Here is a 57,671-nt window from a genome sequence, read left to right as displayed (position 1 = left end):
AGGCCACAGATGCCAATGCGCACTGTGCGTCTCTGCTGGTTGGGGCTTTTATCGGATGCGTATTGAATGGTTTCTTCGACGGTTGCGCTCACAACTTCTCCCCGCGCAAACGGCTTACCTCTCCCAGGAACGAAACCCCGTCAAAGCGGGCCCGCTGCCGGGATTACAGCCAGGTAACAGCGCAATAAATGATTTTAAAAACAGTAAAAGGACGACAACCTTACTGACTGGAGAGGCAAAATGTCAATTAAATTGCGCATCCAGCCAAGCTGGCCGCCTGGCGCGTGAAGCCACCTCTGCGCCGGGGTCCAGACCCGGCTTTGCCGGGCACCAGGCAGGAGCCGGGCGGACAATACCGCCCAGGGCAATACTCAGATACCGAGTGCTTTTACCAGGGTATCGGGGGGCACATAACCGGGCACCACGGTGCCATCTTCCATCACAATGGTCGGGGTGCCCTGCACACCAATCACCTCACTACCAAGCTTGTATTGCTCGGCAACAGGATTCTTCTCGCACACCTCCAGGGCTACAAAATCTCTCGAGGGACCCTTGAGCGCGCTGAGCGTCTCATTGGGGGCGTCGGCGCACCAGGCGGTGACAAGCTTGCGGTACCCCGTAGTATTCAGGCCTGTACGGGGAAAGGCCAGGTAGCGCACTTCTATGCCGCGCTTGTTGAGCTCCGGCACGTCATTATGCAGTTTACGGCAGTAACCACAGTCCACATCGGTGAACACATAAATATGCGCTTTCTTTTTACCCTTTTTCGGAGAAAAGACAATCATGTCATCCAGATCCAGCGCCTTCATCACTTGCGCGCGCTGTCGCGAACGACGCTGCTCGGCGACGTTGACAAAATTGTCGGATTCCACTTTATACAGGTCGCCAAAAATAAAATAACTGGCATCCCCGGTCACATACAGGGTGTTGCCGCCACCGGCTTCCACCTCGTAGATCCCCTTTATCGGACTCTCGCTCACCTCGCCGTAACTCGCTCTGGGGTTGGCCGCCTTGAGCTTGGCCTTGATGGCAGCGGCTGTTTCCGCGTCGACTTCAGCCTGCACAACACCGCCAAACAGCGCCAGCACTGCGCCGACCAGCATCAGCGGCTTGTTGAGATACTTCATTCCGGATAACTCCTCTATCTATTCACGGCTTCGACCCTGTCGCCGCCCCACAGTTACCGCGAGTATGGCATCAATCGGCGGCGCTTGTCGCCACTGGCACAGAAGGCCCCGCCCTACACTGTCGCCCCCTATGCGCGGGGGTGATGCTGCTGATGCAGGGACTTGAGCCTCGCCCTCGCCACCTGGGTATAGATTTGCGTGGTGGAAAGATCTGTATGCCCCAGCAGCAATTGCACGACCCGCAAATCGGCGCCGTGATTCAGCAGGTGGGTGGCAAAGGCATGGCGCAACGTATGGGGGGACAGGGGCTTTTCGATTCCCGCCACCAGCGCCCAGTGCTTGATCCGGTACCAGAACGCCTGCCGCGTCAGCGGCTGCCCGGCGCGGCCGGGGAAACAGACATCACTCTGCCCGGGCGGCAATAGCAGCGGGCGCACGTCGCGAAGATAGCGCTGAAGCCAGGACTGCGCCGCCTCGCCCATGGGCACCAGCCGCTCCTTGCGCCCCTTGCCGGTCACGCGGACGACACCCTGACGCAGGTTGACCTGGGAAACCCGCAGGCTCACCAGCTCTGTCACCCGCAGGCCGCAGGCGTACAGCAGCTCCAGCATGGTGCGATCGCGCATACCCAGCTCGGACTCCAGGTCCGGCGCTTCCAGCAATGCCTCCACATCCGCTTCAGACAGGGATTTCGGCAGTGGCTTTGGCAGCTTGGGGTTTTCCACCAGAGCCACCGGATCTTCCCGAATCAAACCCTGGCGCAGGCAGTACTGAAAAAAGCCCCGCAGCGCGGCCAAAGCTCGAGCACTGGAGCGAGCGGAAATCCCCTTACGGTGGCGCTCGGCGAGAAAGCGCTGCACGTGCTCGCGCCCGACCTCCAGCAGTGCGGTGCCGCCCGCTGCGGCAAACTCAGCAAATGCGCGCAAATCACGGCCATAGGCGGCGCGCGTATGCTCGCTGGCACCGCGCTCGGCCCAGAGCATATCCAGCCAGCGGGCGACCATTTCTTCCTGCTGCTGTAGTTCCTGCATAAGCCTATTTAACCACACTCGCTGCGACAGCACGCGCAGCGGCACCCTCTGCCACTCCCCAACCACAACAGCCCTGACGCGCCGCACTTTTGCCGAGGCAAAAAAAAGCCGGAGCTGTATAGCTCCGGCTTTGTCGCATCGCGAGGGAGAAACTTAGTTGAGCTTCTCTTTGATACGCGCCGCTTTACCAGTCAGGTTGCGCAGGTAGTACAGCTTGGCCTGACGCACGTCACCGCGACGCTTGACAGTGATGCTGTCAACCAGCGGGCTGTGAGTCTGGAAGGTACGCTCAACGCCGACACCGTGGGAGATCTTGCGCACAGTGAAGGAAGAGTTCAGGCCGCGGTTACGCTTGCCGATCACCACACCTTCGAACGCCTGCAGACGCTCGCGCTCGCCTTCCTTTACCTTCACCTGAACGATAACGGTATCGCCCGGGGCAAAAGCGGTGACTTCGCTTTTCAGCTGTTCCTGTTCCAGCTGCTGAATGATCTTGTTGGTCATTTGGAATACTCCCAAATAGAGTTTGTGTAGCTTCACAGCTAGTTCACCGAACTACTCACGCCTCCCGGCGAATCCGGCATCAAGTTGCTTCGGAGTTGCGCTCCCGCCGGATTTCCTCCAGCAATTGCGCCTGCTCCTCGCTGAGCGTTAACCCTTCCAACAGGTCGGGCCGCCGCTCCTGCGTTCGCGCCAGCGACTGCTTGAGACGCCAGCGACGGATTCTCTCGTGATTGCCAGACAGCAACACTTCCGGCACCACCCTGCCCCGATACTCTTCCGGGCGCGTGTAGTGCGGGCAGTCCAGCAACCCCTGGGCAAAGGAGTCCTCAACGGCCGACTGATCGTGCCCCAGGGCACCGGGAATCAATCGCGTGAGGGCATCCACCATCACCATGGCGGCAAGCTCGCCACCACTCAAAACATAGTCGCCGATGGACCACTCTTCATCGATGAGCATCCCGATAAGACGCTCGTCGACACCTTCGTAGCGGCCCGCCAGCAAAACCAGATTGCCGGCATCCGACAACTCCAGCACTCCGCCCTGATCCAACTGCCGCCCCTGCGGGGACAGGTAGATGGAACGAGCCGTCGCACCGTCCGCTCCCGCCCAGGCTCGCGCCTCGGTCAGAGCCTGATACAGTGGCTCGGCCAGCATCACCATGCCTGGGCCGCCACCATAGGGGCGGTCATCCACGGTGCGGTGCCGGTCGCTGGTGAAATCCCTGGGGTTCCAGCAGCGCACTTCCAGCAGGCCATCCCTCACCGCTCGACCAGTGATGCCATGCTCGGTAAGGGCGGCAAACATCTCCGGAAAGATGGTCACCAGAGCGATTCGCTTGGCCACCATCAACTCAGAATTCCGGATCCCAGTCGACGGTGAGAACACCGGCTTCCAGGTTGATATCGGTGATGTATTCCCCGGGAATGTACGGGATCAGGCGCTCTCGCCGATCCGCACCACCGCGCACCACCAGGACATCGTTGGCACCGGTTTCCATCAACCGCACCACTTTGCCAAAGTCGACCTCGGCACCACCGAAGCGGCTGATCACACGCAGGCCTTCCAGCTGATGCCAGTAGTACTCGCCCTCATGCAGGGAGGGCATTTCCTCCCTGGATACGGCAACATCACGCTGACAGAAACGGGCCGCCACATCGCGGTCATCCACATCCTTGATGTGAACGATAAGGCCCTTGCCATGGCGTTTACCGCCATCGATAGCCAGGGGCTCCCAGCCTTTCTCCCCTTGCAGCCACCATTTCTGGAACTGCAGGATATTGTCCATAGGCTCGGTAAAGGAGTGCACCTTCACCCAGCCGCGGACCCCATACACAGCGGTCAGGCGCCCGACAGTGACCAGTTCTCCGGATTCGGAAGTGGAATCAGCCACGGACGCTCTCGCTTGCTGGGTCAATAACTTAAGCGGCTTCTTTCAGCAGCTTGCTGACGCGGTCGGAAACCTGCGCGCCCTGGCTCACCCAGTAGTCGACACGCTCACGATCGATGCGCAGACGCTCTTCCTGACCGCGGGCAACCGGGTTGAAGAAGCCAACACGCTCAATAAAACGACCGTCGCGGGATTTGCGGCTGTCGGTGACTGTCAGGTGATAGAACGGGCGCTTCTTTGCACCGCCACGAGCCAAACGAATGGTTACCATGTAGCTTTCCTGTAGTTTCAATACTGGGTGGTCGCAAACGGCGACCCCCTACAACAACTCTGCCGGTAGCTCACCCGGCTGAAAGGCGGCGTATTCTAATGTACCGCCAGAATTTTGTATAGCCGGTAATTGACCGGCTTTTCAACAGCTTACTTTTTGCGGAATCCCGGCGGCAGGCCGCCAGGCATTCCACCCATGCCGCCCATGTCACCGCCACCCATACCCGGCATGCCGCCGAGGCCGCGCATCAGCTTGTTCATGCCGCCGCCCTTGAGCTTTTTCATCATCTTGCCCATCTGCTTGTGCTGCTTGAGCAGGCGATTCAGGTCCTGGATCTGGGTGCCGGAACCGGCGGTGATGCGGCGCTTGCGGGAACCGCTGAGAATGTCCGGGTTACGGCGCTCGGCGGGGGTCATGGACCCTATGATGGCGTCCATCCGCTTGAATTCCTTGCCCATATCCGCCTGCTGGGCCATCTGGGCCATATTGCCCATGCCCGGCATCTTCTCCAGCAGGGAACCGAAGCCACCCATATTCTGCATCTGCTGCAGCTGGTCGCGCAGATCCTCGAGATCGAAGCCCTTGCCCTTCTGCACCTTTTTGACCAGCTTCTCGGCCTTGGCCTTGTCGATCTTCTGCTCCGCCTCCTCGATCAGCGACAGCAGGTCGCCCATGCCGAGGATGCGCGAGGCGATCCGGTCCGGGTGGAAGGTCTCCAGGGCATCGGTCTTCTCACCGACACCGATAAACTTGATCGGCTTGCCGGTCACGTGCCGCACCGACAGCGCGGCGCCGCCGCGGGCGTCACCGTCGGCCTTGGTGAGAATCACACCGGTCAGCGGCAGCGCCTCGTCAAAGGCCTTGGCGGTATTGACCGCGTCCTGGCCGATCATGGCATCGATCACGAACAGGGTTTCCGCGGGGTCCAGCGCACTGTGCAGCTCGCGAATCTCCCCCATCAGCTGTTCGTCAACGTGCAGGCGACCGGCGGTGTCGACAATCAGCACATCGGCAAACTGCCGACGGGCGGCATCCACGGCGCCCCTGGCGATATCCAGCGGCTTCTGCTCCGGCGTCGATGGATGAAACAGCGCACCCACCTCGCCAGCCAGTGTCTCCAGCTGTTTAATGGCGGCGGGACGGTAAACGTCAGCACTGACCACCATCACTTTTTTCTTCTCGCGGGCCTGCAGATATTTGGCCAGCTTTGCCACGCTGGTGGTCTTACCCGCCCCCTGCAGGCCAGCCATCAGGATGATCGCCGGCGGCTGCACAGCCAGGTTCAGAGGCGTCGCCGCCTCCCCCATCACTTTCACCAGTTCGTCCTGGACGATCTTGACGAACTGCTGGCCGGGGTTCAGCGCTTTGCTGACCTTCTGCCCCACTGCGGCGGTGCGCACCTGCTGCACAAACGCCTTAACCACTGGCAGCGCGACATCCGCCTCCAGCAGCGCCTTGCGCACTTCTCGCAGGGTATCGCGGATATTGTCATCCGTGAGGCGGGCCTTGCCGGTGACTTTCTTGAGCGCCGACGAAAGGCGGTCACTGAGATTGTCGAACATAGATGCGTCTCGAATTTTCTGCTGACGGCAGTGCGGGATACGCCATACCGGTCTCTGAGGCGCGGCAGTATAGCTCAGGAGCGGGCACAGCAGAAACTCCCACGGGGGCGGGCTTTCCTGCCATCGCGGGCTGTGACACACTGCCGCCCTATCGCAAACGAGACACGGACTTATCGATGGCGGCTCTGGCCCACTGGACGGCAATCCTTCTTTACCTCGCGACCACGGTTGTGGCCGCACTGGCGCTCTCCAACCGTCGGCGGCCAAACAACACCCTGCTGCTGGGCCTGCTCGCCGGTGCAGTGCTCACCCACGGCGTGTCCCTGCTCGACACCCTGATCTCACCCGCGGGTTACCGCTTCGACCTCACCGCCATGCTGTCCCTGGTGGCCTGGACGGTGAACCTGCTGATCCTGCTGCTGGCCATCCAGCGCCCGCTTTACCTTCTGATCCTGATCCTGGCGCCCCTCGCGGCACTGGCCGAGCTGGCCTCTCAGCACTATTCAGGGGCGGTGATCCCCCGCGCACGGCTCTCGGCGGGCGTGGCCCTGCACGCCCTGCTTTCTATCGCGGCCTACTCGCTGCTGACACTGGCCACCCTGCAGGCCATCTATCTCTTTTACCAGAATCAGCAGCTGCACAATCACCGTCCAGGCGTTATCAGCCGCTTTCTGCCGCCGCTGCAAACCATGGAGTCGCTGCTGTTTGGCCTCATCGGCTTCGGACAACTGCTGCTCACCGCCTCACTGATCACCGGCTTTCTATTCGTCGACAACCTGTTTGCGCAGCACCTGGTGCACAAAACCGCCCTCTCGCTGCTGGCGTGGCTGCTGTACAGCATCCTCCTGTGGGGGCACTGGAGATGGGGCTGGCGCGGCAACACCGCCGTGCGCTGGACCCTGACCGCGTTTGCCGCACTGATGCTGGCTTACTTCGGCAGCAAGCTGGTGCTGGAAGTGATCCTGCAGCGCGGCTAGAGATGGGCAAGGGCCCGGACTTGCGGCTGCGGGAATTCTGTTTCAATATCCCCGCTCGACAATAAACAGAGTTCCACCTTGAACGATATACCTCCCGGGCTGGTGTTCGGCCTGCTGGCCCTGCTCATCGCCATTTCCGCTTTTTTCTCCAGCTCCGAAACCAGCATGATGACGCTGAACCGCTACCGCCTGCGCCACCAGGCCAAGAGCGGACACCGCGGTGCCAAACGGGCGATGGAGCTGCTGTCGCGCCCGGACAAGCTGATCGGTGTCATCCTGATCGGCAACAACCTGGTCAACGTCCTCGCCTCCATGATCGCCGGGGCCATTGCCACCCGCCTCTACGGCGATGCCGGACTGGCCTACGCCGGGGTCATCCTGACACTGGTGATTCTGATCTTTGCCGAGGTCACACCGAAGACCATCGCCGCCCTGCACCCGGAAAAAATCGCGTTTCCAGCTTCGGTCATCCTGAAACCACTGCTGTGGCTTCTGGCTCCGGTTGTCTGGCTGGTGGGCAGCATCTCCAACGGCCTGGCGCGTCTCGTAGGCGTCGAGGCCACCGCCGGCGCGGAGGTCGAGCATCTGGCCCCGGAAGAGCTACGCACAGTGGTATTCGAATCCGGCGCCCTGCTCCCCAGCAAGCACAAGGGAATGCTGCTGAATGTGCTCGACCTGGACCAGGCCACCGTGGAAGACATCATGATCCCGCGCAACGAAGTGGTCGGAGTCGATCTGGAAAGCGGCGGCGACAGGATTCTGCAGCAGCTGGCCGAGAGCAGCTACACGCGCCTGCCGGTATTTCAGGGGGATATCAACCGGGTGGTGGGGATTCTGCACCTGCGCCGCGCGGCACAGATCCTCAGGGACGGACCCGAAAAGTTCAGTCCGGAGAAACTGAAATCCTATACCGACGAACCCTATTTTGTTCCGGAGGCCACTCCACTGCCGACACTGCTGATGAACTTCCAGAAGCAGAAACGGCGCATGGGACTGGTGGTGGACGAGTATGGCGAGGTCATGGGCATCGTGACCCTGGAAGACCTGCTTGAGGAGATCGTGGGCGACTTCACCGCCAGCCCGGTGCCCAGCGATGACGAGGAAATCACCGCACTTGGTGACGACTGGTACCTGATCGAGGGCGGCACATCGATCCGCGATATCAATCGCACCCTGCACTGGGAGCTGCCCACCGATGGCCCCAAGACCTTCAATGGCTTGGCCATGGAGCACCTGGAGAGCATCCCCGACGGCAATATCAGCTTTTACATTCTGGACTACCTGGTTGAGATCGTTGAAGTCTCGGACAAGATGATCACCCAGGCACGCGCGCGAAAGGTCGTTAAGAAGAGCAAAAAAGCCGGTAAATAGCCCGCCGACTCAGAGGATGGCCGCCGGCATCAGCAACCTGCGGCAGCCGGAAACACAGACAGCAGCCAGCAGAAACTACCCGCTAGACCAGATCCATCGACAGCTGCTTGACCGGAGCAAAGCTCTGGCGATGGATTGGAGTCGGCCCCAGCCGCTCGAGAGCCTGCAGATGCGCCTTGGTGGGATAACCCTTGTGCCCCGCCAGGCCGTAGCCCGGGTAAACGCGGTCCAGCTCCACCATTTCCCGGTCGCGGGTCACCTTGGCCAGAATCGAAGCGGCACCGATAGCGGCAACCCTGCCATCCCCTTTCACCACGGTATCACAGGCATAGGACCAGTCCGGCTTACGATTGCCGTCCACCAGCACAAATTCCGGCTGCAGCTCAAGCTGCTCAACCGCGCGGCGCATAGCCAGCAGGCTGGCGTGGAGGATATTGAGCTGATCAATCTCCGCCACACTGGCGCGGGCGACGGCAAAAGAGAGCGCCTTTTCGCGGATCTCATCATAGAGCCGCTCACGCTTTTTCTCACTCAGCTTCTTCGAGTCCGCCAAACCCTCAATGGGCCGGGCAGGGTCGAGTATCACCGCGGCCGCCACCACATCACCCGCCAGGGGTCCGCGGCCAACCTCGTCGACACCCGCGAGCAGACACCCCTGATACGGACAGACGTAAGGCGGGGGTTCGGTTTTACTCATGACTTGGCCTGAATGAGCGCACAGACAGCTTCCGCCGCCCGAGCCGAGGCATTGCGGCGCAGTTGCTGATGAATCTCGTTAAATTGACGCTGCAATCGGTCACACAGCAGCGGGTCCTCGAAAAACTTCAGCACCTCAGCGCCGAGAGCGGCTGGCGTGGCATCGTTTTGCAAAATTTCCGGCACCAGCTCGCGATGCGCCAACAGGTTCGGCAGCGCAACCCAGGGGGTCTGCAGAAGGCGGGAAAAAATGGCGAAGGACACGGGCCCCATCTTGTAAGACACCACCATCGGCTTTTTCAGCAGTAGCGTCTCCAGCGTTGCGGTTCCAGAGGCGATCAGCACCGCGTCGCTGGCGGCCAGCGCCTCATGGGAACGCCCATCCAGCAATGTCAGCGGCAACTCCGGGAAAGCCGCCAGCAGGGCGTCCAGTTCCGCACGCCTGGCCTCATTGGCCGCAGGCAGCACAAACTTGAGATCCGGCTGGCGCTGGTGACACCAGCGCGCCGCCTGCAGAAACAGCGGGCCGAGGTAACGCACCTCGCCACCGCGACTGCCCGGCAGCAGGGCCACGATACGATCATCGGCAGCAAAACCCAGCGCCGACCTGGCGGTATTCACATCCGGAGACAGGGGCAGGTCATCCGCCAGCGGGTGCCCGACAAAAGTCACCGGCACGCCGTGCTCCCGGTAAAAGTCCACCTCAAAAGGCAGCAGCGTCAGCATATGATCCACCGCCCGGGCAATTTTTTTGATCCGCCCACGCCGCCAGGCCCAGACAGAGGGACTCACATAATGCACAGTGGGGATGCCGGCGGCCTTCAGAGACTCCTCAAGCCCCAGATTGAAGTCGGGAGAATCGATGCCGATGAAAACATCGGGCGGGTTTTCCAAAAATTGCTCACGCAGGTGTTTGCGAATCCGCAACAGCTCCGGCAGCCGCTTGAGCGGCTCAACCAGCCCCATCACCGACAGGCGCTCCATGGGATACAGTGATTGCGCCCCCAATCCCTGCATGCGAGGCCCGGCTATACCCTCAACCTTCACCTCGTCAAAGCGCTGCTGCAGCGCGGCGATCAAACCCGCACCGAGGATATCGCCGGAGGCCTCTCCGGCCACGATACCGATACGCAGGCTGCTCTTGTTTGCACTCATAGGGGAAGTTGTCATCTGGACAGGGAGAGTAGCGATCTCAACGAGATCAACGGACGATGCCGCGATTCGAGGACTTGAGCGAATCGATCCAGGGCTGCACCACAGGCGACTGTTCACGCAGATCAACCAGCGCTTCCAGAGCTTCCTGCAGCGTCAGCCCACGGCGGTAGACAATCTTATAGGCCTTGTTGATCAGCGCGATATCCTCGCGTGAGAAGCCGCGACGACGCAAGCCCTCGGCGTTGATGGTCTTCGCCTCAGCCGGGTTGCCCGCCACCATCACGTAGGCGGGAACGTCCTTGCCGATCGCCGCGCCCATGCCGGTAAATGCGTGCTCACCGATAGTGCAATGCTGGTGAACGAGACTGAAACCACTGAGAATCGCCCAATCGCGAATGACCACATGACCGGCCAAGGCCACATTGTTGACCAGAATCGTATTGTTGCCGATGACGCTGTCGTGACCCACATGGGCATAGGCCATGATCAGGTTGTCATTGCCGATCGTGGTCTCGCCGCGATCCTGCACCGTACCGCGATGGATAGTGACACCCTCGCGGATAACATTGTTGTCGCCCACCACCAGGGTCGTATCTTCGCCCTGATATTTCTTGTCGGGGGTATCCTGTCCGACCGAGGAAAACTGGTAGATGCGGTTGTTGCGGCCGAGCTTGGTGGGGCCGCTCAGCACAACGTGAGAGGCGATTTCACAGCCATCCCCGATCTCGACCTTGGGACCGATGATGCTGTAGGGACCAATGCGCACCCCGGAGCCGATGACTGCCGATTCGTCGACTATTGCCGTGGGGTGAATTTCTGTCTGCATACTGCGTCCCGTTACTAGCAACTCACAAAGGCGATTACTTTAAACCCGGTTAGAAAATAATGAAACCAAATCGGTCAGGTGTCGCAGGCTCCGCTTCACCCAACCAGACACGGGAATGATAGGGAAATCAGAGCTGCTTTACCGCACAAAGCACATTGGCGGTGGTGGCCAGCTCCCCGTCGACACTCGCCTTACAGGCGAACTTCCAGATGCCGCGCCGCTCCGAAACCACCTCCGACTCCAGCGTCAAGCGGTCCCCGGGTACTACCTGACGCTTGAAACGCACATCGTCGATACCGGCAAACAGATAAAGGTAGCCATCTTCCGGCTTCTGCCCCAAGGTCTTGAAGCCGAGAATACCGGAGACCTGCGCCAGCGCCTCGATAATCATCACACCGGGGAAAATGGGCACCTCGGGGAAATGGCCGTTGAACACTTCCTCGTTGACGGAAATATTCTTGTAGCCCTTGATGTATTTACCCTCCTCCAGCTCGACCACTCGGTCGACAAGCAGAAAAGGGTAACGGTGTGGCAGGTACTGACGAATCTCGCGAACGTCCATCATTTGTAATGTCCCCAGAAACATTTTCGGGGCGGAAGAGACTGCCGCCTGATTCAATGACTTCTTCAGGAGACAGGACTCTCGCCCCGAAAAGCTAGCTCGCATGGATAATAAGTCGGCCCCGGGCCGGGATCAGTCGCTCTCGCCAGATCCGACGGCTGTGCCGGCCAACTGCTTCTCAAGATCGCGCAGGCGCCGAGCCATCTCATCCAGTTGCGCAAAACGCACCGCGCTGCGGCGCCAGCTGCGACTGTCTGAGAAGGGAGTACCACTGGAGTAAGAGCCGGCCTTGTCGATGGACTTGGTTACCAGCGTCATGGCGGTGACATGGGTCTTGTCCGCCACGCTTACGTGGCCAACCACCCCGACACCCCCGGCAATGGTGCAGTGCTTGCCGATCGTGGCGCTGCCCGCCACCGCCGAGCAGGCAGCAATGGCTGAGTAGTCACCAATTTGCACATTGTGCGCGATTTGCACCTGATTGTCGATCTTCACACCCCGCCCAATGACCGTATTGCCAAGTGCGCCACGGTCAATACAGGTACAGGCCCCCACTTCGACCTGATCGCCAATTTCCACCCCGCCGAGCTGATGAATCTTGGTCCACTGACCTCCGCCAGGGGCAAAACCAAAACCATCGGCGCCAATCACCGCGTGGCTGTGGACGATACAGTCACTGCCGATGGCGCAGCCATGATAGATGGTCACGTTGGCATACAGACGGGTGCGGGCGCCCACTGTACTGCCCTCCCCCACCACGGTATTGGGCCCCACAACCGCACCAGCGCCAACCTGTGCGTGGGCCTCTACTACCGCCCCGGCAGCAATCGAGGCCTGCGGGTGCACAACGGCATCCGGATGCACCGTCGCCGAGGCATGGACACCCGGGGAGGCGATCGGCGTGCGATCATACAGGGCTGTCGCCAGCGCAAAGGCGTGATAGGGATTCGCCACCACCAGTGCCGAAACCGGGCAGGCATCCGCCTCCGCATCGGTGACGAGCACCGCGCCGGCAGCGGTATTGGCGAGGAATCGGCGATAATTAGCGCTGGCAAGAAAGCTGACCTCGGTGGGGCCAGCATCCTGTAGGGTATTCAGACCGGTTGGCACCAGCTCGGCGTCAGCACCAGGGGCCAGCCGCAGGTCTGCGCCCAGCCGATCGGCCAGCTGGGCGAGAGTCAGATTGTGATTCATGAAAAGAGGTATCGAAGCTTACTTGTCGGCGTTCATGCGCTCGACAATCTGCGCGGTGAGATCAATATTGGGGGCGACAAAATAGGCGGAGGTGGCGTCGAGAACCAGCTCCAGCTTCTGCTCCTTGATCACCGCCTCCAGCGCGGTCTTGGCCTTGGGCGCCATGGTCTTCTGGATGTCCTGGCCCACCTGAGCTTCCATCGCCCGCAGCTTCTTCAGCGCGGTTTCAAAATCCGAGCGCTTGAAGTTCATTTTGCGCTGGTGTTCGGCTTTCTGCTCTTCAGACCAGGTCAGGCCATTCTTCTGCGCGTCTTCGGCCATTTTCTGCACTTCGGCACGGATGGACTCAGCGCTGCTCTGCAGCTTCGAGTACTCGGAGCTGGTCTTGAGCGCGTTGACCTTAGACTTGGCGGCTTCGGTACTCATAATGGCCGCCTGCAGATTGAATACCGCCACCTTGGTCTGGGCCAGTGCGGACGCTGAGGCCAGGATGCCGGCAAGCAGTACTGCGGTAATCTTGAAGGTTTTCAGCACGTCGAATTCTCCGTTTTGCTTTAGTTATCGTTGGTTTTGCACATTTACTTACAGTGCGCTTGCAGCACAACCGCGTTTTAGAAGCTGTTACCCAGAGTAAACTGGAACACTTCCACTTCATCCTCATCGTTTTTCTGCAGCGCCTTGGCCACGGAAAACTGCAGTGGCCCGAAGCCCGTGATCCATGTCAGACCGAGACCGGCAGAAACGTTCACGTGGCTGAGGTCGACATCGTAACAGTTGAGCTGTGTCTCGCCACAGCTGCTGTCGAAGACGTTACCGGCATCGATAAAAAACGTCGACTGCATGGAGCGCTGATCCTTGACAAAGGGAAGCGGGAAAATCACTTCCGCGCTCCCCTCGATCAGGATATTGCCCCCAAAAGGCTGCGGCTCACTCTGATTGCTACTCACCTCGAGCGCACCGGTCTCAGCATTGAGAACGTAACAACGTTCTGTAACAACGCCATTTTCGGTGGCACAACTCACCAAACGGTAGGGCGTTGGTGGCGTGGAGCGCGGACCCAGGGTATTGCGCTCGAAGCCGCGCACGGAGCCGAAGCCGCCGGCATAGAAGTTTTCAAAGAATGGCAGTTCCGGCGTATCGCCATAGCCGTTGGCATAGCCCAGCCGGGTGCGCAGCCGCAGGGTGAGGTCCTTGGTCAGCGGGCGGAAATACTGCGCGGTGTAGATCAACTTGCCGTATTCCAGATCGCCGCCGGGCAGCGCCACCTCCAGAGAGGCGCGCTGCGAGGCGCCGCGGGTGGCGAGGATGCCGCGGTTCAGGGTGGAGCGGGCGTAAGAGGCGGTTACCGTAAAGGTGTCGAACATATCCCCGTACAGGTCTACGAAGCCGTTCAGGTCGCTGTTCAGCAGTTCCGGATCGACCGCCGACCCCAGACTTAGAGCTTCTTTCGCTTCTGCAGCCTCACTCAATTCCTCCAGCACAGACGCCTCATCGGTCGACAGAATAAAATCCTCAACCCCCTCGATAGGCCGCGGTGTCTCACTGATTTCCTTCACCGAGTTGATGCTGTTACCGAGTTCCAGGTGCGAGAAACCCAGATTGAGGCCCACCCGGGAAATCTCCGAAATGGGATAGCCAAAGCTGAGCGCGGCACCGTAGGTGGTGGTGTTATAGCTGGCGAGATTGATCTCGGAGTAATCCCGCTCCTGATAGAACACATTGAATCCGCGGCTGACCCCATCCGGGGTGAAGTACGGGTCGGTGTAGGAGAAGTTGGCCACCGTCTGGTAACGGGAGGTGTTAATCGCCACCCCGACCGTTTTGCCGGTACCGAGCCAGTTGTTTTCCTGCACGTTGGCGCCCAGAACCAGGCCACTGCCCTGGGCATAGCCAAGGGTACCGCCAATCGAGCCAGAGGGCTGCTCTTCGACGGTGTACTCCACATCAATCTGGTCAGAGGTTCCGGGCACCTCGGCGGTTTCCACCTGCACTTCCTTGAAGTAACCGAGACGCTCCAGGCGCACCTTGGACTGCTCGATACGGGCGGAGGATGCCGAGGCCGCCTCCATCTGGCGCATTTCCCGGCGCAATACTTCGTCGGAAGTGCGGGTATTGCCGCGGAAGTTGATGCGACGCACATAGGCGCGCTTGCCCGGGTCGATAAAGAAGGTGACCTTCACCGTCTTGTCTTCTTCGTTGGGCTCGGGCATGCCATTCACCTCGGCAAAGGTATAACCCTCATTGCCAAGGCGCTTGGTGATGTAATCGGAAGTGGTGGTCATCAGCACCTGGGAGAAGGTCTGCCCCTCCCGTACCAATAGTAGCCGCTTGATTTCCTCCTCCGACACCACCGGGTCGCCGGCCAGGTCCACCTCGCTCACGGTGTACACATCGCCTTCATTGATATTGACAGTGATAAAGACATTGCTCTTGTCGGGGCTCAGGGATACCTGCGTGGAGTCAATGCGAAACTCCAGGTAGCCCCGATCCAGGTAGTAGGACTCCAGCCGCTCCAGGTCGCCGGTCAGTTTCTCGCGGGAGTACTTGTCATCGCTGCGCAGCCACGAGAGCCAGCCGGTGGTCTGCAGCTCGAAGAGTTCGGCCAGTTCCTCGTCGGAGAATGCGCGGTTGCCGACGATATTGATGTGTTTGATGGCGGCGACGGACCCCTCGTCAACCACCACTTTCAGTTCCACCTGATTGCGCGGAAGCTCCTTCACCTCAGTGGTCACGCTGGCGCCGTAACGGCCCTGGGCGACATACTGCCGCTCCAGCTCCTGAGCGAGACCCTCGAGCGTGGCGCGCTTGAAAATCTGCCCCTCGGCGAGGCCGTTTTCCTCCATGCCCTTCAGCAGGTCTTCCGTCTTGATCGCCTTGTTGCCGGTAATCTCGATATTGGAGATCGCCGGACGTTCGCGCACGGTGATTACCAGCACACCGTTTTCACGGCCGACCTGAATATCCTGAAAGTACCCGGTGCGGAACAGGGCTCGCGTTGTGTCCTGAATTTCCAGGCTCTCGACCTGGTCACCAACACGCACCGGCAGGGCTGCGAACACGGTGCCGGCAGAAACCCGCTGCAGGCCCTCCACGCGGATGTCGTTGACCACAAACGATTGGGCCACGGCAGTGACGGGAAGGGCCAGGCCCAGCGAGGCCGCCTTGAGGAAATCTTTCATTGACTAAATCCGAGTTTCTTATTCGAAATTCCAGTTGGTGACCGGTTCTCTCCGCCACCAAGCGCCGCTGTCGACGCTAAATCGCTTCAAAATAGCTATAGACGCAAAATATCGTTGTAAAGCGCCAGCCCCATAATGCCCAGCACCATCATCATGCCCACCTGCAGTCCGATCACTTGTACCCGCTCCGATACGGGTGAGCCCTTGATCGCCTCAATAGCGTAGTAGAGGAGGTGCCCACCATCGAGCACGGGGATGGGCAGCAGGTTCAGAACCCCAAGGCTGATACTGAGCAGCGCCAGCAGTGACAGAAACGATTGCCAGCCGGCCTCCGCCGAGGTGCCGGCCACTTTAGCAATGGTGATTGGGCCGCTCAAGTTCTTGGTGGAGAGGTCGCCAAAGACCAACTTTTTCAGGCTAGCGAGGGTGAACAGGGTTTTATCCCAGGTCTCCTGCAGCCCTTTCAGCGCTGCGCCGGCGAAACCATATTGATAGGTACGCACCCGCTCCTCGGGCCAGGTTTCCACCACCGGCAGCACACCGATGCGACCGATTTCTTCACCGCTGTCGAGAGTCACGGCTTCGGGCGTAACATCCAGCATCAGTCTTTCGCCGCCGCGTTCCACCTCAACCCGCATAGCCTGGCCGGCCCTGGCGCGGACGTATTCGGTCCAGGCATCCCAACCTTCAAATGCGCGACCATCGGTGGCCACAACTGTATCACCAGCCTGCAGGCCGGCCCGTTCGGCGGGACTGTCGCCGGTTACCTGAGACAAGGTAAGGGTCACGGAGGGGGTCCACAGGGTCAGGCCAATTTCCGCCAGGGGGTCAGGAATCTCGCGCCCCGCCAGCCAGCGCTCGATATCCGCGGACGAATGGTACTCCAGCTCGGAACCGGGATAGCGCACCGTAAAGTCAATGGTGCCGGTATCCCCAAGGCGATTGGCGAGCCGCCAGTTGAGAGCCTGCCAGGTGGGTGTGGCTTCACCATCGATGGCGACGATCTCCTGGCCCGACTCCAGGCCGGCACGGGCGGCGATACTGCCCGGCTGCACATCTTCCACGATGGGCACAGGGCCGGCCGCGCCGCCCATAAAGACCGCCCAGAAAAGCACAATGGCCAGCAGGAAGTTGGCCGCAGGGCCTGCGGCCACAATCGCCATGCGGGCCCAGACGCTCTTGCGATTGAACGCCCGGTCCAGGTCCTCGGCGGGCACAGGGCCCTCGCGCTCATCCAGCATCTTTACATAGCCGCCAAGGGGAATGGCGGAGATGGTGAATTCGGTGCCGTGGCGATCATATCGGGAGAGCAGACGGTGGCCGAAGCCGATGGAGAACCGCAGCACTTTTACGCCACACAGACGCGCCACCAGGAAGTGTCCGGCCTCGTGAAACGCGACCAGTACAACCAGTGCTACCAGGGCCCAGATTACTGTCTGAATAAAGTCCATAGTCTGACTGCTAACTCACTCTTGGATATCGGCGACCAGCGCCCCCGGGCCACATAGCACAGCGACCTCGCGGAACCCTTCAGGCCGCCCCGAGAAACTCCCGTGCCAGCGCGCGGGCTTCCCGATCGGCACTTTCGACTGCATCAAGATCCGTCAGTTCAATGAAAGCGGCACTTTTCAGGACGCGCTCGATCAACCCGGGAATACTGGTGAAAGACAGGCGCCCATCGAGGAACGCCTCAACCGCCACTTCATTGGCGGCATTTAATACCGCGGGGGCACTGCCGCCGACATCGATGGCCTCCCGCGCGAGGCGCAGGCAGGGAAAGCGCTGCCAATCCGGGGCCTCGAAATCCAGCCGCCCTTGGGCGATCAGGTCCAGCGCGGCGACACCACTGTCGATGCGGCGCGGAAACGCCAGCGCGTGGGCGATCGGGGTACGCATATCCGGGTTGCCCATTTGCGCCAACAGGGAGCCATCCCGGTACTGCACCATGGAGTGCACGATACTCTGCGGGTGCACCACCACTTCAATCTGATCAGGCCGGGCATTGAACATATAGCAGGCCTCGATAAATTCGAGCCCCTTGTTCATCATGGTGGCGGAATCCACGGAAATTTTGCGCCCCATGGACCAGTTTGGATGGGCGCAGGCCTCTTCCGGCGTAACCCGGTGCAGAGCTTCCGGATCGTGGCATCTAAAAGGACCGCCCGAGCCGGTGAGAAGAATCTTTTCGACACCGGCCGCCTCAAGGCTCTCACAGGGGGATGGCAGGCACTGGAAAATCGCATTGTGCTCGCTGTCGATCGGCAGCAGTTCCGCCCCGCTCTCCGCCAGCGCCTGCATAAACAGCGGACCCGCCATTACCAGCGACTCCTTGTTGGCCAGCAGCACTTTTTTGCCCGCCTTGACTGCCGCCAGCGTGGGGCGAAGACCGGCAGCCCCCACAATGGCCGCCATCACGGCATCCACATCAGGGTCTGCGGCCACTTTGCAGAGACCATCAACCCCCGCCAGCACCTGCGTGCGCAAACCATCGGCAGCGAGGTTTTCCCGCAGCTCTGACGCTCGGGCCTCGGGCACAACGGCAAATCTGGGCTCGAAGCGACGGCACTGCTGCGCAAGCTCTGCGATCCGGTCTCGCGCCGTCAGTGCAAACACGGTGTAATGCTGGGGATGGCGCGCCAGCACATCCAGGGTGCTGACGCCAATGGAACCGGTGGAACCGAGGACGGTAACGGATTGTTGCGGCAAAGCTGGCATAGGCTCCTTCTGTACCTCTCGGGCCTCTGTCATGCGGACCCTCAGTGCGGGTTGCGGGTCGTGTTACAGGTATTTAGGCAGTTCGCTGGCGAGAGCCGCCATGGTGAACACCGGCAGCGCCGCTGACAGGCTATCCAGCCGGTCGAGGATACCCCCGTGCCCCGGCAGTATGCGGCTGCTGTCCTTAATGCCCCGGTGGCGTTTCAACATGCTCTCAACCAGGTCGCCGATGACGGAAGCCACGGCGGTCACGAGTATGCCGAAGGAAAATAGCAGGCTGTTTTTGAGCGGCAGCGAAAGCGCCACAGAGACTGCAACCGCCAGAATCAGACAGGCTGCGAGACCGCCAAAAAAGCCCTCCCAGGATTTGCCCGGGCTGACCTCGCGGGCCAGCTTGCGCTTGCCGTAACGGCGGCCCACAAAGTAGGCACCCACATCTGCGCACACCACTACAGCAACGACGAACAGCACCAGCCAGGCGCCGTGATCCTGCCCGCGCAGAATCACCATCGACAGCCACGCGGGCACTAGGACCACCAGGCCAATCAAACCGCGTATCCAGCGGTTGCCCCACAGCATGGCGCTGGCCGGGTAGCTCTGCACCCACAGGAATGCCAGCGCCCACCAGCCGCAGGCTACCGCCAGGACTTCCTGAGCCCGGGATGTGTCCGGGCTGCCGAAATCCATCGCAAACACATAGTTCGCCACCGCCATAAGACTCGCGATAAGCGCTGCCAGGAACACGAAACGAAGCGCCCGGTTCAGATTGGAGAGGTTGGCCCACTCCCAGCCTCCGAGGAGGATGACCGCCACGGTCGCCACCGTAAACCAGTCAATAGGAAGGAAAAACAACGCCCCAAGGAACAGAGCCACCAATACCAGCGCGGTAATTATTCTTTGTTTTAGCACCGTCAAAACCTTTTTCTTCTCATTCTCCCGGCCTCAGGCTTGTGCTGCCAGGCCGCCTTCACTGCGACCGCCGAAGCGGCGATCCCGACACTGGTAGGCCTCGATGGCCGCATCCAGCTCCGCTGTCCCGAAGTCCGGCCACAGTGTATCCGTGAAATAGAACTCACTGTAGGCCGCCTGCCATAAAATAAAATTGCTGATCCGCTGCTCGCCACTGGTGCGAATGAGCAGGTCCACCGGCGGCAGCTCCGCCAACGACACGTAATCTCCGAAAGACTCTTCGGTAATGGAATCCGGTGTGCGACTGCCGGCGGCCACCTCTGCGGCCATTTGGCGGGCGGCCTGAGCGATATCCCATTGACCGCCGTAATCCGCGGCAATCACCAGCGTACCGTGCTCGCCGTCGGCCGTGACCGCCTCGGCATCGTCAATGGCTCTGCACAGGCGCGGCGAGAAGCGGTCGCGACGGCCGATCACCCGCAGACGCACGCCCTCATCGCGCATGCGTCGCGCCTCGCGGCCCAGATAAGAGTGAAACAGGCTCATCAGCAGCTCCACCTCCTTGGGCGGACGCTGCCAGTTTTCACTGGAAAAAGCGAATAGCGTCAGCACATCGACACCCCGCTCTCGACAGGCAGAGAGCAGGTCTCGAATGCGCTCGACGCCGGCCTTGTGGCCAGCTGAGGGGGAGAGGCCGCGACTGGCAGCCCAACGGCCATTGCCATCCATAATGATGGCTATATGGCGCGGCTGCTTCTGCATCTCTTCCCCGGCACCCCTGAAAGACATCAAATTTCCATCAGGTCTTTTTCTTTTACCGCCAGCGCCTGGTCGACATCGGCAACAAACTTATCGGTAATTTTCTGAATCTCGTCAGCCGCGCGACGCTCTTCGTCTTCGGAGATTTCCTTATCCTTCACCAGCGCCTTGACCTCGGCCAGAGCGTCGCGGCGGATATTGCGGATAGAAACGCGCGCGGTTTCAGCCTCACCCCGGGCTTCGCGAATAAAATTCTTGCGGGTCTCCTCGGTGAGCATAGGCATGGGGATACGGATCACTGAACCGGCGGTGCTCGGGTTCAGGCCCAAGTCAGACTTCATGATGGCCTTCTCAATTTCTGGAACCAGGTTCTTTTCCCACGGCGTCACGGACAGAGTACGCGCATCTTCGACGTTAACATTGGCAACCTGTGACAGCGGGGTTTCCGATCCGTAGTAGGAAACACGGATACCATCAAGGATGCTCGGGTGCGCGCGGCCAGTGCGGATTTTGTTGAAGTTACTGCCCAGCGCGTCCAGCGCCTTGCCCATGCGGACCTTTGCGTCTTTTTTAATATCTTCAATCACGTTTCACTTCCTCTTCAATTAGCGTGCCCTCTTCGCCACCCACCACGATATTGAGCAGCGCGCCGGCCTTGTTCATGCGAAAAACCCGCACCGGCAGATTGTTGTCGCGGCACAGGCAGATTGCAGTTAAATCCATTACCCCGAGCTTTTTATCCAGCACCTCATCGAAGGTCAGGCGATCATAGCGTGTCGCCGTGGGCTCGATCACCGGGTCTGCGGAGTAGACACCATCCACCTTGGTGGCCTTCAACACCAGCTCGGCCTCGATCTCGATGCCGCGCAGGCAGGCGGCGGAATCTGTGGTAAAGAAGGGATTGCCGGTACCCGCGGCAAAAATCAGCACCTCGCCACGCTCCAGATAGCGGATTGCGGCACGGCGGTCGTAATGATCGACAATGCCGCTCATCTGGATGGCGGACATCACACGGGAGGAGATATTGGAGCGCTCCAGAGCATCGCGCAGGGCCAGGGCGTTCATGACGGTCGCCAGCATACCCATGTGGTCACCGGTCACGCGATCGAGGCCTGCGGCATGCAGGGCCGCGCCGCGGAACAGATTGCCACCGCCAACCACCAGACCCACCTGTACACCGATACCCACCAGCTGGCCGATTTCCAGGGCCATTTTGTCCAGCACCTTGGGGCTGATCCCAAAGCCCTGATCCCCCATCAGCTCTTCCCCGCTCAGCTTCAGCAGGATTCGTTTGTACTTGCGGTCTTTTACTCCGGGCATCATCGGTTCCTCTGTGGCGCACTGCCGCCGAACATTACAACAATTTCGGTCATTTACACAGAGGGGTGCCCCGACAGAGCTCTAAAAGAACCCGCCAGTGGCACCCCGTCCGGTCAGCCGCCACTCGGCGGCTGAGTACCATCTGCGACCATCGGCAGCAGTGGCTTTATGCAGTCGATCAGGAGGAGGACTTAACTTGCGCGGCCACCTCGGCAGCGAAATCAACCTCTTCCTTCTCAATACCCTCACCCACTTCAAAGCGAATGAAGGAAACCACGTCCGCACCGCCGTCTTTCACCAGCTTACCAACGGTAACGTCCGGGTTCTTGACAAACGGCTGCTCGACAAGGCTGTTTTCCTTGAGGAACTTCTTGATACGGCCACCCATCATCTTCTCGACGATCTCGGCAGGCTTGCCTTCCATATCCGGCTGAGCTTTGATGATTTCCTTTTCTTTCTCCAGCACTTCAGCTGGCATGTCTTCCGGCTTGTTGACCTGCGGGTTTACCGCGGCGATGTGCATGGCCACGTCGCGGGCAATTTCAGCCTCGCCGCCACTCAGGGCAACCAGGGAAGCGATACGGCTGTTGGAGTGAACGTAGGAGCCAACCACAGGCGCTTCAACTACCTGGATGCGGCGCACGCCGATGTTCTCACCGATTTTCTGGACCAGCGCCTCACGGGCGGTTTCCAGCTCACCTTCCATCAGCGCGGCAACATCTTCCTGGCGCTCGGCGAAGGCCTTCTCCACAACCTTCTCTACGAAGGCCTTGAAGTTGTCATCGCGGGCAACGAAGTCAGTCTCGGAGTTCACCTCGACCAGCACACCGTAGCTGGCATCATCGGCGACTTTTGCCGCAACAACGCCGTCAGCAGCGGTACGACCGGCTTTTTTGGCAGCCTTCAGACCGGAAGCCTTGCGCAGATCTTCAATCGCTTTTTCGATATCGCCATCCGCCTCGGTCAGTGCTTTTTTGCACTCCATCATCGGCAGGCCAGTGCGCTCGCGCAGTTCTTTTACCATAGACGCGGTAATCGCCATGATTCAATCCTCGGGGTTCTGTCACTGAAAATTAGAAAAAAGGGGCCGATGCTCGGGCCCCTTTTCGAGTTCGCGGTGTAAAGATCCACTGTTACACCGCTGCGCCCTGCGATCCCTGATTAGGAGTCCGCAGCGGCTTCGTCGTCTTGCGCTTCGACGTATTCATCCTTGGCAGCAGCACCGCCCGCTTCAGCGGTACCGGCGAGCACAGCGTCAGCCACAGCGGTGGTGTACAGCTTGATGGCGCGGATGGCGTCGTCGTTGCCAGGAATCACGTAGTCGATGCCGTCGGGGTCACTGTTGGTGTCCACAACGCCGATGACCGGGATACCCAGCTTGTTGGCTTCCTGGATAGCGATGCGCTCGTGCTCGACGTCGATCACGAACAGCGCGTCCGGCAGGCCGCCCATATCCTTGATACCACCGATGGAACGCTCCAGCTTATCCATGGTGCGGGTGCGCATCAGAGCTTCTTTTTTGGTCAGCTTATCGAAGGTACCGTCCTGAGACTGAGTCTCCAGGTCGCGGAAACGCTTGATGGAAGCGCGGATGGTCTTGTAGTTGGTGAGCATACCGCCCAGCCAGCGGTTGCTGACGTAAGGCTGGCCAGAGCGCTCAGCCTGCTCCTTAATGGACTTGGAAGCGGCGCGCTTGGTGCCAACGAAGAGAATCTTCTTCTTCTGGGCAGCCAGACCCTTGATGACCTGCAGGGCTTCATTGAAAGCCGGCACAGTGTACTCAAGGTTGACAATGTGAATCTTGTTGCGGGCACCGAAAATGTACTGATCCATTTTCGGGTTCCAGTAGCGGGTCTGGTGGCCAAAGTGGACACCAGCCTGCAGCATATCGCGCATGCTGACTTGCGGCATAAGTAAACCTCAGATTTCGCGGAAGCCGGCCGTATCGTTTTGGCCGCTGCTTCCCGGGTTATATCCTCCACACACCCCATGCACCAATCCCGCTTCGCAGTTAAGGCGAAGTGGGACACCCAGGCGCATGTGCCGGTGTATGTGTGACGTTTTGGCATTCGCTGCGGACCAGAGCAGCCCGAAGCGGCGCGCTTTATACCACATGCAGCCCGCCACGAAAAGTTCTGCAGACGCAGAGAGCCGCCATTTAATGCCCGCGGACGCCGAATCCGTTACAATACCGCGCCCCGCGGGCCCCGCCCGCCGCCGTGCAACCAATCAGAGACCCCTATGAGCTCGAGCATCAAGACGCCGGAACAGATCGCCAAAATGCGCACCGCGGGCCGCCTGGCCGCGGAAGTACTGGAAATGATTGGCGAATACGTGGTCCCCGGCGTCAGCACCGAAGAACTGGACCGCCGCTGTCACGACCACATAGTCAACGTCCAGAAGGCCATTCCCGCCTGCCTGGGCTACCGCGGTTTCCCCAAGTCCATCTGCACCTCGGTCAACGAGGTCGTCTGCCACGGCATTCCTTCCGAGAGCAAGGTGCTGAAAAAAGGCGACATCATCAATATCGACGTCACCGTCATTAAAGATGGCTGGTACGGCGACACCAGCAAGATGTACTTCGTCGGTGAAGCCGCCCCCCATGCGGAGAGGCTGGTGCGCATCACCCAGGAATGTCTTTACAAGGCCATTGAGATCGTCCGCCCCGGCACCACCCTCGGGGATATTGGCCATGTGATCCAGCAGCACGCGGAGAAAAATTACTACTCGGTGGTGCGGGACTTCTGCGGGCACGGCATTGGCGATGTCTTCCATGAAGACCCACAGATCCTGCATTACGGCAAGCCGGGCAGCGGCGAAGTGCTCAAGGAGGGGATGACCTTCACCATCGAGCCGATGATCAACGCCGGCAAAGCCGGCACCCGCGTACTGGGCGACGGCTGGACCGCGATCACCAAGGATCGCCGCCTGTCGGCGCAGTGGGAGCACACCATGGCGGTGACCAAAGACGGGGTCGAGGTACTGACCGCGCGCAGTGAAGAGGCGTTTTAACTTCGGGCTTGCGCGCACTGTGCGCAGGAGCCTGAGCACGGTCCTCACCCTCCTCCGGCGCCCGCCAGCGGGTGACGGGGAGGCGGCCGCCTCGCCTCGACAGGCGCAATCGGGGCATTTGTCGCAGCCCTCTGGCGGTCTCGCTCGCCCCGAATCCCGCGAGTCCCGCGCCGAGCCAACAACATTCAGCAGCAACGGGTTTCCCATGCAGCCGGCCAGCATCCCCTACTTCGAACGCCCGCTCTTTTTCTTCGATCAGGCGCGCTTCCGGCGAGCCCTGGAAGAGGGCGCCAAGCCGCCACTGGAAATTTTCAAGGATGCGGTCGGTGCCGCCGACCACCAGATGGCCGAACGCTTCCGCGAGGGCGAGGATGTGCGCACCCTGGTGCACGAGCGGGCGCTGTTCGTCGACTGCCTGCTGCATTACGCCTGGCACCAGTACGACTGGCCCGAGGGCATTGCCCTGCTGGCGGTGGGCGGCTACGGGCGCGGCGAACTGCACCCCCACTCCGATATCGACCTGCTGATTCTGACCGACGGCGGCTCCGCCGCGCATATCGTCGAGAACATTGAGCGCCTGGTGGCCTTCCTGTGGGACCTGGGCCTGGATATCGGCCACTCGGTGCGTTCCATCGACCACTGCCTGGAGCTTGCGGCGGAGGACATCACCGTTGCCACCAACCTGATGGAATGTCGCACCGTAGTCGGGGACGCGCGTCTCTGCGGCCTCCTGACAGAGCGCATGGCCCCGGATCACCTGTGGCCGGCCGAAGCGTTCTTTGCCGCGAAGTCGGCCGAACAGCGCGAGCGCCACAGCCGCCAGCGGGGCACCGAGTACAACCTCGAACCCAATATCAAAAATGCCCCCGGCGGCCTGCGCGATATCCAGACCATCGCCTGGGTGGCCAAGCGCTACTTCCGCGTGCGCACCCTCAAGCAGCTGCAGGGCAAAGGTTTCTTCACCGAGGAAGAGTTCGCCATCCTGCAGTCCGGCGAGGATTTTCTCTGGCGGGTGCGCTACGGTCTGCACCTCCTGGCCGGGCGCGCCGAAGAGAGACTGCTGTTCGATTACCAGCGGCAGCTGGCCAAGCAGTTCGGCTATGTCGACAGCGGTACGCAACTGGCGGTCGAGCAGTTCATGCACAGCTACTACCGTATCGTGATGGCCCTGCGGGAACTCAATGACGTGCTGCTGCAGTTCCTCGACGAGGCCATCCTGCAGCGCGGCGAGCGCCAGTCGGTAACGCCGATCAACGAGCGTTTCCAACTGCGCGATAACACCATCGAGGTCACCCAGACCAACGTCTTTATCGAGCAGCCCTCGGCGCTGCTGGAAATCTTCGTGCTCATGGCGGAAAACCCCGAAATCGAAGGCGTTCGCGCCTCCACCATCCGCCTGATCCGGGAACAGCGCCACCTGATCGACGACCACTTCCGCAGCGACCCCGTCAACGCCGAGCTGTTTATGCAGCTGCTGCGCTCACCGCGAGGGCTTTCCGCCCAGCTCACGCGCATGACCCGCTACGGCATTCTCGGCCGCTACCTGCCCGAATTCGGCCGCGTCACCGGGCAGATGCAACACGACCTGTTCCATATTTACACCGTGGATGCCCACACCCTGCAGGTAGTGCGCAACATGCGCAGCTTCCGCGGCCCGGAAGCCTGGCAGAAATTCCCCATCGCCGCCGAGATTCTGGCGCGACTGCGCAAACCCGAGCTGCTGTATATCGCCGGGCTTTACCACGACATCGCCAAAGGCCGCGGCGGCGACCACTCGAAGCTGGGAGTAGTCGACGCGGACGCCTTTTGCCGGCGCCACCATTTATCCTCGCGGGACCGGCGGCTGGTGTGCTGGCTGGTGGAGAAGCACCTGCTGATGAGCTTCGTCTCCCAGAAACAGGACATCTCCGACCCGGAAGTGGTGCACGATTTCGCTCGCGAAGTGGGCGACCGCGAGCACCTGGATTACCTCTACGCGCTGACCGTTGCCGACATCAACGCCACCAACCCCGAGCTCTGGAACAGCTGGCGCGCCAGCCTGATGCGCCAGCTCTACCAGAGCACCCACCGCGCCCTGCGCCGCGGGCTGGAAAACCCCATCGACCGCGAGGAAATCATCGCCGAAACCCGCAGCCAGGCCAGCGCCCGCCTGCTGGAAATGGGCCTTGAGGATGAGGCGATCAACAGTATTTGGGCACAGATGGGAGAGGACTACTTCGTACGCGAAAGTGCCGACAACATCACCTGGCATACCGCCGCCATCCACCAGCTGCACCGCGCCAACCTGAAAGGCGACGCAAGCGACACCCTGGTGCTCACGCGCAATTCGGGCCAGGGGGAGCACGATGGCGCAACCGAGGTCTTTGTCTACACCCCCGACCGCGCCAACGTCTTCGCCGCGGTGGTGACGGGGCTCGATATGCTCAACCTGAATATCCACGACGCGCGCCTGTACAGCTCCGCATCCGGCTATACGCTCGACACCTTCTATGTGCTCGACGAGGCTGGGCAGCCGCTGCTCGACGAGCCCGGCAAGCTCGAGCTGATCCGCGACACCCTGCAAGAAGAGCTGTCGCTGGTGGAGGACTACTCCAAGGTCATCCAGCGACGCACTCCGCGCCGCCTGAAAATGTTCGAACTGGCCAGCCGCGCCACCCTCACCACGGAAGCCGGCGACCAGTACAGCACCCTGGAAATTATCAGCGCGGACAGACCCGGGCTGCTGGCCCGTATCGCGCGGATTTTTATCGCCCACGACCTGCGGCTGCACAACGCACGCATCTCCACACTGGGCGAGCGGGTGGAAGATGTCTTCCACATTACCGATGCCGACGGTGAGCCACTGCAGAACGAGGCGGAAAACCGCGAACTGGAAGCGGCTATCTGCCGCGAGCTGGATGCCCACCAGGTCAAAGGCCTGGCGCGCTGAGCGCGTTTACCAGCTCTTCAACAAGTGTTTATAAGTTTCTAAAAAAGCCTTTACTAAAGCCTCTAAGGACCGGACGCGCAATGAACAACAAGCTGGACCTGCTGCAGCCCTACCCTTTCACCAAGCTGGCAGCCCTGAAGAAAGATGTGGTGCCGGCAGACAAGCCCCACATCGCCCTGTCCATTGGCGAACCCAAACATGCGCCCCCGGCATTCGCCGCGGAAACACTGACGGCCAACCTCGACAAGCTCGCCGTCTACCCCGCCACCAAAGGCATAGAGCCGCTGCGCGAAGCCATCGCCGACTGGCTGTGCGGGCGCTTCCAGCTGGGCAAGGTATGCGCGGACAGCCAGGTACTGCCGGTCAATGGCACCCGCGAAGCCCTGTTTGCGTTTGCCCAGGCGGCGGTGTCGCCGGGCAGCAAAGTGATCATGCCCAACCCCTTTTACCAGATCTATGAGGGCGCGGCCCTGCTCGCAGGGGCCGAGCCGCATCTGGTCAGCTGCCGCGCCGACAATGGCTTCAAGCCCGACTTCGACAGCGTACCGGCGCATGTCTGGCGGCAATGCGACCTGCTGTACCTGTGCACTCCCGGCAATCCCACCGGCGCTCTGCTCGACAGCGCCGAACTCAAAAAACTTATCGCCCTGGCGGACCAGCACGATTTCATCATTGCCTCGGACGAGTGCTATTCCGAACTCTATTTCGATGAAAACCGACCACCAGTTGGCCTGCTACAGGCCTGCGAGGAACTCGGCCGCAGCGACTTCCGCCGCTGCGTGGTCTTTCACAGCCTGTCGAAGCGCTCCAATTTGCCCGGCCTGCGCTCCGGTTTTGTCGCCGGCGATGGGGAAATACTGCAGAAGTTCCTGCTCTATCGCACCTACCACGGCTGCGCCATGCCGCTGCCGAGCCAGTACGCCTCCATCGCCGCCTGGCGGGACGAGGAGCACGTGCGGCATAATCGCGCGCTCTATCGACAAAAGTTCGCCTCGGTGCTGGAGATTCTCGACGGCTGCCTGGACGTAGCACAGCCGGATGCCAGCTTTTATCTCTGGCCAAGGGTCGGCGACGGCGAGGCGTTTGCACGGGAACTCTACCGCCAGCAGAACATCACCGTCCTTCCCGGCAGCTTCCTCGCCCGCGAGGTAAATGGAGAAAACCCCGGCGCGGAGTATGTGCGCATGGCCCTGGTGGCAACGAGCGAAGAGTGTGCAGAGGCGGCACAGCGCATCCGCGAATTCTGCCGCTGACACCAGCGCCCCCCACTGAACATTAACGGCAAACGGCATAGGAACGGCAGCAAAGTGGAGACCGCAGTAAAAAATCTCCTCAAGCAAGAGCGGGTCGCGTATATCCTGCAGCGCCTGGAGGAGCTCTACCCCGAGACCCCGGTGCCCCTGGACCACAAAGACCCCTACACCCTGCTGGTGGCGGTACTCCTCTCCGCACAATGCACCGATGAGCGGGTCAACCAGGTGACACCGTCGCTGTGGGCGCTCGCGGACAACCCCGCCGATATGGCCCGGGTAGCGGTGGAGGATATCCAGCGGGTCATCCGCCCCTGTGGACTCTCGCCGCAGAAGGCCAAAGCCATCAGCAAGCTGTCGCAGATTCTGGTTAATGAATATCACGGTGAAGTCCCGGAAAATATGGCCGCGCTGGAAACACTCCCGGGCGTGGGCCACAAGACCGCCAGTGTGGTGATGTCCCAGGCCTTCGGCCACCCGGCCTTCCCGGTGGATACCCATATCCACCGGCTGGCGCAGCGTTGGGGTCTCACCAGCGGCAAGAATGTGGCGCAGACCGAGAAAGACCTGAAACGGCTATTTCCGCGGGACAAATGGAACAAGCTGCACCTGCAGATAATTTTCTACGGCCGCGAATACTGTTCAGCGCGGGGCTGCGACGGCACCGTGTGCGAGATCTGCACCACCTGCTATCCCGCCCGTAAACACCCGAAAAAGACCAAGAAAGCATGATTACTCTCTACGGCATCAAGAACTGCGACACCGTCAAAAAAGCCCGCAAATGGCTTGAGAACAACGGGGTCGAATACCGCTTTCACGACTTCCGCGAAGACGGCATGGAGTCGGTTCCACTGCAAAAATGGCTGGACCAATTCGGCTGGGAAAGTGTGCTCAACCGCCGCTCCACCAGCTGGCGGGCACTCACCGATGATCAGAAAGAGCAGATGGACAATGCTCTGGCGCTCGCCTTGGGCAAAGAAACACCGACTTTGATCAAGCGTCCGGTCACCGAGAGCGCCGGAGAAACGCGCTTCGGCTTTAAAGAAAAAGAATTTCTAGAACTGTTAGCAAAGGGAAAAAACTAATGAACGAGATGTACAGCCTGGGATTTGGCATCGGCACATGCAACAGCAAGGGCGAGTGGCTGGAAGTCTACTACCCCAAGCCCCTGCTGAACCCGCCAGCGGCGGTGGTCGCCGCCGTGACAGAACTGCTGAAAACCGACAACAGCAACACCTCGATCGCCCTCGATTCCGCCCTGCTGGCGCCGTTGGCCGAGCGCCTGGAGTCCGCGGGCGCTGCCGAACAGGCGGAAGTCCTGCGCCAGTTTGCCCACTCGCAGCGGCCGCTGGTCGCCACCCTGCTGTTCACCGACGAAGCGCCCCAGTCAGTACCCGACGCTTACCTGAAACTGCACCTGCTTTCCCACCGCCTGGTCAAACCCCACCAGACCAAACTCGACGGTATTTTCGGCAAGCTGGTGAATGTGGCCTGGACCAATCAGGGCGCGATCGACCTGGAGGAGCTGCCAGCGCGGCAGCTGGAAGCGCGCCTCAAGGGGGAAGTACTGGACGTGGCCTGCGTGGACAAGTTCCCCAAAATGACCAACTACGTTGTACCGACTGGTGTGCGCATCGCCCATACCGCCCGCGTGCGCCTCGGCGCCTATCTCGGCGAAGGCACCACCATCATGCACGAGGGCTTCGTCAACTTTAATGCCGGCACCGAAGGCCCGGGCATGATCGAAGGCCGCATCTCCGCCGGTGTATTCGTCGGTGCCGGATCTGACCTCGGCGGCAGCAGCTCCACCATGGGCACACTGTCCGGCGGCGGCAATATCGTGATTTCCGTCGGCAACAACTGCCTGCTCGGCGCCAATGCCGGTATCGGCATCCCCCTCGGCGACCGCTGCACAGTGGAGGCGGGCCTCTACATTACCGCCGGCAGCAAGGTGGCGCTGCTGGACGACAGCGGCAAGCTGGTGGAACACGTCAAGGCTCGCGATCTGGCCGGCAAATCCGATCTCCTGTTCCGCCGCAACTCCACCAACGGCGCGGTGGAATGCCTGACCAACAAGAGCGCGGTGGAACTGAACGAGGCGCTGCACAGCAACTAATCGCAGTAACGCGCCTGGCCAGGGACGGCCAGTGAAAGAGCGCCCCGGATTGGGCGCATTGCGCCGGCAGGCAAGCCCCGCCTGCACCGGCGGACCAGAATCACGCACAAGGAAACAACGGCCGTGACACCAACCCTACAACTCGCCACCGACCTGATCCGCCTGCGCTCGGTCACCCCCGATGACGCCGGCTGTATGCCGCTGATGCTCGCGCGGCTGGAAAATATTGGTTTCCAAACCACCCATCTGCGCCGTGGCGATACCGATAATTTCTGGGCGGTGCGCGAAGGCAACGCCGATGGCCCCCTGTTCGCTTTCGCGGGTCATACCGATGTGGTGCCCACCGGCCCCGAGGAGAACTGGCAACACCCGCCCTTTGAACCGGTTGTCAAAGATGGCTACCTGTTCGGCCGTGGCGCGGCGGACATGAAAGGCTCCCTCGCCGCCATGGTGGTGGCCTGCGAAGAGTTCGTCAGTGAACATCCGGATCACCGCGGCCGCATCGCCTTCCTGATCACCAGCGATGAAGAGGGCCCCGCCAACAACGGCACCGTCAAGGTGGTGGAGTGGCTGGAGGAGCGAGGGGAAAAAATTGATTGCTGCCTGGTGGGCGAACCCTCCAGCACCGAACGTGTTGGCGACGTGATCAAAAATGGCCGTCGTGGTTCACTGGGGCTGGAACTCACCGTGGTGGGTGTTCAGGGCCATGTGGCCTACCCGCATCTGGCGGACAACCCGATCCACCGGCTGGCGCCGGCACTGGCGGAACTCGCCAGTGAGGAGTGGGATCAGGGCAACGACTTCTTTCCGGCCACCAGCTTTCAGGTTTCCAATATCAATGGCGGCACCGGTGCCACTAACGTGATCCCCGGTGAAGTGCAGGTTGTCTGCAACTGGCGTTTCTCCACCGAAACCACCGCCGAGGAACTGGAACAGCGGGCGCGGGCAATTCTGGACAAACACGGACTCAACTACAAAGCCCAATTCAAACTTTCCGGCCAGCCTTTCCTCACCGCCGCAGGGCCACTGGTAGAAGCCGCCCAGGCCGCCATTTGTGAGGTAACAGGAGAAGCCACCCAGCTCTCAACCGCGGGCGGCACTTCCGATGGCCGCTTTATCGCTCCCACCGGTGCCCAGGTAGTGGAGTTGGGTCCGGTCAACGCCACGATTCACAAGGTCGATGAGTGCGTGCGCGCCGCAGACCTCGATCAACTCAAGGATATGTACCGAAAAATCCTTGAAAAACTGCTCTGCTGAACCGGCCACTATCACGACCAGAGATAAAAAAAGAGCGCCGTGTAAGGCGCTCTTTACCAATAAAATAAAAATTCAGTGCAAGCGCCCCCTCGGGCCGCCCGGGTTACCAATCCGGCGGGGCTCGGGCTGCTTTTCCGTATCCTCAAACCCATGGGTTAGCACGAAGTAATAGGCCACCTGTGTCTGCCCCTGCCACTCCACCAGCAGGTCGAAGTTGTATTCACCCTTCTCACCGGCAGTCACCTGCACTGAGGTGATGTGCTCCTGCTCAATGAACAATTCGGCCACCGGGCGCTTGCCACGCATCACCTGAACCAGCATGGTGCGCATATCTTCCTCACCGAAACGCCAGTGGTAGTCGTCATCATCGTAGACGACCGAGTCCACCGTGCCGGCACGCAGGATGCAGTTGGTGTGCTCGGCCAGCCATGGCCAGAATTCCTTGAAGGTCAGAGAGGTTTTCATAGGCTCAATCTTCCAGCTCGACGACGCTGTCGGCCCCGCCCGGCAGGGCGAACTCTTCGGCAATCTGGCGGCACCAGCGGTTGAGTCGGTCAGCGGTGAGCTCTTCCTGCTGGTCCTCGTCGATACCGAGACCGACGAAGCGGCCTTCACCGGCGATTTCCGCCTTGGAGGCATCGAATTCATAGCCCTCGGTGGGCCATTGACCAATGATGGTCGCGCCCCGCTGTACAATGACATCGTGGAGCATGCCCATGGCGTCGAGAAAGTAGTCGCCGTAGCCAAACTGGTCGCCCAGCCCAAACAGGGCCACGGTCTTGCCGCTGAAGTCAATCTGCTGCACATCCTCCCAGAACTCCTCCCAGTCGGACTGGATCTGGCCAAAGTCCCAGGTGGGAATCCCGAAGATCAGCTGCTGGTAGCCCTCGATCTCCAGTTGCGTGACATCGGCAATATCGTGCAGGTCCACGCGATCTTCACCCAGCCGGGCAACAATCCGTTGCGCAACAGCTTCGGTGTTGCCCTCGTCACTGCCAAAAAACAAGCCGATTTTACTCACTGTCACTCCTCAGTCCGCTCTGCCACGATTGGCGGCGCGGTATTTTCCCAGCTATAGCAGACGCCGGCAAGGCGGGCGGGGGCAACCGCGTTCAACTGGCACTGAATGACACAAGCAGCTGTGAGGAGCGACGAAAAAACCCCGCAATGCGGGGCACAAGACAGCCTGCAAACCATCCGGCAGGGTGGTCGCTGACTGCGGAGGGCTACTGCTGGGCTACTAGGAGGTTACTGGTAATCTGCACTGCCTTTGTGGCCTTTGCGCCCGCGCTCCTTGCGCTGGGATTTCATCTCCTCAAGCTTGGCTTTCTGTTCGTCGGTGAGCATCGCTTCCAGCTCCTGATGGCGACGCTGCCTCTCCTGCATCTGCGCGATCTCGAGCCTCGACAGCTCGGCCCCCAGTTGATCCAGGGTTGCCTGATCGGCGCCGGCTTCAATGGCTTTTCGCAGCTGTTCGCGCAGCTTGCGCATTTCCTGACGCTGGGCCATGCGCTGCTCCTTGTTGGCTTCGCGGTTGGCTTTTAGTTGGGCTATCTGGTCCTCGGTGAGCTGTAGCTCATCCGCCATGCGTTGGAACCTCTGCTCATGACGCTGCTTTCCATCTTCATTCGGTCCCGGTTGGTTATCCGCCATGCTAGCCAGTGGTGCCCCCAGCAGAGCCGCCAGCATTGCGCTACCAGCCAATAACTTCCATTGCGATACTTTCATCATCATTTCCTCACTGCACTTAATCGGGTTGTTCGCTTTCGGTGAGTGAATAGTAGAGTGGGAATGGGTCAAGAGGGGATAACGGCGGTTAACAACTGTTAAGAACGGTAAAAGCAGCGTATTCCAGCCCGAAGAGGCGACGCCTCTTTGCATATAATGGGCCTCCCAACACTGGAGTCAGATATGAGCCGCATTCTTCTCGTCGACGATGACATGGAACTCACAGACCTGCTGCGGGAGTTTCTCTGTGCAGAGGGATTTGATGTGACCGTTGCCAATGATGGCGGCCGCGGGCTGGCGCTGGCCCGCGCGGAGTCCTTTGATGCCCTGGTGCTGGATGTCATGCTGCCGGTGCACAACGGCTTCGATGTGCTGCGCAGCCTGCGCGAGGAGGGAGGTCCCGGTCGCCACCTGCCGGTGCTGATGCTCACCGCCAAGGGGGACACTGTCGACCGGATTGTGGGACTGGAAATGGGTGCCGACGATTATCTGCCAAAGCCCTGTAACCCTCGGGAACTGGCGGCCAGACTGCGCGCGGTGCTGCGTCGCGGCCGCGCCGAAGCGGCCCCGGAAAGCGCTGCCGCACTCAGCAACGGCCCCTTGAAACTGTCCCCCGACGAGCATCAGGGGTACTGGCAGGAGCAGCCGCTGGCCCTCACCGGAGCGGAGTTCTCAGTGCTGCAGGTACTGATGAAACAGGTGGGTGACATTGTGAGTAAGGAGGTACTCACAGAAGCGGCCCTCGGCCGCAAACTCCTGCCCTATGACCGCTCTATCGATGTGCATGTGAGCAATATCCGCAAAAAACTGTCCGAGCACGGCTCCAGCCGCGATCTGATCATCAATATTCGCGGCGCTGGCTACAAGCTGATCAAGACCGGGCTGGCCTGATGCGCTCACTGTTCTGGAAGATGTTTTTCGGCGCCTGGATCACTGCCGTGGTCATGGTGGTGGCCACTGTTTACGTCACCCAGGTGCGCGAACTCGGCGACCCCCGCTTGGAGGACCGCTGGGAATCTGCGGCCCTGTTCCGGCAGATTAACCGCAACCTGCGCCTGACCCGCCGGCACGGCCCCGAAAGTTTTCGCTTCTGGCTTGAGCGCCAGCCTCCCGAGGTACAGGAGCGGGTGTTTGCCATCAACCGTGCCGGGACCGAAATTCTCGGGCGCCCCATACCTGTCGATATGACGCCGCTTTTTCAGACCCTGAACTTCCGCCACCGCGAGAATCAGGGGCAGGTTGACAACAAACCCGCCCTCGCCTTCTACATACCCCAGCGCGGTGGCGACAACCTGCGGGTCGTCTTTGTCGCTGGCGGCAGCAAGGAAGAGCTGCTGATGCGGTTTATCCTGCGAAATTTCTGGCCCATGCTGTTGCTGTCGGCACTCGTATCGGGCCTTGCCTGTTACTGGCTGGCCCGCTACCTGAGCCGTCCACTGGACAAATTGCGCACCGCTACCCGGCGTGTTGCCGCCGGCGAACTGGATTACCGTGTTGCACCGACGCTGGCAAAGCGCGGCGATGAGCTATCGGAGCTGGCGGAAGACTTTGACTCCATGACCGCACAACTGCAGTCCGCCATGTCCGAACAGCGGCGCCTGATCAAGGATGTCTCACACGAACTGCGCTCCCCCCTCGCGCGCCTGCAGGTGGCCCTCGGTATCGCCCGACAGAAAAGTGACGGCGCGATGGAGAGCGAGCTGGAGCGCATTGGCAAGGCAGCCGACTACCTGGAAGAGATCATTACAGATGTACTGTCGCTGCCGGTCAGCGGCACCGACGACCGCCCTCTAGACGATGTGGTGGAGATCGCTTCGCTGCTGAATGCGCTGGCCGATGATCTCGCCGTGGAGGCGCAGCAGAAAAACCTGCAAGTGCGGCTGCGGCTTGCTGAACAGGAACTGCTGGTGGCCACCCGGGGCAGCTCGCTGACCGCGGCGTTGGAAAACATCCTGCGCAACGCCATCAAATACAGCCCCGCCGACAGCACGGTTTACGTACAGGCCCGCAGCGACGGACAAGTCTGCCGGATACAGGTCATAGATTCCGGCAGCGGGGTGGAAGATAGCGAGCTGCAAGCCATTTTCCGGCCCTTCTACCGCACAGACAGCGCCCGCACCCGCGACAGTGGCGGTGTGGGGCTCGGCCTCGCCATTGCCCAGCGCACGATCAGCCAGCACGGCGGCAATATTTCAGCGCGCAATATCCCCGGTAAGGGACTCTGTGTGGAAATCACCCTGCCGCTCGTCACTCTCAGCGATCACTGACAGGCTGGAACGGCGGACTGAGGAAATGCTTGAAGAAAACGCCCGCTGTAATGCCAGTGCGGCAGAGGGCGAGCGGGAGAGCGGGGGAGCTGGGCAGCAGGGGAGCAGGAGAGTGGAAGTGAGCGCGCGCGGATCATCTCCACCCGGTCGCCGGGAACGCTCTCGGCAGGTCATACGCCCGCCGAGCCACACACCGGCCTGGCCATACTCCACCTGGCCACTCAGGCAAAAAACACAGCGGCCCTGTGGCTCAGCCTTTTGATGGCCGGCGGCGGTTGGGCGGTTTGCGCAGTTTGCGCCGCTGGCGCTGCAGGTTCTGGCGCTCGGCCTGGGTCAGCGGCCGCTGGCCCAGCTTGGGCATGCCCGCGGTGACGCAGAGATCGTCGATCTCCTTCGGCTCCATTTCAACCCACTGGCCAACGCGCACGTTGGAGGGAATAAAGACGCTGCCATAGCGCACCCGCTTGAGCCGGCTGACACGTACGCCTTGGGATTCCCACAGCCGCCGTACTTCGCGATTGCGGCCCTCCATCACCACGCAGTAAAACCAGCGGTTATTCCCCTCGCCACCGCTTTCGACGATATCCGTAAAGCGCGCCACGCCATCTTCCAGCAGCACGCCCTCCAAAAGCCGCTGCTTCATTTCATCGTCCACCTGGCCCTGAATTCGCACCAGGTACTCGCGATCAATAACCGATGAGGGGTGCATCAATTTGTTCGCCAGCTCGCCGCTGTTGGTAAACAACAGCAGTCCGCTGGTATTGAAATCCAGACGGCCAACGGAGATCCAGCGCCCCGAACGCAGGTGTGGCAGGCTGTCGTATACCGTCGGCCGGCCCTCGGGGTCGTGGCGGGAGCAGATTTCCCCCACCGGCTTGTTGTAGAGGATCACCCGGCAGCGGTTTTCTTCGGCGGCCGGCAGGCGGCGGCCGTCAAATTCCACACGGTCTTCACTGGTGACGCGCTCGCCCAGCTCCGCCACCTTGCCATTCACCGTGACCCGGCCGGCCTCGATAGCCTTCTCCATCTCGCGGCGGGAGCCGAGGCCGGCACGCGCCAGTACTTTCTGTAGTTTTTCGCCCTTTGGGGCCATCTCATCATGCATCAGGTCGCTGATTCCAATTCATTTTGCTGCCGCTGCTGGTCGTTGCCGGCAGACTCATCCTGCTCAGCCTCAATCGCTGTTTCTGTCACCGGCTCATCCGCAGGCTCAGGGAAAAGAGAGGACTTGTAGTGATTCACCGCCAACTCACGGTTCTCATCGGTGGCTTGTTCGACTGCCTCTTCGGCGGCCCCTGTACCGGTCATTGCGGCCTTGTCTTCAGGGAGCTCTGCAGAAGTTTCGGCAGAGATTTTGGCGCCGTCCATATTCTCGCCGGGATCATTCCAGCTGGTAGCCGCCGCGGGGCTCTCCTCAGGCTCGGGGGAGTCCGCAAACAGCGAGCCCTCTGACCGCAGGCGCTGCGCGAACAGGGAGGCGGCGCCGCTATCATGCTGTGGCGAGTCGATTTTATCGGACTCGCCGCCGTCTAACTTTTCCAGCGCCTCTTCTCTCTGTCCTTTCTCTTCATCAGCGCCCTCTTCACCGGCGCCCTCTTCATCAGCGCCCTCGCCTTCGATGTCATTTAAGACAGCATCCGCTGCGTCGACGCTCTCCTGGTCGACGTTATCCAGTTCGTCGTTATCCAGGCCGAAGCGGTGCAGATCGGCAGCCTCTCCATCGCGGTGGTCTTGCTCGACAGCCGCCTGCGGAGGCTCACTGGCTTCTACGGCATCATCTACCGGGTGGTCAGCGACTGCGGCGTCATCAGCCCCGGGCTCATCCATTCCGGAATCCACAACCGAATCCCCAGCCGAGTCCGCATCCACCACATCCACCGGGTCAGCGACTTCCAATGCCTCACTTGCGGAACCCTGCGCGGCCCCGGAAGCGGCGCTTTCGCTCTCGTCAGCCATAGCCGCGGCCTCAGACTCCCCACTTTCCCCGGTGAGACCAGCGAGATTCTGATCCAGGTCCAAAGCCTGGTTGAGGCTGTCGATATCGCGGATTTCCGCCAGTGTCGGCAGATCATCCAGGGTACGGAGGTTAAAGTAGTCGAGGAACTCGCGGGTGGTGGCATACAGGGAGGGCCGCCCGGGCACATCGCGCTGGCCCACCACTTTGATCCAGCCGCGCTCGGTCAGGCTTTTCACAATATGCGAGCTGACCGCCACACCGCGAATTTCTTCGATATCGCCGCGGGTAATCGGCTGTCGGTAGGCGATGATCGCCAGAGTCTCGAGGACTGCGCGGGAGTATTTCTGCGGCTTCTCTTCCCACAGGCGGTTGACCCAGGGGGCCAGATCCTCTGGCACCTGAAAACGCCAGCCGCTGGCCACTTCACGCAGCTCGAAGCCGCGCTCGGCACAGTCATCGGCAATCTGCCGCAGCACTTCTCTCAGCTCGGCTTTTTCGGGGCGCTCACCCTCGTCGATCAGGGACAGCAGGCGGTCCTCCGACAAAGGCTGGCCCGAAGCGAGCAGGGCGCCCTCGACAATGCGGCGCAGTAATTCCGGGGCAATGGTCATTGCTTCACTCTAATTCACGGATAGCCGCGCCGGTGCGCGACCGAATTTATCTGGGTTCACCGGCCTGTTCCCTGGGGCCGCAGGCCACTCAGCTGGCCGACTCAGTGGGTCGACTCAGTGGGTCGACTCCGGGGACTCGGTTTCGGGTTCCAGCAGTGCCTCCTGCGGCTCCCCATCTTCACGCCACTCCTCATCTTCACCGTCTCCGTCGCCCTCGACCTCGCCGTCAGGCTTCTGGCCGGCAGCGCGCACATGAATAGGACCGAAGGGCTCGTTCTGGATCAGTTCCACCAGAGACTCCTTCACCAGCTCCATCACCGCGAGGAAAGTCACCACGACCCCAAGGCGCCCCTCCTCCACCTTGAACAGGCTGACGAAAGGCACAAACTGGCGGTGGCGGATACGATCCAGCACCTGGGTCATGCGCTCGCGGGTGGAGAGTTTCTCGCGCTCCACCTGATGGCTTTCAAACATATCTGCCCGGCGCAGAACCTGCGCCAGCGCCAGCAGCATTTCCTGCATGGAGACTTCCGGGTCAGGGCGGGTAATGCTGCGATCCGGCGCCTGTGCGCTGGCCTGGTGTGTATCGCGCCCCATTCGCGGAATTTCGTCGATGTCCTCGGCGGCGCTCTTGAAACGCTCGTATTCCTGCAGTCGCCGAATCAGCGCCGCGCGGGGGTCCTCGCCCTCCTCCTCTTCGGCCTCGGGCGGGCGCGGCAGCAGCATGCGTGACTTGATCTCCGCCAGCATGGCGGCCATGACCAGATATTCCGCCGCCAGCTCAAATCGCATGGCGGTCATCATCTCCACATAGCCCATGTACTGGCGGGTGATATCCGCCACATTGATCTCGAGAATATCGAGGTTCTGGCGGCGGATCAGATACAGCAGCAGGTCCAGAGGCCCTTCAAAGGCCTCCAGAATCACTTCCAGTGCATCCGGTGGAATATAGAGATCGGAGGGCACCTCGGTGTAGGCTTCCCCCAGCACCATGGCGAAGGGCATTTCCCCCTGGCGGGGGTTTTCTGCTGTACTGGCGTCGGTCTCGGCGGCGCCTTCCGCAGCCTGTTCGGCGCGCTCAGCGGCCTCGGCTACTTCGGCGAGAACCTGCTGTTCCGCCTCGGCTAGTAACTCTTCACTGGACACGCTGCCCTACCCTCGAAATGCAAACGGGAGATTATACACTCCTGGCCTGCCAGCGTCGTCAGCTGGTGATCTCGTCGATGGACCCACAACCCTGCCGGATCAGCTCGGGCTCATCGCCGGTGAGGTCGACCACGGTGGTCGCTTCAAGGCCACAGAAACCGCCATCGACGATCAGTTCCACCTGGTGCTCCAGCAGATCGCGGATATCGTAGGGGTCGGTGAGCGGCTGGGTTTCCCCGGGCATGATCAGGCTGCAGCTCATCAGCGGTTCGCCCAGCTCAGCGATCAGCGCCTGCACGACGGCATTGTCCGGTACCCGCAGACCAATGGTCTTGCGCTTCGGATGCATCAGGCGGCGCGGCACCTCAGCCGTGGCCGGCATGATAAAAGTATAGGGACCGGGTGTGTGGGCCTTGAGCAGGCGGAACATCTGGTTGTCCACCTTGGCATAGCTGGCCAGCTCCGACAGGTCCCGGCACATCAGGGTGAAGTTGTGCTGTTTGTCCAGCTGGCGCAGCACCCGTATCCGCTCCAGCGCCAGCTTTTCCCCCACCCGGCAGCCGATCGCATAGGCGGAGTCGGTGGGAAATACGATGACGCCGCCAGAGGCGACGATTTCCGCTGCCTGCTTGACCAGGCGTGCCTGCGGGTTATCTGGATGAATCTGAAAGAACTGCGCCACAGTGACCCCCTGAAAATTCCTCGGCACACACCCGGACCGGCGGTCAGTCGGGCTTTGCCGCCGTTGCGTTGGCGCTAGTTTGCCACAGATTCCAGACCGGCTCGACGTCCGCAGGCAAGTGTGTGCAACCCAGCTCACGCCAGGGCTGCCCGGGCTGATGGAAGTCACTGCCCAGCGAGCAAAGCAGGGCAGTGGGTCTCTCGGCGGCCTGCGCAGCCTCAGCCATCAGGCGCGCGAGTTCGCGGGTCTGCACCGGGTTCTGGCGCCCGCAGAGCAGCTCCACCGCATCGCCGCCGACAGCGCAGAAATCGGTCATCAGCCGCAGCAGCCGGGTGCGGGTCATGCCGTATTTAAGCGGGTGCGCCAGCACCGCACAGCCACCGGCGCCGTGTACTGCCGCTATCGTCTCCTCCAGCTGAGGCCACTCCACGCTGACATCGCCACATTTTCCCGCCCCCAGATAGCGCTTGAAGGCGCGCGCCGTATCTTCCACATGCCCGGCCTCCACCAGCCAGCGGGCAAAATGCGGCCGCCCCAGCACCCCGTCGCCGGCAAGACGCCTGGCGCCATCGAGCGCGCCATAGAATCCGCGCTTTTCCAGCCGTGCGCCGATGTGCTCGGCGCGCTCGGACCTGAGCCCATCGCGCTCGCTAATCGCGCGGCGCAGTGCCTCTGACCCGGTATCCACACCCAGCCCGACAATGTGCACCAGCTGCTTGCCCCAACGACTGGACAGTTCTATCCCCGGCAGCAGGGTCACACCCGCCGCCGCTGCGGCCACCTGCGCTTCGGCAATACCGGCAACGGTATCGTGATCGGTAAGCGACAACAGGGTCACACCACAGGATTTCGCCCTCGACACCAGCTCCGCAGGACTTAAAATACCGTCCGAAGCCGTGCTGTGGCAGTGCAGGTCAACGCACCCCTCGAGGGCGCCGGCAGGCAGGGCCACAGGCGGCATACCGGCTGTGGCAACATTGGCAACCCTGGCAATAGACGGGCGGGCTTTCACATCGGCCTCTCTGTTTGTGTAACGGATTGAAGGTTCGCAGATGTGAAGATTCACAGGCTCGAATATTTGCCGGGTCGAAGCTTCGCAAGTTCGCAAGTTCGCACGTTCGAAAGCCCCGCAGTGAAATGAACCGCAGGGCAAGCCGGCAACCACAGCGCGCCCGCCGCCACGACAACATGTAACATGCGCGACACCTACGCAAAAAATACCAGGGCAACACGCGCCGCAGACTAACTCTGGCCGCAGCAGCGCAGCGTGTCGCTGCCAGCACTGGCATTATCACCGGAAGCAAGCATGACCGAAACCAATTCGACCACCACCGAACAGCCAGCGAAGCGGGAGAGCCTTCTGCTCAACCTGCTGCTGAATATCATTATCCCCACCCTGATCCTGACCAAGATGTCCGGGGATGAATGGCTGGGCACCAAGCTGGCGATTGTGGTGGCCCTGGCCTTCCCGCTGCTCTATGGCCTGCGGGATTTCAGCCAGTCCGGCAAGGTTAATTTCTTCTCGGCCCTGGGCATTATCAGCATTCTGCTCACCGGCGGCATCAGCCTGCTGGAGCTGGATGCCAAGTACATCGCCATCAAGGAAGCCGCCATACCGGGACTGCTGGGTCTGGCCACCCTCGGTTCCCTGTACACCCGCTGGCCGCTGGTGCGCACACTGCTCTACAACGATCGCATCCTCGATACCCAAAAGATTGCCCGCGCGCTGGAAGGCAACGGCAACAGCGGCGCCTTCGAGCGCAGCCTGCAACACGCCTCCTGGATGATCGCGGGCTCTTTCTTCCTGTCCTCGGCGTTGAACTACATCCTCGCCAAGATTCTGCTGCAGAGCCCACCCGGCACCGCCGCTTTCAACGAGGAGCTGGGCAAGATGACGGCACTCAGTTTCCCGGTAATCGCCCTGCCGGCCACCATTATCCTGATGGGAGCGCTGTTCTTCCTGTTTCGCCGCATCGGTCAGCTCACCGGCCTGAAGCTGGAAGACGTGATCGTCGTACAATAACCGCCCTCAAACCCTGTAAATGACATAAGAGCAAAAACAATTATGTGGTATGCAATTATCAGCCAAGACGTGAACGACAGCCTGGCCAAACGCAAGGTGGCGCGCCCGGATCATCTGGCGCGCCTGAACCGCCTCAAGGACGAAGGCCGCCTGCTGCTGGCCGGCCCTCACCCCGCTATCGACAGCGAAGATCCCGGTGAGGCCGGTTTTACCGGCAGTCTGGTAGTGGCTGAATTTGATTCCCTGCAAGACGCCCAGGCCTGGGCCAACGAAGACCCCTATGTCGCCGCCGGCGTCTATGCCAGTGTGACCGTCAAACCTTTCAAGGCCGTCCTTCCCTGACCCGAACCGTAAACCAATAAAAAAACGTTCTATCACAATGATGAAATTACTGACCGGACTGGCCACCGCCGCGCTACTGGCGGCGAGCTTCAGCACACTCGCACAGAGCGAAGGCACCCGCTACATTACCGACAAACTGCACGTGCCCCTGCGCTCGGGCAAGGGCAACGAATTCCGCATTCTGCACCGCGGATTGCCGAGCGGCACCAAGCTCATTCTGCTCGAAGACATCCCTGTAGACGGCTGGGCCCGGGTGCGCACCCCCTCTGGTGAAGAGGGCTGGATTCGCCGTCAGTATCTGATCAATGAACCCACTGCCGACATCAAGCTGCAGCGGGCCGAAGCCAACCTCGCACGCTTCGAGAAAATGGAAGGCAACCTCGGCGGTGAAGTCCGCCGGCTGGAAGCCGAGAACCGGCAGTTGAGCGAGAAACTGGCCGGCGCCGAGGAACAGGCGCAACGACTCGCCGGGGAGCTGAAGGAAATCAAAACCCTTTCCGCCGACGCCGTGGCCCTGAACCAGCGCCACCAGAAGCTGCTGCAACAGCACGAACTGCTCAAGCAAAAGCAGATGATGGCGGAGGCGGAAATCCAGCGCCTGTCTGCCAGCGAGCAGCACAAGTGGTATCTCTACGGCGCCCTGTCTGTGGCTGCCGGTGCTATCCTCGCGATGATCGCACCCAATTTCCGCCGGCGTCGCGGCCACTCCGAGTGGGCCAACTGACATACGCCCCGTCAGAGCATGATGCGCCCGGTCATTTTCCGCGCGCATCCAGGGAAAAGGAAACCGCATGCGTCATCTCTATGCACTTCTCCTCTGCGGCCTGCTGGCGCTGCCGGCCGCGGCCGCCACTTCCGCCAACCCCAGGGTTGACCTGCAAACCGACCTCGGCACCATCCGTGTAGAGCTGTTTGCGGACAAGTCGCCGATCACCGTGGAAAACTTTCTCGGTTATGTGGACCGGGGTTTCTATAATGGCGTGATCTTTCACCGCGTAATCCCGGGCTTTGTAGCCCAAACCGGCGGCCTGACGTTTGACTTCCAGAGAAAGGAAACCGTGGACCCCATCGCCAATGAGTCCGCCAACGGCTTGCGCAACACCCGTGGCACTCTGGGGATGGCTCGCTTCAATGATCCTGACAGCGCCACCTCACAGTTCTACATTAATCTGGGAAATAATCAGGACCTGGATCCAAAAGAGGACAAGGCCGGCTATACCGTGTTCGGCCGCGTGATCGAAGGCATGGACGTGGTGGACAAAATCGTCGCCGAGCCGCGGGGACTCCACCGCGCCCACCCCCAGGCACCCAACATCCCCGTGCGAATTCTCAAGGCCAAGCGCCTCGACAGCCGCGTAAAAACCAACAGCCAACCATGAAGGGGGGAGTCGTGATTGCACTCAGCGTCAACCTGAACAAAATCGCCCTGATCCGCAATTCCCGCGAGGGCAATTTCCCGGATGTGGTGGCCCATGGCCGCACCTGCCTGGATGCGGGGGCCCAGGGTCTCACCGTGCATCCGCGACCGGACCAGCGCCATATCCGCCCCGGCGATGTGCGCGAGCTGGCCAAGCTCTGCGCCGGCTACCCGGATATTGAATTTAATGTGGAAGGCAACCCCTTTGCCGGCCCCATGGCCGACTACCCGGGGCTGATGCCACTGGTGCTGGAAACCGCGCCCGACCAGTGCACCCTGGTGCCCGACAGCAATGACCAGCTTACCTCCGATCACGGCTTCGACCTGATGCGCGACGGCGGCCGGCTGGAACCCATCATCAAGCAACTGAAGTCCGCCAATATTCGCGTCAGCCTGTTTATGGACCCGGATCTGGAGCAGATCAGCCTCGCCAAGGAGGTGGGCGCCGACCGGATCGAGCTGTACACCGGCCCCTATGCCGAGGCCGTGGCGAGACAGAGCAGCCAGCTCGAGGCCATTTTCGCCAGCCACTGCGCCGCCGCCGAGCACGCGCGCACGCTGGGCCTCGGTATTAACGCCGGGCACGACCTGAACCTGATCAACCTGCCCCGCTACCGCACCCTGCCGGGCCTGCAGGAAGTGTCCATCGGCCATGCCCTGACCGTGGATGCCCTGAATATGGGGCTTGCCAACGCGGTCTCGGCCTATCTCAACTGCCTGAGTGGCAATTGATGGCGAGCAGAGCTGGCCGGCTCCCCGGGACCAGCGGCGATCCCGTTAACCGGACCCACCGCCGCAATATCCGCGAAGAGGCCCCATGAAAACCCTCAATATCATCGGCGCCGGCAAGCTCGGCCGCACCCTTGGCCGCCTGTGGCAGGAGCGCGGTTTTTTTGAGGTACAGACGGTATGTAACCGCTCACTGAAAAGCGCCCTGACGGCGGTGCGCTTTATCGGTGCCGGCAAGGCCGCCGGCTCGATCGGCGAGATGCCCGCCGCCGACTGCTGGCTCATCGCCTCGGGCGATAGGCAGATTGCCGCGCTGGCGACGGAACTGGCGAACCACCTGCACAGCCTGGCAGTGACAAATTCCCGAGCCCCGGGCCACTCAGACGACGACCACACAGCCGCCAATCGCAAAACCAACGATTCGAGAACCGACAGGCCAGTGGTTTTTCACTGCAGCGGCGCGCTGGGCTCCTCGGTACTCGCCCCCTGCCGGCCCGCAGCCATAGCCAGTGCCCACCCGGTGCACAGCTTTGCCGACCCCGCCCGCTCAGTGGCAACCCTGGCGGGAACGGCCGTGGCGGTAGAGGGGGACAGTGATGCCCTGACCGTCTTAAATGACGCATTTGGCGCATTGGGTTGCCGCACGCTGGCCATTGCCTCGGAGCACAAGTCGCTTTATCACGCCGGCTCCGTATTCGCCTGCAACTACATGACGGCCCTGATGGACCTGAGCCTGCAGTGTTTTGCCGCCGCCGGTATCGACGAGGCTGAGGCGCTCTCGCTGCTGCAGCCGATTGTCCTGCAGACCGCGCGCAATAATCTGGAGCTGGGCCCGGCCGCTTCACTCACCGGCCCCATCGCCCGTGGTGACACCGCCACCGTGGCCAGCCAGCTCAAAGCCGTCGCCGGCACATCCCCCCTGCTGGCCGCCAACTATCGCCAACTCGGACTCGCCTGCGTGGAGCTGGCCCGCCGCGGCGACCTGCCCGCCGAGATCGCAGAACAGCTCAACGCCTTATTGAACGGAAGCCACTAGTGACTGATTCCCCCGAATACCTTGAGAAGCGGGCCTTTTACGACAGCCTGCTCACCATTTATGGGCGCAAACCGGTACTGGAGGCGCTGGAGGATCTCTCGTTACCGGTACATAAACTGCACCTGGCCACCAGCAACCGCCGCGATCACCTGATTGCGCGCCTGGAGCAGCTGGCGACAGAGCGCCGCATTGAGATTGCTCACTGGGATCGCAAAGGCCTGTCGCGGATTTCCAAGAACGCCCGTCAGGACCAGGGTGTGGCCCTCGACCTGGCCCTGCCCCACTACGGCACAGCCGAGCGATTTCTACAGGAGAGTCAGGCAAAGTACGAACTGTTGGCCCTGGACGGCATCACCAACCCACAGAATCTCGGCATGATCATCCGCTCCGCCTGCGCCGGCGGCATCGACGGGATTCTGCTGCCGCGCAAAGGCTGCGCGCAGATAGACCCGCTGGTGATCAAGGCCAGCACCGGCGCCGTGTTCAAAACCCGGATTCTGCGCTGCGACAGTCTCGCCGCCACTCTGGAGCAATTCCGCGCATCCGGCGCGGAGATCTTCGGTCTGTCCTCCCATGCGGAGGACACCCTGTCCGCTATCAATAGTGACCAGCCCAAGGTATTTGTACTGGGCAACGAGACTCGCGGCGTAGGCGAAGCCGTTGCCCGCCAGTGTTCGCGACTCGTCCGCATCCCCATGCGCAACAACGTCGAAAGCCTGAATGTCGCCGTCACCGCTGCCCTGATCAGCTTCCGCCACCAGCTGTAACGGCACGGACGGGGAGCGGCAGCGCGAGAGATAGCGTTAGAGCGCGCGGCAGCGGCTAAAGCAGTGAAAATGATAGTGGAAGCGATAGCATGCGCCTGCGACCGCAAGAACCAGCGCAAGCGCGGCTTTCAATCCCAGCGAGCGGCACTGGAACCCGCCCTCCGGCTCTGAAGCCCTGCTCTGAAATCCTGCCCGGAGGCCTCGAGGGGAACTTGCGCCTCAAGCCAATCCCGGCCGCGTTCCCGAGAATTTTTCTTCCAGGTCGCCCCGACAATGACCGCCTTGAAACAATACGCGCCAATCCTGTTTTTTTATTCGACAGAAGCCAAACCCTGGTCTACACAGTCCACAGATTCTGTGGATATCTCTGTGAGCAAATAACGGGGAAACGCCGCCAGGCCCCATGGCAGCGTCACAGCCTTAATCTGTGGAAATTTTAACCATCAAAATATCCCATTGAAAATCAATAGGTTAGCGGGCTCTTTAAAACATATTTGACAGTAATCGAAGCTAAATTCGGGTATTGACAGACGCGGGTTTAGCTGTGGAAAGGCTTCGGGGAACTGCGGCGCACAATGGACGTGCGTCCACTTCCCACGGCGGCAGGAAACCCTCTTCAGCCCCGCTCTTGAGGCAGATTACGCCATTGCAGCAGGAGGCCAGCTCTGGAACGAGCGTTTCAAAACCACCGACGCCTGAGCCGGCGCGACAACGGCAAATGCGACAACCGGGGAGCACGGCTGTAAGCACAGGTCAGTGGGCAGGAAGGCGGCGGGCAGGAAGGCGGTGAGCAGGGCAGCAATGGCAGTGGCAACAACCGGGCGGGAGATGCCAGGGCGAGATAACGAGGGGGGATAAGCAGCCGGAAGCGCTGGACTCGACGCCACACCCCACCTCTCAACCTCTCAACCTAACCCCGCACCAGCCTGTGCTGGCGCGGGTTGGGTTTCAGCTGGACTCACTCCCACTCGATGGTGGCGGGCGGCTTGCTGGATACGTCGTAGACCACGCGGGAGATATGCTCGATCTCGTTGATGATGCGGTTGGAAACCTTTTCAATCAGCTCGTAGGGCAGATGCGCCCAGCGGGCGGTCATGAAGTCCACCGTCTCCACCGCGCGCAGGGCCACCACGTATTCGTAGCGGCGACCATCGCCCACCACGCCCACGGACTTCACCGGCAGGAATACCGCAAAAGCCTGACTGGTCTTGTGGTACCAGCCCGCATTGTGCAGCTCCTCGATAAAAATAGCGTCCGCCTCCCGCAGGATATCGGCGTACTGCTTTTTCACCTCACCGAGGATACGCACGCCCAGACCCGGTCCCGGGAAGGGGTGGCGGTAGACCATGTCGTAAGGCAGGCCCAGCTCCAGGCCGATCTTGCGCACTTCATCCTTGAACAGTTCCCGCAGCGGTTCCACCAGCTGCATTTTCATATCTTCCGGCAGGCCGCCGACATTGTGGTGGGACTTGATCACATGGGCCTTGCCGGTCTTGGCCGCGGCGGATTCGATCACATCCGGATAGATGGTGCCCTGAGCGAGGAAATGCACATCCTCGAGCTTGGCCGCTTCCTCATCGAAGATCTCGATAAACGTGTTGCCGATGATTTTGCGCTTGGCCTCGGGCTCTGCCTCACTGGCGAGACGGGACAGGAACAGCTCCTCGGCATTGGCGCGGATCACCTTCACGCCCATGTTCTCCGCGAACATCTCCATCACCTGGTCGCCTTCGTTCTTGCGCAGCAGGCCGTTGTCCACGAACACGCAGGTGAGCTGATCGCCGATCGCCTTGTGCAGCAGCGCCGCCACCACCGAGCTGTCCACACCGCCGGATAGACCGAGCAGCACCTTGCCGCTGCCGACCTGAGCGCGCACCTTGGCGACGGAATCCTCGATGATATTCGCCGGCGTCCACAGTTTCTGGCAGCCGCAGATTTCAATCACGAAGTGCTCGTAAATGCGCGTGCCCTGCAGGGTGTGGGTTACCTCGGGGTGAAACTGCACCCCAAAGAAGTTCTTCTGCGCATGGTACATACCGGCAATCGGGCAAGAACCGGTGGACGCCATCAGCTCAAAGCCCTCCGGCATCTGCACCACCTTGTCGCCATGGCTCATCCACACATCGAGCAGCGCGTGGCCATCGCCATCCAGGTGGTCCTTGATGTCGTGCAGCAGGGCGGAGCTGCCCTCCACCTTCACCTGCGCATAGCCGAACTCGCGAACATCACTGCCCTGCACCGCGCCACCCAGCTGGTGCGCCATGGTCTGCATGCCGTAGCAGATACCCAGCACCGGTACGCCAAGCTCGTACACCACCTCCGGCGCCCGGGGAGAACCCTCTTCCGGCACCGATTCCGGCCCGCCGGCAAGGATGATGCCCTGCGGGTTGTACTCACGGATCTCCTCCTCGGTCATGTCGAAGGCGCGGATTTCAGAGAAGACGCCCAGTTCACGCACGCGGCGGGCAATCAGCTGGGTGTACTGGGAGCCGAAGTCGAGAATCAGGATTCGGCTAGCATGGATATCTTGAGACATGGCTTACTCGGTCGATCAGGGGTTGAGCCCAGAAACTGCGAACGGACCCGCCGGGGTCCGCTCACCTGAAGAAAAAATCAATGTTGCCGCGACAGGACTATCGCGGCAATGCTGCCATCAACGGCCACCCACCGGGTAGTTGGGGGCCTCTTTGGTGATGGTCACATCGTGCACGTGGGACTCGCCCATGCCCGCCGAGGTAACCCGCACGAACTCGGGGCGGGTGCGCATCGTTTCGATGGTGGCACTGCCGGTGTAGCCCATGGCGGAACGCAGACCGCCCATCATCTGGTGCACGATGGCGGCGATGGGTCCCTTGTAGGGTACGCGACCTTCGATGCCCTCGGGCACCAGCTTCTCGGCGCCCTTGCTGGCGTCCTGGAAGTAGCGGTCGGAGGAGCCCTGAGTGCGGGACATGGCGCCCAGCGAGCCCATACCGCGGTAGGACTTGTAGGTGCGGCCCTGATAGAGCTCGACTTCCCCCGGCGCCTCTTCGGTACCGGCGAACATGGAGCCCATCATCACAGAGCTGGCGCCGGCGACGATGGCCTTGGCGATATCACCGGAGAAACGGATACCGCCATCGGCGATAACCGGCACACCGGAACCTTCCAGCGCCTTGGAAACTTCAGCAATGGCGCTGATCTGGGGCACACCGACACCACTGACAATACGGGTGGTGCAGATGGAGCCCGGGCCAATGCCAACCTTGACCGCATCCGCGCCCGCATCCAGCAACGCCATGGCGGCCTCGGCGGTAGCGATATTGCCGCCAATCACGTCCACTTCCGGGTGCATCTGCTTGATGCGGCGCACCCGCTCAATGACGTTGCGGGAATGGCCGTGGGCGGTGTCGACAACCAGCACATCCACACCGGCTTCCACCAGCGCGGCGACGCGGTCGTCGGTATCCGGGCTGGTGCCAACAGACGCGCCCACGCGCAGGCGGCCATCGGCATCTTTACAGGAGTTCGGATACTGTTCGGCTTTATTGAAGTCCTTGACGGTAATAAGGCCGCGCAGCTCCAGGTTGTTGTTGACCACCAGCACCTTTTCGATACGGTGCTTGTGCAGCAGCTCCTGCACCTTGTCGGGGGCCGCGCCCTCTTCAACGGTGACCAGTCGCTCACTGGGCGTCATGATGCTGGCCACGGAGGCATCCAGGTCGGTCTGGAAACGCACATCGCGGCTGGTGACGATCCCCACCAGGTTGCCCTTTTCCATCACCGGCACACCGGAAATGTTGTGGTGGGTAGTCAGGGCAATCAGCTCGCGCACCGAGGCGTTGGACTCGATGGTGATCGGGTCCTTGACCACACCGGCCTCAAACTTCTTCACCGCGCGAACCGCCAGTGCCTGGTCCTCGATGGACATGCTTTTGTGGATAATGCCGATACCGCCTTCCTGGGCCAGGGCAATGGCCAGACGCGACTCGGTAACGGTATCCATTGCGGCGGATACCAGGGGGATATTCAGAGAGATGTTGCGAGACAGTTTTGTCTTCAGGGAGACATCCTTGGCGGTCACCTCGGAGTAGCCGGGTACCAGCAGGACATCGTCAAATGTGAGAGCTTCGCGCGCAATGCGCAGACCAGATTCGGACATGGACACTCAAACCTCGAAAGTGCGGGATTGGGTATCGGCGCGATTATAGCCGCAAGTTCCCGGCTAACGAAACCTATTTTTGCACGATTTCGTCCCGCTTCGGCGCCGGAATTGGCAAAGGCCTTTACCTCGATTACCGATACTGCAATATTGGCCCACCAAATTTATCCGCGCGAGTCAGAAATGCCATCGACCCCGCCCAACTCCGCCCCGAAACGCAGTGTCCTCTCAGTCAGCGATTTGAACCGGGAGGTCAAACACCTTCTGGAAAGCAGCGTGCCTCTGCTGTGGGTCAGCGGCGAAATCTCCAACTTCGCAACCCCCAGCTCGGGTCACTGGTATTTCACCCTCAAAGACGCCCGCGCCCAGGTGCGCTGCGCCATGTTCCGCGGCCGCAACAGCAGTGTGCGCTTCCGCCCGGGAAATGGCCGCGAGGTGCTGATCCGCGCCCGGGTCAGCCTCTATGAGGGCCGCGGCGAATACCAGCTGATCGTCGAGCATATGGAAGAAGCCGGCTTTGGCGCGCTGATGCGCCAGCTGGAAGCCCTGAAGGCGCGACTGCAGGCGGAGGGCCTGTTCGATCCGGCGCGCAAAAAGCCCCTGCCCTACCTGCCGGCCAATATCGGCATCGTCACTTCCCCCACCGGCGCGGCGGTGCGCGACATGATCCAGGTACTCGGGCGGCGTTTCCCCGCGGCCGAGATCGAACTGTGGCCGGTTCCCGTACAGGGACAGGGCGCCGCGGAGCAGATCGCGGCGGCAATCCGCCGCGCCGGCCAACTGGGTCGCCACGACCTGCTGATCGTCGGTCGCGGAGGCGGTTCTCTCGAAGACCTGTGGCCGTTCAACGAGGAAATCGTCGCCCGCGCCCTGGCGGAATGCCCGACTCCCACCATCTCCGCAGTGGGCCACGAGACCGACACCACCATTGCCGACCTCGCGGCGGACCTGCGCGCGCCCACTCCCTCCGCGGCGGCGGAAATTGCCAGCGCCAATGCCGCCGAGCTGTTGCAGACGTTTCGCGAAACCGGCCTGCGCCTGCAGCGTGCCATGCAGCTGCAACTTCGCCACCTGCACCAGCAGGTGCGGCTGACCGGAAACCGCATCCGCCACCCCCGGGAACAGCTGCAGAACCGCGCGCAGCGCCTGGACCACCTGGAACTGCGACTGCGTGGCGCCATACGTCAGCAGCTGCAGAGCCGCCGCCGGGAGCTGCTGCTCGCCAGCAATGCGTTTGACCACTGCCACCCGCAACGGCAACTGGACAATCGCCGGCACCAACTGAGCTCAGCTCAGGAGCGCCTGCAACGGGCAATCACGCAGCGCTTGCAGCGACGCGAAGACCGGCTCGGCCACCTGGTGCAACTGCTGCACAACGTCAGCCCGCTTGCGGTACTGCAGCGGGGCTACGCCATCGTGCGCGATGACCAGCAGAGAGTCATCAAAGAGGCGACCGCCCTGCGCTCCGGCCAGCGGGTAACCGCCCAGCTGGCCGATGGAGAGTTCTCGGCCATCGTCGAGTAATTTCTTCTGTGGATCGGTAACTTCTGTTTTTACAGACGCAGGGGTTTATAACCGCAGCTCTTTCAGTTCTTTCAATTTCTTTCAGCGCGGGCGGCCGGCGCACAGTCGTGGCCGCCCGCAACCAACACTACCCTGTTAGCCTATGACCTCGACATGGTCTCAATACCGCAGTCTGCCTCCACAGCCGGAGCCGGGTCTGCGGAGAGTTACTGATGGGAAATGGCACGGCAGCGCAAGCGCGATGTAAACACTGGATGCCCTGATGCTGCCGCTGCCTGAAATTGCCGCGAACAGTTGCAGCCTGGCCCATCAGCGCTCCCATGCAGCCAGCTGGAGATCGACATGGGCAACCATCCTCTCTCACAACCCGCCTCTTACAGGGTTTTGCCGATAGCGCTTACGGCCGCCCCTAAACCGCTAAGGGCTTCTCCTGACCGGCCAAAGACATTCAGCCTTACAGCATACAGGCTGGACACCTATCGGCTATTGATCCCCCTGCTGGCCATCGCGCTATTGTTGGTGGCCGGTTGCGAGCGCCGGGACACAGGAGAAAGCGAAGATCAGGGCAGCGTGTCCGCCGACTCTTCGCGCTGGGCGCAGCCCGACCCGCGATTCCGCAAATACCAGGAAACCGGCGACCTTTCCGCCATCAAGGATCGGGGCACTATCCGTTTTGTCTACCTTGCCGAAGATCCGGAAAACTATCTGCCCCGCAGCGGTATTGTCAGCCAGCAGAATGTCCATCTCGCCGAGCGGCTGGCGGCAAAGCTGGGCCTGAAGCCGCACTTCACCGCGGTGGAAACCGCCGAGGAAGGTATTGAAATGCTGAACAGGGGCGAGGCCGATGTGTTCGCTGATAATCTGCTGATGAATGAAGAGCGCAGCGAGACACTTGGCCTTTCCGAACCATTGCGGATCACCGAGCAGGTACTGGTTACCGGGAAAAAAGGCCCGGACCTCGGGCACATCAAAGACCTGAAGGACACCGAGATTCTCGTCCTCAGCGACAGCCAGCTGGCGAAAAATGCCCAGCAGTTTGCCGCCGACAATCCTGCCGCCAACCTGAAGGTGACGGAGTTGCCCGCCAGCGGGCTGATTAATGCAATCAAGGACTCAATGGACAGCAGCTCCCCGCCCATTGTCCTGATGCCAAAAAACCATGCCGAAGACCTGCAGCGCTACTACCCGGAGCTGAAAGTCAGCTCTCCCGTCGGCGAGCCGATCTCTCTAGCATGGGCAGTCAGGAAGTCCGCGCCCGAACTGCAGACACGGATCAACAATTTCCTCACCAAAACCATGGTGAAGGCGCCCGCAGATAGAGAAGCGGACTGGGATGCCATCAAGGCATCAGGGGTGCTGCGCTTCGCCACTTACAATGGCCCCGGTTACTTTATCTGGAAAGGCGTCCTCTCAGGTCTTGACTATGAATTAGTCAGCGCCTTTGCCAAAGCCAACGATCTGGAGCTGCAGGTCATCGTTGTTCCGGACACAGAGAGCCTGATCGAATATGTGGAAAGCGGGCGGGCAGACCTGGCAGGGGCATCGACCACAATGACCGAGGAGCGCCGCAATGCGGGTATCGCGTTCAGCGCCCCCATCCTGGAGACATCGGTTGTGGTCATGAGCAGCGACGGAAAAGCCCCCATAAAAACCCTGCAGGATCTCTCTGGCAGAACCCTCACCCTGCGGCCCGACTCCGCCTTCATGAATATCGCCAAGAAACTGCAGAGCGAGGGCATCGACGTAAAAATCGAGACCGCACCGGAAGAGTATTCTTTTGAAGACATTGTCGAAGGCGTCGCCAATGGCGAGCTGGACGCGACTCTTGAAGACGCCAATCTCGCCGACCTGCAGCGCGCACTGTATCCGCAGCTGCAGCAGGGCATCGCAGTCAGCGGCCCCATGTCACAGGGCTGGATGGTACTGGAAGGTAACCGCAGCCTGCTGGACAAGCTCAACAGCTTCCTGAACCAGTTTCTCGCCGAGGAAAAAAACCGAAAAATGGTCGACAACTATTTCCTGCCGGAATCGAGGAATGTAGAGCGGGCAAAAAACCAGCTGCAACCGGGCAAGGCACTGTCTCCCTATGATGAGATCGCGAAAAAATATGCGGCCAAGCACAACCTGGATTGGCGCATGGTGGTCGCGCAGATCTGGCAGGAGAGCAATTTCGACCCCAAGGCTGAATCCCATATGGGCGCGCAGGGCCTGATGCAGGTAATGCCCCGGACCGCTCAGGAGATGGGCTTCAATACGCCGCTTTTTGATCCTGAGCATTCCGTGCATGCCGGCACAAAATACCTGGATTGGCTGAAGGAGCGGTTTGGCAACGAGCTCCCCGCGGACGAAAAAGTCTGGTTCTCCCTCGCCGCCTACAATGCCGGCATCGGCCACCTGCGCGACGCCCAGGAGCTGGCCAAACAGTTGAACCTGGACCCGAACAAGTGGTTCGACAATGTCGAGGTCGCCATGCTGAAACTTTCCGAACCGCGCTACTTCGAGAAAGCCCGCTACGGTTACGCTCGCGGCTCCGAGCCGGTAGCGTATGTTCGCAACATCAGAAACCTGTATCGCGCCTATACCGACATGGCCTCCGGGGAAGTCGCGCAGAGGCAGCGGGGCAAATTCCAGCCGTGGAATCTCTTCTCCAGTTGGGCCAGCGGGGCCAACAGGGCCAACTGATAAAAGCGTAACGGCGCAGGCGTGTGTCTGAACTCAAGTTGCCCGCCGGTGAAAAGTGCAGCCGGATATTTTCCGGCTGCGCGGGCATTACACTCGGGCCGTGACTCGCCGGCGCCATTACAAAACCCGCTCTACCGAACCCACTCTACAGACCCACTCACCGAACCCGCCCTGCAGAGCCAGCGCTATAGAGTCAGCACTATCTTGCCGATATGGCTGCTGGACTCCATCAGCCGGTGAGCCGCGGCGACATCTTCCAGAGCGAATGTCGCGGCGATTTGCGGGCGCACCTTGCCGGCCTCAATCAACGGCCACACCTTTTCTTCCAGGGCCTGGGCGATCCGCGCCTTCACCTCGAGGGGCTGGGGCCGCAGGGTCGACCCGGTCAGGGTCAGGCGCTTCAGCATGACCGGCAACAGATTGACCTCGACTTTGGCGCCCTGAAGAAACGCGATATTGACGATACGGCCGTCTTTCGCCGCCAGGCGGAGGTTGCGATTCACATAATCGCCGCCCACCATATCCAAAATGACATCAGCACCGTGGCCATCGGTGGCTTCCTTGATGACCTCCACATAATCGGCGCTACGGTAATTGATCGCCCGCTCCGCCCCCAGAGCCTCACAGGCCGCGCACTTTTCGTCGGAGCCGGCGGTAACAAAAACCCGCGCGCCCAGATTGCTGGCCAGTTGGATTGCCGTGGTGCCGATGCCCGATGAGCCTCCATGCACCAGCAATATTTCCCCCGCACGCAGTTGTGCGCGGTCAAAAACATTGCTCCAGACCGTGAACAGCGTCTCGGGCAACGCCGCCGCCTCCGCCATGCTGAGATTTGCCGGCACGGGAAGGCACTGGGCCGCCGGCACCACCACGTACTCCGCATAACCGCCGCCATTGGCGAGCGCGCAGACCAGGTCACCAACCCGCCAGCGCGCCACCCCATTGCCCAGTGCGCAGATCTCCCCCGCGACTTCCAGCCCCAGCACCGGGGAGGCTCCCGGCGGCGGCGGATAGAGCCCCTGGCGCTGAACAATGTCGGGGCGGTTGATGCCGGCCCCGGCAACGCGAATCAGCACCTCGCCATCACCGGGTTCTGGTATTTCCATTTCAGCAACCCGCATCACATTCGCATCACCGTATTCGGGCAGGTCGATATAGCGCATACACATCCTTAGAGAAAACTCGGCCAGTGTGACCAGTGAAGAAATCCACAAATAAAAAAGCCCGGCAGTGCCGGGCTGTTATTCTAGGCAGGATTACAGGTCATAGGTCAACTCAATACCCATTACCCGGCCCTTGTTAAGCGGCGTGAAGCTGGCACCTGAACCACCGAGGTTGGCAGGCAGCTGCGTGTTGTTGCCCTCGGTCACTTCATCGAGCATATTGCGGCCGAAAAGTGTCAGCTGATAGTTGCCCGCATCCGGGGCAAAACCGATGCTGAAATCCAGCATGTCCGCCTCAGAAAGCAGGCCGACGTTGTTGTCGGTGTAAGCCACCGCATCGCGATGGTTGAAGTTCAGCCGCGAGGTAACAGTGCCCAGAGAATCAAGGGCCAGGTCGTGCACCAGACCCACGCCGTAGGTCCAGGGCGCCAGTCGCGGAATTTCCAGGCCCAGATCCACGTCGTCGACGACACCGTCACCACTGATATCACCGAACACCTTGTCATAATCACCGTCCACATAACCCACATTCATGGTGAACAACAGGTTGTCTGTGGCCGCGGCCATGGCTTCAAACTCGGCACCGCGAATAGTGGCATCGGCGGTATTGCGAATAATCTGCACCACTCCGGAGATGACATCGCTCAGGTTTTCTTCCCGCTGCATATCCTCAATGGTGTTGTGGAACAATGCCAGGTTCGTGCGCACACGCCCATCCAGCCACTCAGCCTTGCCGCCGATCTCGAAACTGGTCTGTTCCTCCTGATCGGTGGGGCCTGGCTGATAGGGGTTACCGCTATTGGGGTCGATACCGGTATTGCGCATGTTGTAGCCGCCACTGCGGAAACCCTTGGTCCAGATGGAATAAATCTGCGCGTTGTCGGCGAGATTCCACTGCAGGCCGATCTTGGGGGTAAAGGCATTCCAGGATTCACTGTCCTCGAAATCGTAAGCCGCACAGCCATCGAGGGTACAAAGGTCGAGCGGAATGGTGGCAATCCGCGCGTCCTTGTCTTCGGTGGAGTAGCGGCCACCCAGAGTGAGCACCCAGGATTCATTCAGGTCGATATCCGCCTGCGCGAAGATGCCTTTGGCCTCGTGATCCTGCTGGCCGCCTCCGGTCCAGTTGAGGCCGCCAGGGGCCGACAGGGGCAGAATACGGTTTTCAAGATAGGTGAGATCCTGACTGAACCAGTAAAGGCCGGTGGTCAGGGAGGTCGCGCCAAAACGGCCGGCATAGCGCAGCTCGTTGGAAAGCTGGCTCTGATCGACACTGGTGTTGGCGTGGAAGGCGGTAATCGGCAGGGAGTCGATATCACCCAGCCCCAGTGCCTCGTATTGCCGCC

55 protein-coding genes (2 of these 55 running past the window's edge) are annotated in these 57,671 nt (G+C 61.0%); 20 read left to right on the top strand and 35 right to left on the bottom strand.

All coding sequences use genetic code 11. The annotated features are described in order from the left end of the window. From ABEA58_RS01970 to ffh, 8 genes are all read right to left on the bottom strand, one after another. Positions 1-68, bottom strand: partial view of a homoserine dehydrogenase gene (locus tag ABEA58_RS01970; RefSeq protein ID WP_345548478.1) — the 5' end (the start) only. 1,273 nt of this gene lie to the left of the window's left edge; the window shows 68 of its 1,341 coding nt (coding positions 1-68); the start codon lies at positions 66-68; the stop codon falls past the left edge of the window. Between the two features lie 303 nt (positions 69-371). Next, positions 372-1,127, bottom strand: coding sequence for a DsbC family protein (locus ABEA58_RS01965; RefSeq protein ID WP_345548346.1), 756 nt, complete (start codon positions 1,125-1,127; stop codon positions 372-374). Between the two features lie 128 nt (positions 1,128-1,255). Beyond that, complete coding sequence (xerD, locus tag ABEA58_RS01960) at positions 1,256-2,158, bottom strand: site-specific tyrosine recombinase XerD (RefSeq protein ID WP_345548342.1); 903 nt, start codon at positions 2,156-2,158, stop codon at positions 1,256-1,258. A gap of 153 nt (positions 2,159-2,311) precedes the next feature. Next, positions 2,312-2,662, bottom strand: a complete 351-nt coding sequence (gene rplS, locus ABEA58_RS01955) for a 50S ribosomal protein L19 (protein ID WP_345548340.1) — start codon at positions 2,660-2,662, stop codon at positions 2,312-2,314. A 79-nt stretch (positions 2,663-2,741) separates the two neighbouring features. After that, positions 2,742-3,509 carry a tRNA (guanosine(37)-N1)-methyltransferase TrmD gene (gene trmD, locus ABEA58_RS01950; protein ID WP_345548338.1) on the bottom strand — a complete coding sequence of 256 codons (768 nt, stop codon included), beginning with the start codon at positions 3,507-3,509 and terminating at the stop codon, positions 2,742-2,744. Between the two features lie 4 nt (positions 3,510-3,513). Beyond that, positions 3,514-4,053 (bottom strand): ribosome maturation factor RimM, encoded by a 540-nt coding sequence (gene rimM / locus ABEA58_RS01945; RefSeq protein WP_345548336.1) that lies wholly within the window; start codon positions 4,051-4,053, stop codon positions 3,514-3,516. Between the two features lie 28 nt (positions 4,054-4,081). Beyond that, on the bottom strand, positions 4,082-4,321 hold the full coding sequence (gene rpsP / locus ABEA58_RS01940; RefSeq protein ID WP_069948357.1) for a 30S ribosomal protein S16: 240 nt from the start codon (positions 4,319-4,321) through the stop codon (positions 4,082-4,084). Positions 4,322-4,470: 149 nt separating this feature from the next. Continuing rightward, on the bottom strand, positions 4,471-5,883 hold the full coding sequence (ffh, locus tag ABEA58_RS01935) for a signal recognition particle protein (RefSeq protein WP_345548330.1): 1,413 nt from the start codon (positions 5,881-5,883) through the stop codon (positions 4,471-4,473). A gap of 176 nt (positions 5,884-6,059) precedes the next feature. On the opposite strand from ffh, the gene ABEA58_RS01930 reads away from it, so the two are divergent. After that, positions 6,060-6,860 carry a cytochrome C assembly family protein gene (locus ABEA58_RS01930; protein ID WP_345548328.1) on the top strand — a complete coding sequence of 267 codons (801 nt, stop codon included), beginning with the start codon at positions 6,060-6,062 and terminating at the stop codon, positions 6,858-6,860. 78 nt (positions 6,861-6,938) lie between these two features. After that, positions 6,939-8,231: an HlyC/CorC family transporter gene (locus ABEA58_RS01925; RefSeq protein WP_345548326.1), complete on the top strand. Its 1,293-nt coding sequence runs from the start codon at positions 6,939-6,941 to the stop codon at positions 8,229-8,231. 82 nt (positions 8,232-8,313) lie between these two features. Here ABEA58_RS01925 and rnhB read toward each other — a convergent pair whose 3' ends face one another. From rnhB to rpsB, 15 genes are all read right to left on the bottom strand, one after another. Next, positions 8,314-8,928, bottom strand: coding sequence for a ribonuclease HII (gene rnhB, locus ABEA58_RS01920; protein WP_345548325.1), 615 nt, complete (start codon positions 8,926-8,928; stop codon positions 8,314-8,316). Beyond that, positions 8,925-10,082 carry a lipid-A-disaccharide synthase gene (gene lpxB, locus ABEA58_RS01915; protein ID WP_345548323.1) on the bottom strand — a complete coding sequence of 386 codons (1,158 nt, stop codon included), beginning with the start codon at positions 10,080-10,082 and terminating at the stop codon, positions 8,925-8,927. The genes rnhB and lpxB overlap by 4 nt, the downstream gene beginning before the upstream one ends. 46 nt (positions 10,083-10,128) lie before the next feature. Next, a complete protein-coding gene (gene lpxA / locus ABEA58_RS01910; RefSeq protein WP_345548321.1) occupies positions 10,129-10,908 on the bottom strand; it encodes an acyl-ACP--UDP-N-acetylglucosamine O-acyltransferase in 780 nt (259 codons plus the stop codon). 127 nt (positions 10,909-11,035) lie between these two features. Beyond that, positions 11,036-11,473, bottom strand: coding sequence for a 3-hydroxyacyl-ACP dehydratase FabZ (fabZ, locus tag ABEA58_RS01905; RefSeq protein WP_345548319.1), 438 nt, complete (start codon positions 11,471-11,473; stop codon positions 11,036-11,038). 129 nt (positions 11,474-11,602) lie between these two features. Further along, positions 11,603-12,664: a UDP-3-O-(3-hydroxymyristoyl)glucosamine N-acyltransferase gene (gene lpxD, locus ABEA58_RS01900; protein ID WP_345548317.1), complete on the bottom strand. Its 1,062-nt coding sequence runs from the start codon at positions 12,662-12,664 to the stop codon at positions 11,603-11,605. An 18-nt stretch (positions 12,665-12,682) separates the two neighbouring features. Further along, complete coding sequence (locus ABEA58_RS01895; protein WP_345548315.1) at positions 12,683-13,198, bottom strand: OmpH/Skp family outer membrane protein; 516 nt, start codon at positions 13,196-13,198, stop codon at positions 12,683-12,685. 77 nt (positions 13,199-13,275) lie between these two features. Further along, complete coding sequence (bamA, locus tag ABEA58_RS01890) at positions 13,276-15,843, bottom strand: outer membrane protein assembly factor BamA (RefSeq protein WP_345548314.1); 2,568 nt, start codon at positions 15,841-15,843, stop codon at positions 13,276-13,278. Between the two features lie 95 nt (positions 15,844-15,938). Next, positions 15,939-17,294: an RIP metalloprotease RseP gene (rseP, locus tag ABEA58_RS01885; protein ID WP_345548313.1), complete on the bottom strand. Its 1,356-nt coding sequence runs from the start codon at positions 17,292-17,294 to the stop codon at positions 15,939-15,941. 79 nt (positions 17,295-17,373) lie between these two features. Beyond that, positions 17,374-18,558 (bottom strand): 1-deoxy-D-xylulose-5-phosphate reductoisomerase, encoded by a 1,185-nt coding sequence (gene ispC / locus ABEA58_RS01880; RefSeq protein WP_345548311.1) that lies wholly within the window; start codon positions 18,556-18,558, stop codon positions 17,374-17,376. Between the two features lie 63 nt (positions 18,559-18,621). Then, positions 18,622-19,467 carry a phosphatidate cytidylyltransferase gene (locus ABEA58_RS01875; RefSeq protein WP_345548309.1) on the bottom strand — a complete coding sequence of 282 codons (846 nt, stop codon included), beginning with the start codon at positions 19,465-19,467 and terminating at the stop codon, positions 18,622-18,624. A gap of 33 nt (positions 19,468-19,500) precedes the next feature. Continuing rightward, positions 19,501-20,256, bottom strand: coding sequence for a polyprenyl diphosphate synthase (gene uppS / locus ABEA58_RS01870; RefSeq protein ID WP_345548306.1), 756 nt, complete (start codon positions 20,254-20,256; stop codon positions 19,501-19,503). After that, positions 20,256-20,813: a ribosome recycling factor gene (frr, locus tag ABEA58_RS01865; RefSeq protein WP_345548305.1), complete on the bottom strand. Its 558-nt coding sequence runs from the start codon at positions 20,811-20,813 to the stop codon at positions 20,256-20,258. The genes uppS and frr overlap by 1 nt, the downstream gene beginning before the upstream one ends. After that, positions 20,806-21,546, bottom strand: a complete 741-nt coding sequence (gene pyrH / locus ABEA58_RS01860) for a UMP kinase (protein WP_345548476.1) — start codon at positions 21,544-21,546, stop codon at positions 20,806-20,808. The genes frr and pyrH overlap by 8 nt, the downstream gene beginning before the upstream one ends. 178 nt (positions 21,547-21,724) lie before the next feature. Further along, positions 21,725-22,588, bottom strand: a complete 864-nt coding sequence (tsf, locus tag ABEA58_RS01855) for a translation elongation factor Ts (protein ID WP_345548303.1) — start codon at positions 22,586-22,588, stop codon at positions 21,725-21,727. Between the two features lie 119 nt (positions 22,589-22,707). After that, entirely contained in the window at positions 22,708-23,457 is a 750-nt protein-coding gene (gene rpsB / locus ABEA58_RS01850) for a 30S ribosomal protein S2 (protein WP_345548300.1), read from the bottom strand. A gap of 330 nt (positions 23,458-23,787) precedes the next feature. Here rpsB and map point away from each other — a divergent pair, with 330 nt between their 5' ends. The 7 genes from map (at position 23,788) to dapE (ending at position 32,110) form a co-directional block, all read left to right on the top strand. Beyond that, positions 23,788-24,558: a type I methionyl aminopeptidase gene (map, locus tag ABEA58_RS01845; RefSeq protein ID WP_345548298.1), complete on the top strand. Its 771-nt coding sequence runs from the start codon at positions 23,788-23,790 to the stop codon at positions 24,556-24,558. Between the two features lie 205 nt (positions 24,559-24,763). After that, positions 24,764-27,487: a [protein-PII] uridylyltransferase gene (locus ABEA58_RS01840; RefSeq protein WP_345548474.1), complete on the top strand. Its 2,724-nt coding sequence runs from the start codon at positions 24,764-24,766 to the stop codon at positions 27,485-27,487. 80 nt (positions 27,488-27,567) lie between these two features. After that, a complete protein-coding gene (dapC, locus tag ABEA58_RS01835; RefSeq protein WP_345548296.1) occupies positions 27,568-28,740 on the top strand; it encodes a succinyldiaminopimelate transaminase in 1,173 nt (390 codons plus the stop codon). 54 nt (positions 28,741-28,794) lie between these two features. Further along, complete coding sequence (nth, locus tag ABEA58_RS01830) at positions 28,795-29,469, top strand: endonuclease III (protein ID WP_345548294.1); 675 nt, start codon at positions 28,795-28,797, stop codon at positions 29,467-29,469. Further along, the gene (locus tag ABEA58_RS01825) at positions 29,466-29,822 is read left to right on the top strand and encodes an ArsC family reductase (RefSeq protein WP_345548292.1); all 357 of its coding nucleotides are present in this window, start codon (positions 29,466-29,468) and stop codon (positions 29,820-29,822) included. Before nth ends, ABEA58_RS01825 begins: the two co-directional genes overlap by 4 nt. Beyond that, positions 29,822-30,853: a 2,3,4,5-tetrahydropyridine-2,6-dicarboxylate N-succinyltransferase gene (gene dapD / locus ABEA58_RS01820; protein WP_345548290.1), complete on the top strand. Its 1,032-nt coding sequence runs from the start codon at positions 29,822-29,824 to the stop codon at positions 30,851-30,853. The genes ABEA58_RS01825 and dapD overlap by 1 nt, the downstream gene beginning before the upstream one ends. 123 nt (positions 30,854-30,976) lie before the next feature. Further along, positions 30,977-32,110 (top strand): succinyl-diaminopimelate desuccinylase, encoded by a 1,134-nt coding sequence (gene dapE / locus ABEA58_RS01815; protein WP_345548289.1) that lies wholly within the window; start codon positions 30,977-30,979, stop codon positions 32,108-32,110. Between the two features lie 72 nt (positions 32,111-32,182). Here dapE and ABEA58_RS01810 read toward each other — a convergent pair whose 3' ends face one another. From ABEA58_RS01810 to ABEA58_RS01800, 3 genes are all read right to left on the bottom strand, one after another. Then, positions 32,183-32,575, bottom strand: coding sequence for a hypothetical protein (locus ABEA58_RS01810; protein WP_345548287.1), 393 nt, complete (start codon positions 32,573-32,575; stop codon positions 32,183-32,185). Positions 32,576-32,579: 4 nt separating this feature from the next. Further along, complete coding sequence (locus ABEA58_RS01805; protein ID WP_345548286.1) at positions 32,580-33,131, bottom strand: flavodoxin; 552 nt, start codon at positions 33,129-33,131, stop codon at positions 32,580-32,582. A 227-nt stretch (positions 33,132-33,358) separates the two neighbouring features. Then, entirely contained in the window at positions 33,359-33,991 is a 633-nt protein-coding gene (locus ABEA58_RS01800) for a Spy/CpxP family protein refolding chaperone (protein ID WP_345548285.1), read from the bottom strand. A 30-nt stretch (positions 33,992-34,021) separates the two neighbouring features. Between ABEA58_RS01800 and ABEA58_RS01795 the strand changes: the two genes are divergently transcribed. Together ABEA58_RS01795 and ABEA58_RS01790 are read left to right on the top strand one after the other, a co-directional pair. Then, complete coding sequence (locus ABEA58_RS01795; protein ID WP_345548283.1) at positions 34,022-34,729, top strand: response regulator; 708 nt, start codon at positions 34,022-34,024, stop codon at positions 34,727-34,729. Beyond that, positions 34,729-36,105: an ATP-binding protein gene (locus ABEA58_RS01790; RefSeq protein WP_345548281.1), complete on the top strand. Its 1,377-nt coding sequence runs from the start codon at positions 34,729-34,731 to the stop codon at positions 36,103-36,105. The genes ABEA58_RS01795 and ABEA58_RS01790 overlap by 1 nt, the downstream gene beginning before the upstream one ends. A gap of 250 nt (positions 36,106-36,355) precedes the next feature. Here ABEA58_RS01790 and rluB read toward each other — a convergent pair whose 3' ends face one another. The 5 genes from rluB to ABEA58_RS01765 all read right to left on the bottom strand — a co-directional run bounded on the left by rluB (position 36,356) and on the right by ABEA58_RS01765 (position 41,513). Then, positions 36,356-37,210, bottom strand: a complete 855-nt coding sequence (gene rluB / locus ABEA58_RS01785; protein ID WP_345548279.1) for a 23S rRNA pseudouridine(2605) synthase RluB — start codon at positions 37,208-37,210, stop codon at positions 36,356-36,358. Beyond that, positions 37,210-38,673 carry an SMC-Scp complex subunit ScpB gene (scpB, locus tag ABEA58_RS01780; RefSeq protein WP_345548278.1) on the bottom strand — a complete coding sequence of 488 codons (1,464 nt, stop codon included), beginning with the start codon at positions 38,671-38,673 and terminating at the stop codon, positions 37,210-37,212. The genes rluB and scpB overlap by 1 nt, the downstream gene beginning before the upstream one ends. A 114-nt stretch (positions 38,674-38,787) precedes the next feature. Beyond that, positions 38,788-39,819 (bottom strand): segregation and condensation protein A, encoded by a 1,032-nt coding sequence (locus ABEA58_RS01775; RefSeq protein ID WP_345548276.1) that lies wholly within the window; start codon positions 39,817-39,819, stop codon positions 38,788-38,790. 58 nt (positions 39,820-39,877) lie between these two features. Next, a complete protein-coding gene (locus ABEA58_RS01770) occupies positions 39,878-40,501 on the bottom strand; it encodes an L-threonylcarbamoyladenylate synthase (protein ID WP_345548274.1) in 624 nt (207 codons plus the stop codon). A 43-nt stretch (positions 40,502-40,544) separates the two neighbouring features. Then, the gene (locus ABEA58_RS01765; RefSeq protein WP_345548272.1) at positions 40,545-41,513 is read right to left on the bottom strand and encodes a PHP domain-containing protein; all 969 of its coding nucleotides are present in this window, start codon (positions 41,511-41,513) and stop codon (positions 40,545-40,547) included. Between the two features lie 294 nt (positions 41,514-41,807). Between ABEA58_RS01765 and ABEA58_RS01760 the strand changes: the two genes are divergently transcribed. The 7 genes from ABEA58_RS01760 (at position 41,808) to ABEA58_RS01730 (ending at position 46,815) form a co-directional block, all read left to right on the top strand. Further along, on the top strand, positions 41,808-42,524 hold the full coding sequence (locus tag ABEA58_RS01760) for a VC0807 family protein (protein ID WP_345548270.1): 717 nt from the start codon (positions 41,808-41,810) through the stop codon (positions 42,522-42,524). Positions 42,525-42,566: 42 nt separating this feature from the next. After that, on the top strand, positions 42,567-42,866 hold the full coding sequence (locus ABEA58_RS01755; protein WP_345548268.1) for a YciI family protein: 300 nt from the start codon (positions 42,567-42,569) through the stop codon (positions 42,864-42,866). Between the two features lie 37 nt (positions 42,867-42,903). Next, positions 42,904-43,590, top strand: a complete 687-nt coding sequence (locus tag ABEA58_RS01750) for a TIGR04211 family SH3 domain-containing protein (RefSeq protein ID WP_345548266.1) — start codon at positions 42,904-42,906, stop codon at positions 43,588-43,590. A gap of 67 nt (positions 43,591-43,657) precedes the next feature. After that, positions 43,658-44,245: a peptidylprolyl isomerase gene (locus ABEA58_RS01745; RefSeq protein ID WP_345548265.1), complete on the top strand. Its 588-nt coding sequence runs from the start codon at positions 43,658-43,660 to the stop codon at positions 44,243-44,245. After that, a complete protein-coding gene (locus ABEA58_RS01740; protein WP_345548263.1) occupies positions 44,242-45,015 on the top strand; it encodes a pyridoxine 5'-phosphate synthase in 774 nt (257 codons plus the stop codon). Before ABEA58_RS01745 ends, ABEA58_RS01740 begins: the two co-directional genes overlap by 4 nt. An 85-nt stretch (positions 45,016-45,100) precedes the next feature. After that, positions 45,101-46,048 (top strand): Rossmann-like and DUF2520 domain-containing protein, encoded by a 948-nt coding sequence (locus ABEA58_RS01735; protein ID WP_345548261.1) that lies wholly within the window; start codon positions 45,101-45,103, stop codon positions 46,046-46,048. Next, a complete protein-coding gene (locus tag ABEA58_RS01730) occupies positions 46,048-46,815 on the top strand; it encodes a TrmH family RNA methyltransferase (RefSeq protein ID WP_345548260.1) in 768 nt (255 codons plus the stop codon). The genes ABEA58_RS01735 and ABEA58_RS01730 overlap by 1 nt, the downstream gene beginning before the upstream one ends. A 958-nt stretch (positions 46,816-47,773) precedes the next feature. Here the strand turns inward: ABEA58_RS01730 and guaA are convergent. Together guaA and guaB are read right to left on the bottom strand one after the other, a co-directional pair. Further along, the gene (gene guaA / locus ABEA58_RS01725) at positions 47,774-49,351 is read right to left on the bottom strand and encodes a glutamine-hydrolyzing GMP synthase (RefSeq protein WP_345548258.1); all 1,578 of its coding nucleotides are present in this window, start codon (positions 49,349-49,351) and stop codon (positions 47,774-47,776) included. A 117-nt stretch (positions 49,352-49,468) separates the two neighbouring features. Beyond that, on the bottom strand, positions 49,469-50,956 hold the full coding sequence (gene guaB / locus ABEA58_RS01720) for an IMP dehydrogenase (protein WP_345548256.1): 1,488 nt from the start codon (positions 50,954-50,956) through the stop codon (positions 49,469-49,471). A 183-nt stretch (positions 50,957-51,139) separates the two neighbouring features. Between guaB and xseA the strand changes: the two genes are divergently transcribed. Next, positions 51,140-52,480 (top strand): exodeoxyribonuclease VII large subunit, encoded by a 1,341-nt coding sequence (gene xseA, locus ABEA58_RS01715; protein ID WP_345548254.1) that lies wholly within the window; start codon positions 51,140-51,142, stop codon positions 52,478-52,480. A gap of 486 nt (positions 52,481-52,966) precedes the next feature. Beyond that, a complete protein-coding gene (locus tag ABEA58_RS01710; protein ID WP_345548252.1) occupies positions 52,967-55,162 on the top strand; it encodes an MltF family protein in 2,196 nt (731 codons plus the stop codon). Positions 55,163-55,347: 185 nt separating this feature from the next. On the opposite strand, the gene ABEA58_RS01705 is transcribed toward ABEA58_RS01710, so the two are convergent. Together ABEA58_RS01705 and ABEA58_RS01700 are read right to left on the bottom strand one after the other, a co-directional pair. Further along, the gene (locus ABEA58_RS01705) at positions 55,348-56,325 is read right to left on the bottom strand and encodes an NAD(P)H-quinone oxidoreductase (protein ID WP_345548250.1); all 978 of its coding nucleotides are present in this window, start codon (positions 56,323-56,325) and stop codon (positions 55,348-55,350) included. Positions 56,326-56,418: 93 nt separating this feature from the next. Then, positions 56,419-57,671 carry the 3' portion of a TonB-dependent receptor gene (locus ABEA58_RS01700; protein ID WP_345548247.1) on the bottom strand. Its footprint extends 1,036 nt past the window's final position, so 1,253 of the gene's 2,289 nt are visible here — the last part of the coding sequence; its start codon lies beyond the right edge, outside the window; its stop codon occupies positions 56,419-56,421.

The sequence above is a fragment of the Microbulbifer aestuariivivens genome (assembly GCF_039545115.1).
Lineage (GTDB): Bacteria > Pseudomonadota > Gammaproteobacteria > Pseudomonadales > Cellvibrionaceae > Microbulbifer > Microbulbifer aestuariivivens.
Note: the sequence above shows the minus strand (reverse complement) of the source record. Positions and strands in the feature narration are given on the sequence as shown.

Coding starts and splice junctions, on each gene's coding strand:
- ABEA58_RS01965 (WP_345548346.1), bottom strand. CDS start 1,127: ATGAAGTATCTCAACAAGCCGCTGATGCTGGTCGGCGCAGTGCTGGCG.
- xerD (WP_345548342.1), bottom strand. CDS start 2,158: ATGCAGGAACTACAGCAGCAGGAAGAAATGGTCGCCCGCTGGCTGGAT.
- rplS (WP_345548340.1), bottom strand. CDS start 2,662: ATGACCAACAAGATCATTCAGCAGCTGGAACAGGAACAGCTGAAAAGC.
- trmD (WP_345548338.1), bottom strand. CDS start 3,509: ATGGTGGCCAAGCGAATCGCTCTGGTGACCATCTTTCCGGAGATGTTT.
- rpsP (WP_069948357.1), bottom strand. CDS start 4,321: ATGGTAACCATTCGTTTGGCTCGTGGCGGTGCAAAGAAGCGCCCGTTC.
- ffh (WP_345548330.1), bottom strand. CDS start 5,883: ATGTTCGACAATCTCAGTGACCGCCTTTCGTCGGCGCTCAAGAAAGTC.
- ABEA58_RS01930 (WP_345548328.1), top strand. CDS start 6,060: ATGGCGGCTCTGGCCCACTGGACGGCAATCCTTCTTTACCTCGCGACC.
- rnhB (WP_345548325.1), bottom strand. CDS start 8,928: ATGAGTAAAACCGAACCCCCGCCTTACGTCTGTCCGTATCAGGGGTGT.
- lpxB (WP_345548323.1), bottom strand. CDS start 10,082: ATGAGTGCAAACAAGAGCAGCCTGCGTATCGGTATCGTGGCCGGAGAG.
- lpxA (WP_345548321.1), bottom strand. CDS start 10,908: ATGCAGACAGAAATTCACCCCACGGCAATAGTCGACGAATCGGCAGTC.
- fabZ (WP_345548319.1), bottom strand. CDS start 11,473: ATGATGGACGTTCGCGAGATTCGTCAGTACCTGCCACACCGTTACCCT.
- lpxD (WP_345548317.1), bottom strand. CDS start 12,664: ATGAATCACAATCTGACTCTCGCCCAGCTGGCCGATCGGCTGGGCGCA.
- bamA (WP_345548314.1), bottom strand. CDS start 15,843: ATGAAAGATTTCCTCAAGGCGGCCTCGCTGGGCCTGGCCCTTCCCGTC.
- rseP (WP_345548313.1), bottom strand. CDS start 17,294: ATGGACTTTATTCAGACAGTAATCTGGGCCCTGGTAGCACTGGTTGTA.
- ispC (WP_345548311.1), bottom strand. CDS start 18,558: ATGCCAGCTTTGCCGCAACAATCCGTTACCGTCCTCGGTTCCACCGGT.
- uppS (WP_345548306.1), bottom strand. CDS start 20,256: ATGTCTTTCAGGGGTGCCGGGGAAGAGATGCAGAAGCAGCCGCGCCAT.
- pyrH (WP_345548476.1), bottom strand. CDS start 21,546: ATGCCCGGAGTAAAAGACCGCAAGTACAAACGAATCCTGCTGAAGCTG.
- tsf (WP_345548303.1), bottom strand. CDS start 22,588: ATGGCGATTACCGCGTCTATGGTAAAAGAACTGCGCGAGCGCACTGGC.
- rpsB (WP_345548300.1), bottom strand. CDS start 23,457: ATGCCGCAAGTCAGCATGCGCGATATGCTGCAGGCTGGTGTCCACTTT.
- map (WP_345548298.1), top strand. CDS start 23,788: ATGAGCTCGAGCATCAAGACGCCGGAACAGATCGCCAAAATGCGCACC.
- ABEA58_RS01840 (WP_345548474.1), top strand. CDS start 24,764: ATGCAGCCGGCCAGCATCCCCTACTTCGAACGCCCGCTCTTTTTCTTC.
- dapC (WP_345548296.1), top strand. CDS start 27,568: ATGAACAACAAGCTGGACCTGCTGCAGCCCTACCCTTTCACCAAGCTG.
- ABEA58_RS01825 (WP_345548292.1), top strand. CDS start 29,466: ATGATTACTCTCTACGGCATCAAGAACTGCGACACCGTCAAAAAAGCC.
- dapD (WP_345548290.1), top strand. CDS start 29,822: ATGAACGAGATGTACAGCCTGGGATTTGGCATCGGCACATGCAACAGC.
- ABEA58_RS01810 (WP_345548287.1), bottom strand. CDS start 32,575: ATGAAAACCTCTCTGACCTTCAAGGAATTCTGGCCATGGCTGGCCGAG.
- ABEA58_RS01800 (WP_345548285.1), bottom strand. CDS start 33,991: ATGCAAAGAGGCGTCGCCTCTTCGGGCTGGAATACGCTGCTTTTACCG.
- ABEA58_RS01795 (WP_345548283.1), top strand. CDS start 34,022: ATGAGCCGCATTCTTCTCGTCGACGATGACATGGAACTCACAGACCTG.
- ABEA58_RS01790 (WP_345548281.1), top strand. CDS start 34,729: ATGCGCTCACTGTTCTGGAAGATGTTTTTCGGCGCCTGGATCACTGCC.
- rluB (WP_345548279.1), bottom strand. CDS start 37,210: ATGCATGATGAGATGGCCCCAAAGGGCGAAAAACTACAGAAAGTACTG.
- scpB (WP_345548278.1), bottom strand. CDS start 38,673: ATGACCATTGCCCCGGAATTACTGCGCCGCATTGTCGAGGGCGCCCTG.
- ABEA58_RS01760 (WP_345548270.1), top strand. CDS start 41,808: ATGACCGAAACCAATTCGACCACCACCGAACAGCCAGCGAAGCGGGAG.
- ABEA58_RS01755 (WP_345548268.1), top strand. CDS start 42,567: ATGTGGTATGCAATTATCAGCCAAGACGTGAACGACAGCCTGGCCAAA.
- ABEA58_RS01750 (WP_345548266.1), top strand. CDS start 42,904: ATGATGAAATTACTGACCGGACTGGCCACCGCCGCGCTACTGGCGGCG.
- ABEA58_RS01745 (WP_345548265.1), top strand. CDS start 43,658: ATGCGTCATCTCTATGCACTTCTCCTCTGCGGCCTGCTGGCGCTGCCG.
- ABEA58_RS01740 (WP_345548263.1), top strand. CDS start 44,242: ATGAAGGGGGGAGTCGTGATTGCACTCAGCGTCAACCTGAACAAAATC.
- ABEA58_RS01735 (WP_345548261.1), top strand. CDS start 45,101: ATGAAAACCCTCAATATCATCGGCGCCGGCAAGCTCGGCCGCACCCTT.
- guaA (WP_345548258.1), bottom strand. CDS start 49,351: ATGTCTCAAGATATCCATGCTAGCCGAATCCTGATTCTCGACTTCGGC.
- guaB (WP_345548256.1), bottom strand. CDS start 50,956: ATGTCCGAATCTGGTCTGCGCATTGCGCGCGAAGCTCTCACATTTGAC.
- xseA (WP_345548254.1), top strand. CDS start 51,140: ATGCCATCGACCCCGCCCAACTCCGCCCCGAAACGCAGTGTCCTCTCA.
- ABEA58_RS01705 (WP_345548250.1), bottom strand. CDS start 56,325: ATGCGCTATATCGACCTGCCCGAATACGGTGATGCGAATGTGATGCGG.